Origin of the sequence: Microvirga arabica, from assembly GCF_016811235.1 — a bacterium.
In the GTDB taxonomy this organism is placed as follows: domain Bacteria; phylum Pseudomonadota; class Alphaproteobacteria; order Rhizobiales; family Beijerinckiaceae; genus Microvirga; species Microvirga arabica.
The window spans coordinates 1-56,396 of sequence record NZ_JAFBID010000021.1; the positions used below are offsets into that span (position 1 = coordinate 1).

At 64.8% G+C, this 56,396-nt stretch carries 51 protein-coding genes (1 of these 51 running past the window's edge); 24 read left to right on the forward strand and 27 right to left on the reverse strand.

Annotated features, from left to right (window positions below; translation table 11 throughout):
* Nucleotides 1–400: 400 nt before the first annotated feature.
* The 3 genes from JQC81_RS12830 to JQC81_RS12840 all read left to right on the forward strand — a co-directional run bounded on the left by JQC81_RS12830 (nt 401) and on the right by JQC81_RS12840 (nt 4,579).
* Complete coding sequence (locus JQC81_RS12830) at nt 401–1,378, forward strand: TAXI family TRAP transporter solute-binding subunit (RefSeq protein ID WP_203272204.1); 978 nt, start codon at nt 401–403, stop codon at nt 1,376–1,378.
* Nucleotides 1,379–1,456: 78 nt separating this feature from the next.
* The gene (locus JQC81_RS12835; RefSeq protein WP_203272205.1) at nt 1,457–3,628 is read left to right on the forward strand and encodes a TRAP transporter permease; all 2,172 of its coding nucleotides are present in this window, start codon (nt 1,457–1,459) and stop codon (nt 3,626–3,628) included.
* 102 nt (nt 3,629–3,730) lie between these two features.
* Nucleotides 3,731–4,579, forward strand: coding sequence for a tellurite resistance TerB family protein (locus JQC81_RS12840; RefSeq protein ID WP_203272206.1), 849 nt, complete (start codon nt 3,731–3,733; stop codon nt 4,577–4,579).
* Between the two features lie 6 nt (nt 4,580–4,585).
* On the opposite strand, the gene JQC81_RS12845 is transcribed toward JQC81_RS12840, so the two are convergent.
* The gene (locus JQC81_RS12845; RefSeq protein WP_203272207.1) at nt 4,586–5,185 is read right to left on the reverse strand and encodes a hypothetical protein; all 600 of its coding nucleotides are present in this window, start codon (nt 5,183–5,185) and stop codon (nt 4,586–4,588) included.
* A 234-nt stretch (nt 5,186–5,419) separates the two neighbouring features.
* Here JQC81_RS12845 and JQC81_RS12850 point away from each other — a divergent pair, with 234 nt between their 5' ends.
* Entirely contained in the window at nt 5,420–7,228 is a 1,809-nt protein-coding gene (locus JQC81_RS12850; RefSeq protein WP_203272208.1) for an IlvD/Edd family dehydratase, read from the forward strand.
* 18 nt (nt 7,229–7,246) lie between these two features.
* Nucleotides 7,247–7,990 carry an SDR family oxidoreductase gene (locus tag JQC81_RS12855; protein WP_203272209.1) on the forward strand — a complete coding sequence of 248 codons (744 nt, stop codon included), beginning with the start codon at nt 7,247–7,249 and terminating at the stop codon, nt 7,988–7,990.
* 174 nt (nt 7,991–8,164) lie between these two features.
* Here the strand turns inward: JQC81_RS12855 and JQC81_RS12860 are convergent, their stop codons facing one another.
* From JQC81_RS12860 to JQC81_RS12895, 8 genes are all read right to left on the reverse strand, one after another.
* Nucleotides 8,165–9,130: a 2-hydroxyacid dehydrogenase gene (locus JQC81_RS12860; protein WP_203272210.1), complete on the reverse strand. Its 966-nt coding sequence runs from the start codon at nt 9,128–9,130 to the stop codon at nt 8,165–8,167.
* Between the two features lie 24 nt (nt 9,131–9,154).
* Nucleotides 9,155–9,460 (reverse strand): TfoX/Sxy family protein, encoded by a 306-nt coding sequence (locus tag JQC81_RS12865; RefSeq protein ID WP_203272211.1) that lies wholly within the window; start codon nt 9,458–9,460, stop codon nt 9,155–9,157.
* Nucleotides 9,457–10,380 (reverse strand): DMT family transporter, encoded by a 924-nt coding sequence (locus JQC81_RS12870; RefSeq protein WP_203272212.1) that lies wholly within the window; start codon nt 10,378–10,380, stop codon nt 9,457–9,459. The genes JQC81_RS12865 and JQC81_RS12870 overlap by 4 nt, the downstream gene beginning before the upstream one ends.
* Before the next feature lie 85 nt (nt 10,381–10,465).
* Entirely contained in the window at nt 10,466–10,999 is a 534-nt protein-coding gene (locus JQC81_RS12875; RefSeq protein WP_203272213.1) for a MarR family winged helix-turn-helix transcriptional regulator, read from the reverse strand.
* A gap of 103 nt (nt 11,000–11,102) precedes the next feature.
* Nucleotides 11,103–11,924, reverse strand: coding sequence for an ABC transporter permease (locus tag JQC81_RS12880; protein ID WP_203272214.1), 822 nt, complete (start codon nt 11,922–11,924; stop codon nt 11,103–11,105).
* Nucleotides 11,924–12,703, reverse strand: a complete 780-nt coding sequence (locus JQC81_RS12885) for an ABC transporter ATP-binding protein (RefSeq protein WP_203272215.1) — start codon at nt 12,701–12,703, stop codon at nt 11,924–11,926. Before JQC81_RS12885 ends, JQC81_RS12880 begins: the two co-directional genes overlap by 1 nt.
* 39 nt (nt 12,704–12,742) lie before the next feature.
* A complete protein-coding gene (locus tag JQC81_RS12890) occupies nt 12,743–13,744 on the reverse strand; it encodes an ABC transporter substrate-binding protein (protein ID WP_203272216.1) in 1,002 nt (333 codons plus the stop codon).
* Nucleotides 13,745–13,940: 196 nt separating this feature from the next.
* The gene (locus JQC81_RS12895) at nt 13,941–15,506 is read right to left on the reverse strand and encodes an OpgD/OpgG family glucan biosynthesis protein (protein ID WP_203272217.1); all 1,566 of its coding nucleotides are present in this window, start codon (nt 15,504–15,506) and stop codon (nt 13,941–13,943) included.
* 640 nt (nt 15,507–16,146) lie between these two features.
* Here JQC81_RS12895 and JQC81_RS12900 point away from each other — a divergent pair.
* Together JQC81_RS12900 and JQC81_RS12905 are read left to right on the forward strand one after the other, a co-directional pair.
* Nucleotides 16,147–17,301: a type III PLP-dependent enzyme gene (locus JQC81_RS12900; protein WP_190846183.1), complete on the forward strand. Its 1,155-nt coding sequence runs from the start codon at nt 16,147–16,149 to the stop codon at nt 17,299–17,301.
* A gap of 131 nt (nt 17,302–17,432) precedes the next feature.
* Nucleotides 17,433–18,005, forward strand: a complete 573-nt coding sequence (locus JQC81_RS12905) for a GNAT family N-acetyltransferase (protein ID WP_203272218.1) — start codon at nt 17,433–17,435, stop codon at nt 18,003–18,005.
* A 3-nt stretch (nt 18,006–18,008) separates the two neighbouring features.
* Here the strand turns inward: JQC81_RS12905 and JQC81_RS12910 are convergent, their stop codons facing one another.
* Entirely contained in the window at nt 18,009–19,238 is a 1,230-nt protein-coding gene (locus JQC81_RS12910; RefSeq protein ID WP_203272219.1) for an MFS transporter, read from the reverse strand.
* A gap of 252 nt (nt 19,239–19,490) precedes the next feature.
* On the opposite strand from JQC81_RS12910, the gene JQC81_RS12915 reads away from it, so the two are divergent.
* Both JQC81_RS12915 and JQC81_RS12920 read left to right on the forward strand, forming a co-directional pair.
* On the forward strand, nt 19,491–20,921 hold the full coding sequence (locus JQC81_RS12915; RefSeq protein ID WP_203272220.1) for a homospermidine synthase: 1,431 nt from the start codon (nt 19,491–19,493) through the stop codon (nt 20,919–20,921).
* 58 nt (nt 20,922–20,979) lie between these two features.
* Nucleotides 20,980–21,318 (forward strand): hypothetical protein, encoded by a 339-nt coding sequence (locus JQC81_RS12920; RefSeq protein WP_203272221.1) that lies wholly within the window; start codon nt 20,980–20,982, stop codon nt 21,316–21,318.
* Here JQC81_RS12920 and JQC81_RS12925 read toward each other — a convergent pair.
* From JQC81_RS12925 to JQC81_RS12935, 3 genes are read right to left on the reverse strand one after another with little or no spacing between them, the layout of a single operon-like run.
* Nucleotides 21,279–21,833 (reverse strand): DUF2937 family protein, encoded by a 555-nt coding sequence (locus JQC81_RS12925; RefSeq protein ID WP_203272222.1) that lies wholly within the window; start codon nt 21,831–21,833, stop codon nt 21,279–21,281. The two genes, JQC81_RS12920 and JQC81_RS12925, sit on opposite strands and share 40 nt — an antisense overlap.
* Before the next feature lie 11 nt (nt 21,834–21,844).
* The gene (locus JQC81_RS12930) at nt 21,845–22,123 is read right to left on the reverse strand and encodes a hypothetical protein (protein ID WP_312887509.1); all 279 of its coding nucleotides are present in this window, start codon (nt 22,121–22,123) and stop codon (nt 21,845–21,847) included.
* Between the two features lie 8 nt (nt 22,124–22,131).
* Complete coding sequence (locus JQC81_RS12935; protein ID WP_203272223.1) at nt 22,132–23,139, reverse strand: WD40 repeat domain-containing protein; 1,008 nt, start codon at nt 23,137–23,139, stop codon at nt 22,132–22,134.
* A gap of 169 nt (nt 23,140–23,308) precedes the next feature.
* Between JQC81_RS12935 and JQC81_RS12940 the strand changes: the two genes are divergently transcribed.
* Nucleotides 23,309–23,548 carry a hypothetical protein gene (locus JQC81_RS12940; RefSeq protein WP_203272224.1) on the forward strand — a complete coding sequence of 80 codons (240 nt, stop codon included), beginning with the start codon at nt 23,309–23,311 and terminating at the stop codon, nt 23,546–23,548.
* Between the two features lie 32 nt (nt 23,549–23,580).
* Here JQC81_RS12940 and JQC81_RS12945 read toward each other — a convergent pair whose 3' ends face one another.
* The 6 genes from JQC81_RS12945 to JQC81_RS12970 form a co-directional block, all read right to left on the reverse strand.
* Nucleotides 23,581–24,543 (reverse strand): CobW family GTP-binding protein, encoded by a 963-nt coding sequence (locus JQC81_RS12945; RefSeq protein ID WP_203272225.1) that lies wholly within the window; start codon nt 24,541–24,543, stop codon nt 23,581–23,583.
* A gap of 154 nt (nt 24,544–24,697) precedes the next feature.
* Complete coding sequence (locus JQC81_RS12950) at nt 24,698–25,627, reverse strand: metal ABC transporter substrate-binding protein (RefSeq protein WP_203272226.1); 930 nt, start codon at nt 25,625–25,627, stop codon at nt 24,698–24,700.
* Between the two features lie 20 nt (nt 25,628–25,647).
* The gene (locus JQC81_RS12955; RefSeq protein WP_203272265.1) at nt 25,648–26,514 is read right to left on the reverse strand and encodes a metal ABC transporter permease; all 867 of its coding nucleotides are present in this window, start codon (nt 26,512–26,514) and stop codon (nt 25,648–25,650) included.
* Nucleotides 26,515–26,527: 13 nt separating this feature from the next.
* Entirely contained in the window at nt 26,528–27,277 is a 750-nt protein-coding gene (gene aztA / locus JQC81_RS12960; protein ID WP_203272227.1) for a zinc ABC transporter ATP-binding protein AztA, read from the reverse strand.
* 3 nt (nt 27,278–27,280) lie between these two features.
* Nucleotides 27,281–27,448 (reverse strand): hypothetical protein, encoded by a 168-nt coding sequence (locus JQC81_RS12965; protein WP_203272228.1) that lies wholly within the window; start codon nt 27,446–27,448, stop codon nt 27,281–27,283.
* Between the two features lie 92 nt (nt 27,449–27,540).
* Nucleotides 27,541–29,118: an OpgD/OpgG family glucan biosynthesis protein gene (locus JQC81_RS12970; protein WP_203272229.1), complete on the reverse strand. Its 1,578-nt coding sequence runs from the start codon at nt 29,116–29,118 to the stop codon at nt 27,541–27,543.
* 154 nt (nt 29,119–29,272) lie between these two features.
* Between JQC81_RS12970 and JQC81_RS12975 the strand changes: the two genes are divergently transcribed.
* The 3 genes from JQC81_RS12975 to JQC81_RS12985 all read left to right on the forward strand — a co-directional run bounded on the left by JQC81_RS12975 (nt 29,273) and on the right by JQC81_RS12985 (nt 33,001).
* A complete protein-coding gene (locus JQC81_RS12975; protein WP_210347161.1) occupies nt 29,273–30,241 on the forward strand; it encodes a TAXI family TRAP transporter solute-binding subunit in 969 nt (322 codons plus the stop codon).
* Nucleotides 30,242–30,332: 91 nt separating this feature from the next.
* A complete protein-coding gene (locus JQC81_RS12980; RefSeq protein ID WP_203272230.1) occupies nt 30,333–32,636 on the forward strand; it encodes a TRAP transporter permease in 2,304 nt (767 codons plus the stop codon).
* Complete coding sequence (locus tag JQC81_RS12985) at nt 32,633–33,001, forward strand: DUF1850 domain-containing protein (protein WP_203272231.1); 369 nt, start codon at nt 32,633–32,635, stop codon at nt 32,999–33,001. The genes JQC81_RS12980 and JQC81_RS12985 overlap by 4 nt, the downstream gene beginning before the upstream one ends.
* Here JQC81_RS12985 and JQC81_RS12990 read toward each other — a convergent pair.
* Entirely contained in the window at nt 32,998–33,186 is a 189-nt protein-coding gene (locus JQC81_RS12990) for a hypothetical protein (protein WP_203272267.1), read from the reverse strand. The two genes, JQC81_RS12985 and JQC81_RS12990, sit on opposite strands and share 4 nt — an antisense overlap.
* 157 nt (nt 33,187–33,343) lie before the next feature.
* On the opposite strand from JQC81_RS12990, the gene JQC81_RS12995 reads away from it, so the two are divergent.
* Nucleotides 33,344–34,942, forward strand: coding sequence for a gamma-glutamyltransferase family protein (locus tag JQC81_RS12995; RefSeq protein ID WP_203272232.1), 1,599 nt, complete (start codon nt 33,344–33,346; stop codon nt 34,940–34,942).
* On the opposite strand, the gene JQC81_RS13000 is transcribed toward JQC81_RS12995, so the two are convergent.
* On the reverse strand, nt 34,939–35,955 hold the full coding sequence (locus tag JQC81_RS13000) for a nickel/cobalt transporter (protein ID WP_203272233.1): 1,017 nt from the start codon (nt 35,953–35,955) through the stop codon (nt 34,939–34,941). The two genes, JQC81_RS12995 and JQC81_RS13000, sit on opposite strands and share 4 nt — an antisense overlap.
* The gene (locus tag JQC81_RS13005; protein WP_203272234.1) at nt 35,946–36,587 is read right to left on the reverse strand and encodes a DUF1007 family protein; all 642 of its coding nucleotides are present in this window, start codon (nt 36,585–36,587) and stop codon (nt 35,946–35,948) included. The genes JQC81_RS13000 and JQC81_RS13005 overlap by 10 nt, the downstream gene beginning before the upstream one ends.
* A 208-nt stretch (nt 36,588–36,795) precedes the next feature.
* Here JQC81_RS13005 and JQC81_RS13010 point away from each other — a divergent pair, with 208 nt between their 5' ends.
* The gene (locus JQC81_RS13010) at nt 36,796–40,296 is read left to right on the forward strand and encodes an indolepyruvate ferredoxin oxidoreductase family protein (RefSeq protein ID WP_203272235.1); all 3,501 of its coding nucleotides are present in this window, start codon (nt 36,796–36,798) and stop codon (nt 40,294–40,296) included.
* A gap of 127 nt (nt 40,297–40,423) precedes the next feature.
* Here the strand turns inward: JQC81_RS13010 and JQC81_RS13015 are convergent, their stop codons facing one another.
* Both JQC81_RS13015 and ung read right to left on the reverse strand, forming a co-directional pair.
* The gene (locus JQC81_RS13015) at nt 40,424–41,629 is read right to left on the reverse strand and encodes an amino acid aminotransferase (RefSeq protein ID WP_246520392.1); all 1,206 of its coding nucleotides are present in this window, start codon (nt 41,627–41,629) and stop codon (nt 40,424–40,426) included.
* A 102-nt stretch (nt 41,630–41,731) separates the two neighbouring features.
* Complete coding sequence (ung, locus tag JQC81_RS13020) at nt 41,732–42,439, reverse strand: uracil-DNA glycosylase (protein WP_203272236.1); 708 nt, start codon at nt 42,437–42,439, stop codon at nt 41,732–41,734.
* 200 nt (nt 42,440–42,639) lie between these two features.
* On the opposite strand from ung, the gene JQC81_RS13025 reads away from it, so the two are divergent.
* The 6 genes from JQC81_RS13025 (at nt 42,640) to JQC81_RS13050 (ending at nt 50,186) form a co-directional block, all read left to right on the forward strand.
* Complete coding sequence (locus JQC81_RS13025; RefSeq protein WP_246520393.1) at nt 42,640–44,151, forward strand: bifunctional metallophosphatase/5'-nucleotidase; 1,512 nt, start codon at nt 42,640–42,642, stop codon at nt 44,149–44,151.
* A 233-nt stretch (nt 44,152–44,384) separates the two neighbouring features.
* Entirely contained in the window at nt 44,385–46,592 is a 2,208-nt protein-coding gene (locus tag JQC81_RS33105) for a sensor histidine kinase (protein WP_246520394.1), read from the forward strand.
* Between the two features lie 145 nt (nt 46,593–46,737).
* Nucleotides 46,738–47,799, forward strand: coding sequence for a ferrochelatase (hemH, locus tag JQC81_RS13035; protein WP_203272237.1), 1,062 nt, complete (start codon nt 46,738–46,740; stop codon nt 47,797–47,799).
* Between the two features lie 21 nt (nt 47,800–47,820).
* Nucleotides 47,821–48,618 carry an inositol monophosphatase family protein gene (locus tag JQC81_RS13040; protein WP_203272238.1) on the forward strand — a complete coding sequence of 266 codons (798 nt, stop codon included), beginning with the start codon at nt 47,821–47,823 and terminating at the stop codon, nt 48,616–48,618.
* Between the two features lie 135 nt (nt 48,619–48,753).
* Nucleotides 48,754–49,740 (forward strand): SPFH domain-containing protein, encoded by a 987-nt coding sequence (locus JQC81_RS13045; RefSeq protein ID WP_203272239.1) that lies wholly within the window; start codon nt 48,754–48,756, stop codon nt 49,738–49,740.
* Complete coding sequence (locus JQC81_RS13050) at nt 49,737–50,186, forward strand: NfeD family protein (RefSeq protein ID WP_203272240.1); 450 nt, start codon at nt 49,737–49,739, stop codon at nt 50,184–50,186. Before JQC81_RS13045 ends, JQC81_RS13050 begins: the two co-directional genes overlap by 4 nt.
* A 60-nt stretch (nt 50,187–50,246) precedes the next feature.
* Here the strand turns inward: JQC81_RS13050 and JQC81_RS13055 are convergent, their stop codons facing one another.
* Together JQC81_RS13055 and JQC81_RS13060 are read right to left on the reverse strand one after the other, a co-directional pair.
* Nucleotides 50,247–51,242, reverse strand: a complete 996-nt coding sequence (locus JQC81_RS13055) for a KpsF/GutQ family sugar-phosphate isomerase (protein WP_203272241.1) — start codon at nt 51,240–51,242, stop codon at nt 50,247–50,249.
* 61 nt (nt 51,243–51,303) lie between these two features.
* The gene (locus JQC81_RS13060) at nt 51,304–52,170 is read right to left on the reverse strand and encodes a UTP--glucose-1-phosphate uridylyltransferase (protein ID WP_203272242.1); all 867 of its coding nucleotides are present in this window, start codon (nt 52,168–52,170) and stop codon (nt 51,304–51,306) included.
* 213 nt (nt 52,171–52,383) lie between these two features.
* Here JQC81_RS13060 and galE point away from each other — a divergent pair, with 213 nt between their 5' ends.
* From galE to JQC81_RS13075, 3 genes are all read left to right on the forward strand, one after another.
* Nucleotides 52,384–53,370, forward strand: coding sequence for a UDP-glucose 4-epimerase GalE (gene galE / locus JQC81_RS13065; RefSeq protein WP_203272243.1), 987 nt, complete (start codon nt 52,384–52,386; stop codon nt 53,368–53,370).
* A gap of 93 nt (nt 53,371–53,463) precedes the next feature.
* Nucleotides 53,464–54,681 carry a lytic murein transglycosylase gene (locus JQC81_RS13070; RefSeq protein WP_203272244.1) on the forward strand — a complete coding sequence of 406 codons (1,218 nt, stop codon included), beginning with the start codon at nt 53,464–53,466 and terminating at the stop codon, nt 54,679–54,681.
* Nucleotides 54,682–54,870: 189 nt separating this feature from the next.
* Nucleotides 54,871–56,115, forward strand: coding sequence for an SGNH/GDSL hydrolase family protein (locus JQC81_RS13075; RefSeq protein ID WP_203272245.1), 1,245 nt, complete (start codon nt 54,871–54,873; stop codon nt 56,113–56,115).
* Between the two features lie 75 nt (nt 56,116–56,190).
* On the opposite strand, the gene JQC81_RS13080 is transcribed toward JQC81_RS13075, so the two are convergent.
* Nucleotides 56,191–56,396: the 3' end of a glutamate synthase subunit beta gene (locus tag JQC81_RS13080; RefSeq protein WP_203272246.1), read on the reverse strand. It continues 1,216 nt past the right edge of the window; only the last 206 of its 1,422 coding nucleotides appear in the window; its start codon lies off the right edge, out of view; it ends in the stop codon at nt 56,191–56,193.

The following is a 56,396-nucleotide window of genomic DNA, read 5'->3' on the forward strand; positions in this document are numbered from 1 at the left end:
CTCGTCAGGCTCATAACCTGAAGGTCACAGGTTCAAATCCTGTCCCCGCAACCAAAACACACTACACACAACACAAGCCCCCACGGGAAACCATGGGGGCTTCGTCATGTCTGGACCCGGCTTGAACTCAACAGACGCGGCCAAATCGCTGAAGAAGTCCGGGGACGGCCGAACCAGATACAGCCGCAGAATACAAGAAGCCTTGCGCATAGTGACAGCCGAGACGCGCAAGAGCTCATCGGCACGCTAGTCTTCGTCTGATATCAAGATAAATTCGGTCAGGGGCCAACCCTCCTCAATAGGTCACTGCCAACGGCCGTAGACGAAGACAGAATTCCCGTTAGAGTGGAGCGGAACCGTATCGGAAGCGGTCTATCCTTCACGAGGGGAGTACATGTCCATGACCATGACACGCCGCGACTTGGCCAAGATCGGCCTCGGACTGGGCGCCGCAGCGGCTCTCGGCCGCAATGCCTTCGCACAAGCGCCTGCCTTCTTCAGGATTGGAACAGGCGGCACGGCTGGCACCTATTACCCCGTCGGCGGGCTCATCGCGAATGCGGTGTCGAATCCGCCCCGCCTCGTTCTGACGGCCCAGGCCTCCAACGGTTCGGTGGCCAACGTGAACTCCATCGCGTCGGGCGCGCTCGAATCCGGCTTCAGCCAGGCGGACGTGGCCTATTGGGCCTATACCGGAACAGGTCTCTTCGAGGGCAAGGGAAAGATCGAGGATCTGCGCCTTCTGGCCAATCTCTACCCTGAGAGCATTCATCTCGTGGCGGCGAAGTCCGCCAACATCAAGTCCGTTGCCGATCTCAAGGGCAAGCGCGTCTCTCTTGACGAGCCGGGCTCGGGCACGCTCGTGGATGCCAGGATCATCCTCTCCGGCTGGGGTCTTAAGGAATCAGACGTGAAGGCCGACTTCCTGAAGCCCAACCAGGCGGCCGAGCGCATGCGTGACGGCGGACTGGATGCCTTCTTCTTCGTCGGCGGCTACCCAACCAGCGCCATCACGGAACTCGCCGCCACGGGCGGCGGCATCGATCTCGTTCCCCTGTCCGGGGCCGAGGCGGAGGCGATCCGCAAGCAGTACAGCTTCTTCGCCGCCGACGAGATCCCGGCCGGAACCTACAAGGATGTCGGCGCGGTGAAGACGCTTGCGGTGGGCGCCCAGTGGGTCACCTCCGCCAAGGTGCCCGACACGGTCGTCTACGACGTCGTGAAGGGCCTCTGGAGCGACAAGACCCGTGCGGCTCTGGATGCCGGTCATGCCAAGGGCAAGCTGATCCGCAAGGACACCGCGCTCGCCGGCGCCGGCATCCCGGTCCATCCGGGCGCCGAGCGCTTCTACAAGGAAGCCGGCCTCCTCAAGGGCTGATTCTCCTCTGACTGTTAATCCAAGCCTCCCGCGGCGGACGTCGCGGGAGGCGCTTTGCTTCCAGCCCGAGACCCCACCATGACCGCTACCGATGCCCAGACGCTCATTGAGGATCGCAGCCTCGAGGAGAAGTTCGATCCCGAGATGCGCTTCCGGCCCTTGCCTACAGGGACCGCGTGGCTGGTGGCAGGCCTTCTGTTGGCTCTCTCGTTCTTCCACTATTACACGGCCGGATTCGGATTGCTGCGCGAGGCGACCCATCGCGGCATCCACATGGCCTTCGTGCTCGGCCTGATCTTCCTCGTCTTCTCGGCATCCAAGAAGGATTATGAGCGGATCGCCCCGTCGAACTGGTGGCGCCCGGGCAGCATCTCGCTTGTGGATTGGGCGTTCGCCATCGCGGCGGCAGCCGCGAGCCTCTATGTTCCGTGGATCTTCAACGAGCTGGCGTTCCGCGTCGGCAATCCGTCCACGACCGACGTGGTCATGGGCACGATCCTGATCCTCGTGTTGCTGGAGGCGACACGCCGCTCGGTGGGGTGGCCGCTCCCGGTCATCTCGATCGGCGTGATGCTCTACGCCTATTTCGGTCCCTCGATGCCCGGCATCCTTCAGCATCCCGGCGCGTCGTGGTCCAACATCGTCAACCACCTCTATCTCACGAGCCAGGGCATCTATGGCATCGCCCTTGGAGTTGTGGCCACCTACGTGTTCCACTACGTGCTCTTCGGCGTGCTGGCGACGCGGGTCGGCCTAGGCAAGCTCTTCATCGATCTCGCCACCGTCGTCGCGGGGCGCTTTGCCGGCGGACCGGCGAAGGTGTCGATCTTCGGATCGGCTCTGTTCGGAATGATCTCCGGCTCGTCCATCGCCAACACGGTGACGGTCGGCTCGCTCACGATCCCGGCCATGATCCGGGTCGGCTACCAGCGCCATTTCGCGGCCGCGGTCGAATCCGCTGCCTCGACCGGCGGCCAGATCACGCCGCCGATCATGGGGGCCGCGGCCTTCCTGATGGTCGAGTTCCTGAACATGTCGTACCAGACCATCATCCTGGCGGCGCTCGTGCCGGCATGCATGCATTTTTTCGGCGTGTTCATGCAGGTTCATCTCGAGGCCAAGCGGTCGGGCCTGAAGGGGCTGCCCGCGGAGGAATTGCCGAAGGCCGCCCAGGTCATCCGCGAGGGATGGCAGACCATCATGCCCCTGGCGGTGCTGCTGATCGTTCTGTTCTCCGGCTTCACCCCCTATCTCGCGGCCTTCTGGGGCATCACCGCCTGCCTCGTCGTCGGCGCCTCGCGGGTGCCGGTCATCACCCTTGGTTTCCTCGCCGCCGTCGTTGCGGGCATTGCCACAGGCGTGCTCACGCAGCTCATCTTCGTAGGGCCGGTGCTGGCCTTCGTGCTGGCGCTTCTGGTCTATACCTTCGTCAGGAGCGAGGCCGGCAAGGCGGTGGTGTTCGACCTGATCGACGCCTTCGTGGTCGGAGCGAAATACGCCATCGGCGTCGGCGCGGCCGCGGCGACGGTGGGCATCATCGTGGGCATCGTCACGCTCACGGGCGTGGGCTTCAAGATCTCCTTCATCGTCACGTCCTTCGCGGCCCAGCTGGCGCAGACCTTCACGGACTTGATCCCGTTGGCGCTGACCGATGTGCAGGGGATGACGCTGTTCTTCACCCTGTTGATGACGGCGATCGTCTGCATCCTTCTGGGCTGCGGCGTGCCGACCACGGCGAACTACATCATCATGGTGACGGTGGCGGCGCCCGCTCTCGGCCTTCTCGGCGTCCAGCCGCTCGTGGCGCACTTCTTCGTGTTCTATTACGGGGTGCTCGCCGACATCACGCCGCCTGTGGCGCTGGCGGCCTATGCGGGGGCCAGCATGGCAGGCGCCGACCCGTTCAGAACGGGCAATACGGCGTTCCGCCTCGGGCTCGGCAAGGTGCTGGTGCCGTTCGTCTTCGTCTACGGGCCGGCCATGCTCCTCGTCACCCCCGAGTTCACGTGGCCTGGGTTCCTTTTCGTCGTGGGCGGCGCCGTCACGGGCATCATGTTCCTGTCGGCAGCCTTCGCCGGCTATGGGCTGGCCGCAATGCGGGCCTGGGAGCGCTGGCTCATCGGCCTTGCGGCCCTGCCTATCATCGCCCCCGATCCGCGGACAACCCTGATCGGCCTTGCCATGGCGGCACCGGTCGCCGTGTCCCAAATTCTCAAGGCTCGGACTGCCGCGGTGGCGAAACCCGCCTGACGAGGTGGGGCGTTGTTGCAGGCCCTCGCAGTTTGGGAACCTGAACCATTCGGCGGCGCTCCCGTTGTTCTTGGCTTGGTGCAAAGATCGCAGGAGGGCCGCATGGTCGATTACCGGAAGCTGTTGGACGCATTCATCGGAACCATCGGCCGCCCCGACCCGTCAAACCCGGGCCAGCCGGCGCAAGGGGGCGTGCGGCAGCAGGTCGAGAGAGGCGTCACCCAGGTCACCGGCCAGTCGCCCGATCAGCTCCTCCAGAAGGCCAAGGACTTCGCCACGCAGCATCCGGGTCTGACCCAGACGGCGCTCGTCGGCCTGGCCGGGCTCCTGTTCAGAGGACGCAAGAAGAGCAAGCTCACCGGCAACTTGGTCAAGCTCGGCGGGCTCGCGGTGATCGGCGGGCTGGCCTACAGGGCCTATCAGAACCAGCAGGCGGCCAAGGGCTCCGCCGCTGGCGGGGCAGGCGGGGCAACCGTCCCGACCATGGACGGGACCCAGGCCGCAGCGGCCGAGATGCCCGCATCCCAGGCGTATCAAGCGGTTGAGCAATCCGCCCTCAGTGTGCCGGAAACCTCGCGTTTCCACCCCGTATCCCAGACCGAGGACGATGCGCTCCTGTTCCTGCGCACCATGGTGGCTGCCGCAGCGGCCGATGGGCATATCGACGAGGCGGAGCGGTCGCGAATCGTCAAAGGCCTGACCGAAGCCGGAATCGATCCGGAGGCGACCCGCTGGCTCGACACCGAGATGGCCTCTCCCGCCGATGTGGAGGAGCTTGCCGCGAACGTGAACGATCCGGAAAAGGCCGCTCAGGTCTATTCGGCAGCCCGCATCGCCATCGATCCCGACACCATCCAGGAGCGCGAGTTCCTGAACCAGCTGGCAGAGGCGCTCGATCTCGATCCGGCCGTCAGAGCGCAGATCGACGATACGGCAGGCGCGCTGAGCTGAAGCGCGTCAGAGCGGCGAGGTTTTCCCCAGGGGCCTGATGGTCTGGTACTTTACCGTGGTCTGCCTGCCGCCTCCCTCCTCGTAGCGCTTGGCCAGCACGAAGCCGAGATCGGGCGAATACAGGTCCGTCACTTCGGACGTGACCTTGCCCTCGGCATTGAGATAGCGGTTGCGCACGATCAGCACGTTGTAGGAGCAGGAGCCGAGCTGGAACTGCTCCTGGCCTGTCACGGTGAGTTCGAGAGATACCAGGGCACCAATCTTCTCGGGCTGAGCTAACGCATAGGTAATGGCGCGGCGAGCCTTCAGCTCGAGAGGGAACACGGTTCGCAAATCCGAGACCGGAATGTTGATGCTGCGCGCTGTGTCGTCGAAGCGGCTGATCGGGAAGAAGCCCCGGTAGTAGAGAACGTGCTGCTTCTTTCCGCTCGGGTACGAATTCACCACATGGACGAAATGGTTCGGGGCTGGCCGAACCTCGGCGGTGGTTCCCTGCTGCTCCAGAATATAGCCCAGCTTCGCTGTCTGTGCCGTTGGGCAGTCATTCGCTGAAGCCGTCGACACAAAAGAGACCGCAAGGATCGGAAGGAGCGCGTATCGAAACATGGCTGGGCTGCTCGGGGTTGGATGTGGGCAAGCTCAAGTGATGAGTCTCTATATGAAATTCTATAACGCGATGCACTTATCTTGAAAATGCCGGCTCGACCCTGAGGCTGAGCTTCGATGAAAATATTTCTCAAGGCTTAGCGGCAACTTTCGTCAGGGGATGGTTGATCTTGCCCTCTGTCCCGGATCAAATACCCGTCGATCCGATCACCGATCTCCAAAAGGACATGAAGAATGGCTGAGAGGCCTCACCGTCGCACTCCCGATCAGCTTCGCTCACGGCTGTGGTTCGACAATCCGGACAATCCGGGCATGACGGCGCTGTACCTGGAGCGCTACCTGAACTTCGGCCTCACGGGCAAGGAGCTGCAGGGCAAGAAGCCGATCATCGGCATCGCGCAGACGGGCTCCGACCTGTCCCCTTGCAACCGGCACCATCTCGATCTCGCCAAGCGCGTGCGCGACGGCATCACGGCGGCCGGCGGCGTCGCCTTCGAGTTCCCGTGCCACCCGATTCAGGAGACCGGCAAGCGTCCGACCGCCTGCCTCGACCGCAACCTCGCCTATCTCTCCCTCGTCGAGGTGCTGTACGGCTATCCGCTCGATGGTGTCGTGCTGCTCACCGGCTGCGACAAGACCATGCCGGCCTGCCTCATGGCGGCGGCCACCGTGAACATTCCGGCGATCTCGCTCAATGTCGGGCCGATGCTCAACGGTTGGCACCAGGGCGAGCGCACAGGCTCCGGCACTATCGTGTGGAAGGCGCGCGAGCGCCATGCGGCCGGCGACATCGACTATCAGCAATTCATCGACATCGTCGGCTCTTCGGCTCCCTCCGTCGGTCACTGCAACACCATGGGCACCGCTTCTACGATGAACGCGCTGGCCGAGGCGCTCGGCATGTCGCTGCCGGGTTCGGCGGCCGTTCCCGCGCCTTACCGCGAGCGCGGGCAGATGGCCTATGAGACGGGCAGGCGCATCGTCGACATGGTGTGGGAGGATCTGAAGCCCTCCGACATCATGACCCGCGAGGCGTTCGAGAACGTGATCGTCGCCAATGCGGCGATCGGCGGCTCCACCAATGCGCCGATCCACATCAACGCGATTGCCAAGCATATCGGCGTGCCGCTCGATTGTGACGACTGGGAACGAATCGGCTTCGAGATCCCGCTGCTCGTGAACGTGCAGCCTGCGGGCGAATATCTTGGCGAGGAATACTTCCGCGCCGGCGGCCTGCCGGCCGTGATGGCCGAGCTGATCGGGGCCGGCAAGATCCACGAGGATGCGCTCACCTGCACCGGTACCACCATCGGCGAGAATTGCCGCGGCAAGCACACCTGGGATCACGACGTGATCCGCTCCTACGACAATCCGTTGAAGGAGAAGGCCGGCTTCTTGAATCTGAAGGGCACGCTGTTCGATTCCGCGATCATGAAGACGAGCGTGATCAGCCCCGAATTCCAAGAGCGCTATCTCAACAATCCGGAGGATCCGAACGCCTTCGAGGGCCGCGTCGTCGTGTTCGACGGGCCGGAGGATTATCACCACCGCATCGACGATCCGGCGCTCAACATCGACGAGCACACGATCCTGATCATGCGCGGCGCTGGTCCTGTCGGTTATCCAGGTGCGGCCGAAGTGGTGAACATGCAGCCTCCGGGCTCGCTCATCAAACGCGGCGTTCTCTCGTTGCCGTGCATCGGCGACGGCCGTCAGTCCGGCACATCCGGCACGCCGTCGATCCTGAATGCCTCGCCGGAGGCTGCTGTCGGCGGCGGGCTGGCGCTGCTGCAGTCGGGCGATCGCATCCGCATCGATCTCAATAAGCGCAGCGCCGACATTCTTCTCTCACCGGAAGAGCTGGAGAAGCGTCGCGCCGATCTTGAGGCGCGGGGCGGCTATGCCTATCCGGCGAGCCAGACGCCCTGGCAGGAGATCCAGCGCTCCATGGTCGATCAGCTCTCCGAGGGCATGACCCTGAAGCCGGCCGTGAAGTACCAGAAGGTCGCGCAGACCTTCGGCGTGCCGCGCGACAATCACTAGCGAGCAGCGAGGGCAGTCATGAACAGGCTTCAAGGAAAGACCGCCCTCGTGACGGCGGCAGGGCAGGGGATCGGACGCGCCATTGCGGAGGCTTTCCTCCGCGAGAGCGCGACGGTCTGGGCGACGGACCTGGATGTGGCGAAGCTGGAGGGGCTCGAGGGCGCGCAGAAGCGCAGGCTCGACGTGCTCTCGAATGAAGGCGTCGAGCAACTCGTGACGGAGGCCGGATCCTTCGACATCCTCGTCAATGCGGCGGGCTTCGTGCATCACGGCACGATCCTCGAATGTTCGGACAAGGATTGGGACTTTTCCTTCGACCTGAACGTGCGGTCCATGCACCGCACGATCAGGGCGGTGCTGCCGGGCATGCTGGAGAGGGGCCGCGGGTCGATCGTCAATATCGCGTCCGGTGCCTCCTCCGTGCGCGGCATTCCCAACCGCTATGTGTACGGCACGACGAAGGCGGCGGTGATCGGCCTCACCAAGGCCGTGGCGGCCGATTTCATCAAGCGCGGCATCCGGGCCAATGCGATCTGCCCCGGCACGATCCAATCGCCGTCGCTTGACGAGCGGATCGCCGCCCAGGCCGAGAGCTCCGGCCAGAGCCTGGAGACTGTGCGCCAAGCCTTCGTCGACCGCCAGCCCATGGGCCGGCTCGGCACGGCGGAAGAGGTGGCGGCGCTTGCCGTGTATCTCGCGTCGGATGAGGCGAGCTACACGACCGGGCATATCCACCTAGTCGATGGTGGGTTTGCGCTTTAGCGTCGCTCCTCATAAGCGCCAAGTGTCATCCCCGGCGGCTGTAGGCCGGGAATGACACCCTCCTCGTCATGGCCGGGCTTGTCCCGGCCATCACGTCTTCATCGGCGACAAAGACGTGGATCCCCAGAACAAGTCCGGGGATGACGAAGAGGCGATGTCAGGAAAAGGTTTGGACTATCCAGCTTTGTAAGGCGTCTCCGGCACCGGCGTCAGCGGTCCCTTGCCCTCAACCCACGAGACGATGTTGTCGGCCACGAGCTTGCCCATGGCGTTGCGGGTATGGACCGAGGCGGACGCGATGTGGGGCAGGAGCACCACGTGCTCCATATCGATCAGCTCCTGCGGCACGCGCGGCTCATCCTCATAAACGTCGAGGCCGGCACTGAGAATGGTTCCGGACCTGAGGGCCTCGATCAGCGCCTGCTCGTCCACCACGGTGCCGCGCGCCACGTTGATCAGCACGCCGTTGGGGCCGAGAGCCTTCAGCACATCCGCATTGATCAGATGGCGTGTCGCGGCGCCTCCCGGCGTGATGACGATGAGCACGTCGCACGCCTCCGCGAGGCCGGTGACCGTCGGATGATAGGGATAGGCCACGTCATCCTGCTGCGTGCGCCCGTGATAGGCGATGCTCACGTCGAAGCCCGCGAGGCGCCGTGCGATGGCCTTGCCGATGCGCCCGAGACCGACGATGCCGACCTTCCGCTCACGTAAGGTTGTCGAGAGCGGGAAGGAGGCTTTCAGCCATTGCCCCTCGCGTAAGTAACGGTCGGCCTGCGGGATCTTGCGCAGGGTTGCCAGCAGCAGGCCGATGGTGAGGTCCGCCACCTCGTCATCGAGAACGCCGGGCGTGTTGGTGACGACGATGCCGCGCCGGGCTGCCTCCACCGCATCGACGTTGTCGTAGCCGACGCCGAAGCTCGAGATAATCTCCACATTCGGCAGCCGGTCGAGGAGCGAAGCCTCGAGGCGTCCGTAGAGGGTGCTGGTGGCAACGCCGCGGATGCGCGGGCCGACTTCCTTGAGAAACGCCTCCTGGTCCGGCTGCTCCCAGAGCCGATGCAGCGTGCAGGCTTTCTCCAGCGTGTCGATTACGATCGGCATCATCGGCGCGGTCATCAGGATGTCGGTGCGGCTCATGGGGTTTCCTGTTGCTGTCTGGGATCAGGGAATGGCGCAGCGTGCGGCGGCACCGCGGCGCAGGGCCTCGTCGATGGTTTTGGCCTGCTGCTGGAGTGCGGTCTTCACATCCTGGGGCAGGTCGAGCCAATGGCAACCGCGCAGGGCCGCCTCCAGGGCATAGAGAGCATTGAGGTTGACCTGGCGGGGCACCATGAACTTGAGGCGACGATAGGCCTCGACAGCCCCGATGGAGCGCAACTCGCCCTCGGTCCGGATGCCCGCCTCCCTCAGCCAGCCCTGCGTGACGGGTCCGACCCCGGGCAGGGTATCGACGGGGGCATCGCTCATGAAGGCGTCTCCGGCTGGTTTCGTTTCGCGCGTTCGCGGGAGAGCAAGTAGAGCCTCGATGCGATCACGATTCCAGCCCCGACGAAGGTCCAAGAATCGGGCCAGTCGCCGAACAGGATGTAGCCGAGCGCGAGCATCCAGACGATCTGGCTGTAGATGAAGGGCGCCAGGATCGCCGCCGGGGCTCGGGCATGGGCAAGAACCAGCAGCCAGTGGCCGAAGGCGCCATAGAAGCCTGTTGTGGCCAGGAGAAACCAGACGAGCGGCGACGAGGGCGTGGACCAGATCCAGGGCAGGGCCGGTGTCACGAGCACGATGCCGGCGACGCTCGAATAGAGCGTCGTGGTCGCAATCGAATCGCTCGAGGCGAGCATGCGGGTCACGATGTTGTAGAAGGCATAGGCCACGGAGCCCGCTAGCGACAGCAGGGCTGCGGGATGCATGGTGCCGAGGCCTGGCCGTGTGATGACCAGAATGCCGACGAACCCGACCGCGATGGCGGTCAGACGCTGCCAGCCGATGCGCTCTCCCAGGATGGGGGCCGCCAGCAGGGCCACCAGCAGGGGCGTCGCGAAAATGATGGATTGGGTCTCCACCAACTGCAGGTACTTCAGGGCAAGGAAATTGCACAGGGTCGAGGCGAGGAGCAGAAAGGAGCGGAGGAGCTGAAGGGGAAGGCGGCGCGTCCTGAGCGCTCCCGGCTGGGTGCGCGGGTTGATGACCAGGAACGTGAGCAGGGCCGCCGACATGTAGCGGGCCCAGACCGTCACCATGGGGTCGACGGATTGGTTCACCCATTTGGCCGTGGCATCGAGACAGGAGAAGCAGAACAGGGCCGCGCACATGAGGCCGATGCCGATCATGCGGTTACGGCGCTGCGAGACTGGCGTGGGCTGGGACATGGAGACGGTATCGGCCATCAGACGATGCTAGCCGCAGCTTCATCCCGATGCGAATACCCGCAGCGCACGCCCCTCGTGCGCCGCAGACAAGGGTGCGTGGTCGTCAGGCCGTTGCGGCCAGCTCCGGCTCGCTGGCCTCAAGCCCGTCGACCTCGTCGTCGCTCTCGGTCTCGAAGCCGGTCTGATCGGCACCGGTGAAGCCGGCGAGGTTCTTGGCGGCGCGGCGCAGGAGCTTGCGCAGGCGCTTGCGGTCCTTGTTGTCGAAGCCTTGGAGCAACTCGCCCTCGACCTCGTCCCAGAGAGCGTCGATGGCAGCGGCCTTGCGCTTGCCCTCCTTGGTGAGCTTCACCCGTACGACCCGGGCGTCGCCCGGCTCCGTGTGGCGCTCCACCAGCTTGAGGGCCGACAGGCGCGAGACCGTCTTGGAGGCAGTCGGCGGGCGCACCCGCAGGATGGCCGCGAGTTCGCCCATGGTCATGGGACCGGAATTGCCCAATGCCTGGAGCACCTGCTCCTGGCCGGCGAACAGGCCGAGTTCGGAGAGCTTGTCGCCCGTGCGGCTTCGATGCAGGCGCGAGGCTTGAACCAGAGCCCATCCGACGCTCTTGGTGCCCGGATGCTTGTTGTCGGTGTCCATGGTCCCTCGCTGCTCGAAGCGTTGCCTTCTGTACCATGACCGGGAGTCATGACGGTACGATGACAAGCCGGCTCATTGTTCACAGGCTAAGGAAATCTGCCGGTCATCTCTGCATCGTGAGGGCACTTTCGTGCCAGCGGCGGAGCAGCAGGTGGCTGATGCCTGCGAGCAGGAGGTAGAGGCCGATGCCGGTGAGGGCCAGGAGCACGAGGGCTGCAAAGAGACGGGGGATGTTGAGACGGTACTGGCTCTCAATGATGCGGTAAGCCAGTCCCGAGCCTGCGCCGGCGGAGCCTGCCGCCATCTCGGCCACCACAGCGCCGATGAGCGAGAGCCCGCCGGCGATCCTCAACCCCGCCAGGAAGGCCGGCAGGGCGGCCGGACGGCGCAGGTACCACAGGGCCTTGAGCCTGGACCGGAAGCGCGCAAGGGGCCTGCGGGATGCAGGCGCGCCGTAGAGCGCGAACAGTTCCATTAGGTTGCGGTCGACCGATTGCAGCCCGAGCATCGTGTTCGACAGAACCGGAAAGAAGGCAACGAGCCAGGCGCAGGTGAGAACCGCCACATCCTGCGGCATGTAGATCAGGAGCAGCGGCGCGATGGCAATGACCGGCGTGACCTGCAGCACGACCGCAAAGGGATAGAGCGAGTATTCCACGATCCGCGACAGGCTCAGGATGACGGCGAGAAGGACGCCGCCGAGCACGGCCAGAACAAGCCCGAGAAGCGTCGTCTGTAACGTCGTCAGCAGCGAAGCCTGCAGGAGCGGCCAGTCGGTCACCATGGTCGTGCCGATCAGGCTTGGGGCCGGCAGGATGTAGGGCGGGATGCCACTCAAGCGCACCGCGGCTTCCCAAGATGCGATCACCGCCGCGAAGATCATCACCGGCAGGATAATTCTCAAGGGACTGGAGGACGCTGTCATCACGCGTGCTCCTCTGCACTCTGCTCCAGCAGGATCTGCGAGATCTCTCCGCATAGGGCCGCATAGCGGGGGCTGGTGCGGAAATCTTTCGCACGTGGCCCTGGCATTTCGCCGACGACCTCCGCAACGACGCGTCCGGGACGCGGAGACATGATGGCGATGCGGCTTGACAGATAGGCGCTCTCATAGACCGAGTGCGTCACGAACATGATCGTGCAACGCAGATCATTCTGCAGCTTGAGGAGATCGTCGTTCAGTTTGAAACGCGTGATCTCGTCAAGCGCCGCGAAAGGCTCGTCCATGAGGAGCAGGCGTGGTCTCAGGGAGAGCGCCCGCGCAATCGACACGCGCATCTTCATGCCGCCCGAAAGCTCGCGCGGGTACGCTTTCGCGAAATCCTGCAGGCCGACGAGCGCGAGGCTTTCGGCGATGCGCTCCTGCGCGTCTCGTCGCGACAGGCCGCGCAGGCGCAGCGGCAGCCAGACATTATCCGCAACATTCGCCCAGGGCATCAGCGTCGGTTCCTGAAACACGAAGCCGATCTCGCTGCGGTGATCCTCATGGGCAGAGCCCGGCCACGTCACGTGTCCTGCGGTCGGCTCGGCCAGTCCGGCGATGAGGCGCAGCGCCGTCGACTTCCCGCAACCGGAAGGGCCGAGGAGCGACACGAATTCGCCCGCGCGAATATCGAGATCGAAGCCGTATAGCGCCGTCACGCCATTGGCGAACACCTTGCTGACGCCATGCAGGGAAACGAGCGTGGATGCGGGCGCGTTCATGGGATCCAGCAGCGCCGTGTGAGCCGGCGCCGCATTCCTCTATTTTCTCAAGCTCATGCCAACGCCCTTGTTCACGAACTGGAGCGTATAGGCTTTGCGGTAGTCGAGATCGGGCTTGAAGAGACCGGCCTTCACCATCTTGTCGAAGAAGTCCTTCATGCGCGCATCCGTCATGGCGCCGATGCCGAGCGTTTGCGCGTCGCCGGAATCGACGATGCCGTACTCCTTCATCTTGGCATGGGAATAAGCCAGCAGTTCGTCGGTCATCTCCGGGTTGTCGCGTTTGATGAGTTCCCTGGCCTTGGCGTTATCGGCATACAGATAATTGTACCAGCCGATGGTGGAGGCATCGACGAAGCGCTGCACGAGGTCGAGGTTCTTCTCCACCATCTCGCGGCGCGTCTCGACTGTGGTGGAATAGGAGCTGAAGCCGTGATCGGCGAGCAGGAAAACATTGGGCTTGAAGCCTGCGGCCTTCTCGATGGTGAGTGGCTCCGACGTGACATAGCCCTGCTGCACGGCTCGCTTGTTGGCGATGAAAGGCGCCGGGTTGAAGCCGAAAGGCTTCACCTGTTCGTCCCTGAAGCCGTGCTCGGCCTTCATCCACTGGAAGAAGGTGGCGGCCGCATCCTTGGAGAGCAGGATGTCGTTGGATGTCTTCAGATCCGCGAAGGTGTCGAGCCCCTGGCCAGGATGGCTCATGAGCACCTGCGGCTCCTTCTGGAAGTGGGCCGCGACGACGATGGTCGGGATGTCCTTCTCCACCGCCGAGAAGGCTTGGATCATGCTGCCGCCCATGTAGAAATCGAGCTTGCCGACCGTCATGAGCATGCGGTTGCTGGCCCGTGGGCCGCCCGGCACGATGGTGACCTTCAGGCCGTACTTCTCGTAAGTGCCGTCGGCGAGAGCTTGGTAATAGCCGCCATGCTCGCCCTGTGCGAGCCAGTTGGTGCCGAAGGTCACTTCCGTCAGCGGCTGCGCCAGGGCGGTTCCGCCCAAGCAGGCTGCAAGCGCTCCCATGATCCAGGCGTTCAGCTTCATCGGCACTCACCCTCCGCAGGCCATGGTCAACGGCCAGCTTTCCGAGGCACAGCTTCTGCGCGGTTCGATGGGGCTTGGCAAGGGTGGTTGTCATCCCCGGCGGTCCGCAGGCTGGGAAGGGGATCCACTCACAGGCGCGGCGCTATGGATTCCCTTCCCCTCCGCTAAGCTCCGGCCGGGAATGATACCGAGAGGATCACTCCACGAACCAGGGGTAAGTCCAGGTTTCCGTCAGGGCCCGGTTGCCGGCGCGCAGGAAGGCGCGCAGATCCGTGGACTGGCCGGGCTCCAGCCGCACGTCGATGGCGGCGCGGAAGCCGTCGATGTGAGGGTTGGGCATGATGAAGGTGTTGGTGATCTGGCCCGTGGACGTGGAAGGAACCAGCTGCACCTGCTCCGGAGCGCTGAAGTAATAGGACAGGTCGCCTCCGGCGAAATCGACGATGAAGCGGCGATGCCGGGGATCGCTCGGCGCGTTTGAGCCGCTGGCGCGGGGCGGCGTCTGGAAGGTGTTTACCGCCTTGCCGCCCGGATGCATGCCGCCGATAGCCGCCGCGGCCCGAAGGCGATAGGCAATAACGACCTCCTGTCCCGGTTCGTAAGGCCGGTTCGGCTGCCAATAGGCAACGATGTTGTCCTGGGTCTCGTCCGCCGTCGGGATCTCGACCAGCTCGACCCAGCCTTCCCCCCACTGGCCCACGGGCTCCACCCAGTAGCCCGGCCGCTGGTGGTAATGCGCCTCCAGGTCCTGGTAGTGCTCGAACACCCGGTCACGCTGCATCAGGCCGAAGCCGCGGGGATTGTTGTCGCTGAAGGACGAGATCGTCTTCTTGGCGGGATTGCGGATAGGGCGCCAGATCCATTCGCCGGCGCCCGAGTGCATGAGCAGGCCGTCGGAATCGTGCAGCTCCATCCGGAAATCGTCGGTGGGCTTCCGGTCGTTTTCGCCCCCGAAATACATGGAGGTGAGGGGTGCCAGGCCGACATTGGTGAGAGGCTGACGCGGGAAGAGCGTGGCCGTGACGTCGATGGTGGTCTCTTTCGACGGATAGATGTCGAATCGATAGGCGCCGGCGACGGACGGGCTGTCGAGGAGGGCGAAGATCACCGCGCGGTCGTCGTTGGGCTTGGGCATCTCCACCCAGAACTCACGGAAATGCGGGAATTCCTCCGCCTCGCCGCCTTCCACATTGATCGCAAGCCCCCGAGCCGAGAGACCGTATTTCTGGCCGGCACCCAGGAAGCGGAAATAGCTCGCCCCCAGGAAGGCGATGAGCTCGTCCATCACCTTCGGGTCGTTCAGCGGGTAATGCAGCCGGAAGCCGGCAAAGCCGAGATTGACGGGCAGCGGCCGCTCGATCTTGTTGCGGCCGTAGTCGAACAGCTCCCGCTGATAGGGCACGGGGGTGGGCACGCCGTCGCGGATGATGTTGACCGTCACCGGGCGTGGGTAGAGGAAGCCGAGATGAAAGAGATGCATCCGGAACGGCCCGTTGCCCGAGCCGAGCAGCGCCCTGTCCGTGCGGAAGCGGATGTCGCGGTAATCGTCGAAGCTGAGCCGGTTCAGGGGCTCCGGCAACTGGGAGGGTGGGGCCTCGAAGGGGGCTGTCGACAGTTCGCGGGCCCGGCGCACCACGTCCTCGTAGCGGAACGGGTTGGGCTGCGGCACGCCGTTCTGCTGTGCGAAAGCTTGGCTTGACGCGGACAGCGCCGTGGCTGCGAGCAGGCTTTGCAGAAGGGTGCGGCGGGACAGGTTCATCATGGCGGTGGAGCGGTTCTCGTCTTGGAAAAGGCGGGGCTCTGGAGCCCGGGATATGGGGCTTTATCCCTCATCCGTGTAGCTCGGCCGCTTAATGGAGGCTGAATGGTGATGCGGGCAAGACACAGCTCCCGGCAGGGTTAAAAAAATTCCTCGGAAGGCCTCAAAAACTCTTGTGGTCCAGGGCGAATATGCTTATCTCTCGCTTGCCCAATTTCGCACGTGCCTGTGGTCGTGTGTCGGTTGGTGGGCATCCGGACAAGAGGCCGGACAGCCGCCCGAGAGCGAACTAGCTCTCGATACCCCTAACCGGCAGCCGGAGGCGAAAACCGGCGTACCTCGTTCTCAACGGGGGACGCGACTTAAAGCAACGACGAACGGGCTTTTTTGGTCTCGTTGGCCCTCCAAAGGTCAACACCGAAGAGGCTTGTTTATCATTGCCAGGCGTGCGGATGGAGTATCCCCATCCAATCCAAGGCAGCATCGTCGGGTGAAGAGCCCATCGCGCTTGTCGTGTCTCCATCGCACGAAGCGGGATGCCATCTTCCCTCGCTGACGCCGGACGGCAGGAAATCCTGATCGTCTGAACTTCAATCCGGAGGCTCCACAAGACCTCCATTGAACCTTTGGTGGGGAGAGCGCCATGACTCAGCGCATCCGTGAATTTCTGCGCAACCGACGTGAGGACGGCCCGTGCGTGGTCGTCGACCTCGAGGTCGTGCGCGACAACTACTCCAAGTTTGCCCGTGCGCTCCCCGACACGCGTGTGTTCTACGCCGTGAAGGCGAACCCGGAGCCGCAGGTGCTCAAGCTCCTGGCCGAGCTCGGCTCGTGCTTCGACACCGCGTCCGTGGTCGAGATCCAGCTCGCGCTGGATGCCGGCGCCACGCCTGACCGCATCTCGTTCGGCAACACGATCAAGAAGGAGCGCGACATCGTTCGTGCGCTCGAGCTTGGCGTGCGCCTCTATGCGGTCGACTGCGAGGTCGAGGTCGAGAAGATCGCTCGTGCTGCAGAGACAGCCGGTATCGAGGCCTCCGACGTGAAGGTGTTCTGCCGCATCCTGTGCGACGGCGCTGGCGCCGAGTGGCCGCTCTCCCGCAAGTTCGGCTGCGTGCCCGAGATGGCCGTGGACGTGCTGGAGCATGCCTATCGTCAGGGTCTCGAGGCTTACGGCGTGTCGTTCCACGTGGGCTCGCAGCAGCGCAACACGGAGGCCTGGGATCAGGCTCTGGGTTCGGCGTCCGCGATCTTCCGTGAATGCGCGCACCGCGGCATCCACCTGTCGATGGTCAACCTCGGCGGCGGCTTCCCGACGAAGTACCTGAAGACGGTCCCGATGGTCGAAGCCTATGGCGAGTCGATCTTCCGGGCGCTGTCGAAGCACTTCGGCAACCGCATCCCGGAGACGATCATCGAGCCGGGCCGCGGCATGGTCGGCAACGCCGGCATGATCGAGGCCGAGGTCGTCCTGATCTCGAAGAAGAGCCAGGACGAGGACGAGGTGCGTTGGGTCTATCTCGACATCGGCAAGTTCGGCGGTCTCGCCGAGACGATGGACGAGTCGATCCGCTATCCGATCCTCAGCGAGCGCGACCACGACCGCAAGGTGCCTTGCGTGCTTGCCGGCCCGACCTGCGACTCGGCCGACGTTCTCTACGAGAAGGAGCCTTACCCGCTCCCCGTCTCGCTGGAGATCGGCGACAAGGTGCTGATCGAAGGCACGGGCGCCTACACGACCACCTACTCGGCGGTGGCGTTCAACGGCTTCCCGCCGCTGAAGTCCTACGTGATCTAACTCACGTCCCGCCTGCCTCAGTGATTTGAGGCAGGCATCAACCCCAAAGAAGTTGTCCCGGACGGCCGGTGCGATGTTCGCATTGGTGCGAGGGCTGTCGCTCACCCCACGCGTTCTGGGAGGCCACGGCCATGATCACGATTCGCGAAGAAACCTTCCACGATGTCGACGCGCGCGAGGCGCTGCTCGATGCCTGCTTCGGACCGGCCCGGTTCCAGAAGACCTGCGAGCGCCTGCGCGAGGGCAGGCTGCCGGCTGACGGCCTGTCGCTGGTCATCGACCGCGATGGCGAGGTCATCGGCACGGTGCGCCTGTGGCATGTCTCCGCCGGCCCGAACCGCGCGGCGCTGATGCTTGGCCCTATCGCCATCGATCCGTCCGTGCAAAGCCTCGGCCTCGGCGGGAAGCTTATGCGCGAGGCGCTCAAGCGTGCCGGTCAACTCGGCCACAAGGCGGTGCTGCTGGTGGGCGATGCGCCCTATTACGAGCGCTTCGGCTTCTCTACGGAGAAGACCGGCTCGCTATGGCTGCCCGGTCCTTACGAGCGTAACCGCTTCCTCGCGCTGGAGCTTGAACAGGGCTCCCTCGACGGTGCACGCGGTCTCGTCTCCGCCACCGGCGCCTCTGAGCAGAAGCCCGATCTCGGCGCTCTCGTGGCCGCTGCCGCGCAGGGTGCCTGGGCCGGCATCTACCAGACTCACTAACCTCTACCCTTCCGAGGGCCGCAACCGTGCGGCTCTCGGGTTCGGCAGCACGAAGGTGATGGCTGCCGCCGCCAGCATGTAGACGACGAAGCCGAGGCAGATCGCCTCCAGGCTGATTCCGGCATCGAACAGTATCCCGATAGCACCAGGTGTCGCGGCCGACGCCACAACCATGATCGCACCTGCCAGTGCACGAATTTTGCCGAGATGCGTGGTGCCGAACAGTTCCGCCAGAACGGCTGCGATCACCACATTGGTGCAGCCTGAGGTGAGACCGATCAAAGCGAAGAAAACGAGCGGCAGAAACGGGGCGTCGAACAGCGCGAGCGTCAGAGATGCTGCCGTCATGCCAACGAGATAAAAATGGCTGAGCCGTACCGCCCCGAATCGGTCGACGAAGCTGCCGGCCGACATGGCGACGACGACGGAGACCAGCGCGAAGAGCGTGATGCTGCTTGCCAGAAGCTCCAGGGACCAGCCCTTCACCTCGGCGATGAAGCGCTGGTGGAAGAAGTAGGCCGTCATGATGGCCGGATAGCCGATCATGGTGGGGACCAGCGCGAGAAAGCGCCAGTCGCGCAAGGTTTCGCTCCAGCTCGGCCCTGCTTCGCTTGAAGCCTTTTTCCGAGCGGATGCTTCAAGGTCCGGGTCTTTGCGCCTGATCAGAAATCCCAGCAGCCAGCCAAGGCCGAGAGCCACGATGATGGCAAGGGCAGCGCTGCGCCAAGTGCCGGTCCACCCGATTGCCGTGATCAGCGCGATGGCAATCGCCGGAAAGATCGCCTCGCCAGCCGGAAAGCCCAACGCTGCAACACCGAGAGCTCTCCCGCGCACGCCTTCATCGAGACGGGCGGTGCTCATCACGCCCGCATGACTCAGCATGCCCTGGCCGAAGAGGCGTAAGGCAAACAGGCTCAAGCCCAGCATGATCAGGTTGGGTGCGAGCGACAGGCTGAGCGCCGCTGCCGCCAAGCCGAGCATGGCCGTGGTGGCGTAAAGCCGGATATCGACCCGGTCGATGACGCTGCCGACCCAGATCATGAGCATGCCGGAGGAAAGCGTCGCAAGGGAGTAGATGGAGCCGAAGGCGCCATGGGTCAGCCCGAAGGCATTGCGGATGTCGGGCCCCGACAGGGAGATGAAGAAGGTCTGGCCGAAGGAGGACAGGAAGGTCAGGGCGAAGCCCAGGCCGATCACGCGCCCATGGCGCATGAGAAGGTGGTGGAATTTCATCGGTCGCGGTCAGCCTGAAGATGCCAAGGCTCGCCATCATGAAGCCTTGTTGCACGATGTCGAGGGGCGAATCCGCATGGCTGGAATGCCGTCTGTCACGCTCCCTTCGTGGTCCTCAGGGAAATTGCCCTTCGATCCGCATCTGGACCCCTGGGCATTGACCCCGGGGGCTCCTCAATCCTAGATGCGGCCAAATCCGCCATCCGGCGTTACCCATTTTCCATCGCTGCTTTCGTGAAGGAGACAGACCCGATGACCACTTGGCCCGTTCATGGTCGCATCAGCGGCCCTATTGTCATGATCGGCTTCGGCTCGATCGGCAAAGGCATGCTGCCCCTGATCGAGCGGCATTTCGAGTTCGACAAGAACCGGTTCACGGTCATCGATCCGGTCGACACCGACCGCAGCATGCTCGACGTGCGCGGCATCGACCTCGTTCATAAGGCTCTCACCCGCGAGAACTACCGCGAGATCCTCACTCCCCTGCTGACGGAGGGTGGCGGCCAGGGCTTCTGCGTGAACCTGTCGGTCGACACCTCCTCGCGGGACATCATGGAGCTGTGCCGGGAACTCGGCGCGCTCTACATCGATACAGTGGCCGAGCCATGGGCAGGCTTCTACTTCGACAAGGACGCAGGCCCTTCCGATCGCACCAACTACATGCTGCGCGAGAACATCCTCGATGCGCGCCGCCAGAACCCCGGCGGCCCCACGGCAGTGAATTGCTGCGGCGCCAATCCGGGCATGGTGTCCTGGTTCGTTAAGCAGGCGCTCCTCAACATCGCCAAGGATACTGGACTCGATCATGAGGAGCCGAAGACCCGTGAGGATTGGGCGCGCCTCATGCAGCGCGTGGGCGTGAAGGGCATCCACATCGCCGAGCGAGACACCCAGCGCGCGGAGAATCCCAAGCCCATGGGCGTCTTCGTGAACACCTGGTCCGTGGAGGGCTTCGTGTCCGAGGGCATGCAGCCGGCGGAGCTCGGCTGGGGCACGCACGAGACCTGGATGCCGGAGAACGGCCGCACGCACGACAAGGGCTGCGGCGCCGCGATCTACCTGCTCCAGCCCGGCGCCAACACCCGCGTGCGCTCCTGGTGCCCCACGCCCGGCCCGCAATACGGCTTCCTGGTCACGCACAACGAGGCGATCTCGATTGCCGATTACTTCACCGTGCGCGAGGGCGATAAGGTGGCCTACCGGCCGACCTGCCACTACGCCTACCATCCGTCGAACGACGCCGTGCTTTCCCTGCACGAGATGTTCGGCAATGCCGGCAAGGTGCAGGAGAAGCACCACATCCTCACCGAGGACGAGATTCAGGACGGCATCGACGAACTCGGCGTGCTGCTCTACGGCCACGGCAAGAACGCCTACTGGTACGGTTCGCAGCTCTCCATCGAGGAGACCCGCAAGCTCGCGCCCTACCAGAACGCCACTGGCCTCCAGGTGACCTCCGCGGTGCTCGCAGGCATGGTCTGGGCCCTGGAGAACCCGGAAGCCGGCATCGTGGAGGCCGACGACATCGACTTCCGCCGCTGCCTTCAGGTGCAGACGCCCTATCTCGGCCCGGTTGTCGGCGTCTATACGGACTGGACGCCGCTCGACGACCGCCCCGGCTTCTTCCCGGAGGACATCGACACCTCCGATCCGTGGCAGTTCCGGAACATTCTGGTGCGGTAACGATCAACACCCCGGCCGGTTCTCGGAGCCGGCCGGGATCGATACGGAACAGACCCGCATGCCCCACTTCGACGAATTCTACGCCAGCAAGCTCCGCGGCGGACTTGGCGTCACGGATGCCGACAGCGTGCTCGACCTGCGCGGCGCCTCGCGGGAGAAGGCGGCTGCCTCGATCCAGGACATGCTGGAGCGCAGCCGCTTCGCGCAGGCCAAAGCGGTCGCCATACAGCTCGATCCGCCGCCGGAGGGCGGAGGCGAGACGCTGTTCCAGCCCGTCGGCAAGGCGCTGCTCGAGGCCAAGAAGCGCGGCTGGATCGACCGGCTGCAGACTCTCCCGGCGCAGGATGGCCTGGGCTTCTACGTGGTTCTGGCCGGAAAGCCGGAGCGCGAGGCCTGAACCGATTTCTGCGGCCGGCGACGACGCCGGAAGAGGCTGCGCAGGAAGCCCGAGAGCAGAAGCAGGCCGCCCCAGACGGCGATGAAGCCGGCGGCTGCCGAGAGAAGGCCCTCCTCGGTGACCGGCACGGCCGGCTCGAAGTCGCGGGAGACCGCCTCCAAAATGTCCGTGTCGCCGTCGCGGACCATGAGGGCGATGCGGGAGAAGGAGCCGGCCTCCATCATGGCGGCACGATGGGCCTCGAGGCGCCCCAGGCGCTCCACATTGGCCTCCATGGCCGCGCCCTGGCGGCTGACGAAATCGTCCGTATTAGAGCGCAGGCGCGCAATGGCGCTCTCGCGCGTCTCCCCGCTCACTTGAGCATCCCTGTCGAAGCGTCCGATCACCTGTCGCAGCTCGTCGACCGCGCCGCCGAGTCGCTGGCGGTATTGCTGCGCGAACTCAGGCCCCTGCGAGGCGACCACGCCGCCCGACAGCCCTAATCCGAATGCGACGATACGAACGATCCGGGACACACCTGACCTCCTCAACCGTCAAGAGCGGCGAGGATATCCTGTTCCAAGACCTCGTCGAGAGGCTTGGGGACCTTGAGCGCCCGTGTCTTCTGCCCCGGCTCCATCACGAGGATGACCGTTTCGAGGCCGGGGCAGCCAGGGTCGTTGCAGGCGATCTCGTTCACTGCGAAAGCCGTCTCCGGCGAGGCCTGAAGGGCCGAGCGGGCGAGCTCCTTCACGCGATCAACCGCCTGCTTGTCGGGCTTGGGCAGACCGAAAGTCCCCCGCATGAAGGCACCGAAGAGAGCCACCGGCGACCTCATGCGGGCAGGGTCAGGACGCCGGCCTGGCCGTCCTCGCATCCGAAGGCGAGGCGCTTGCCGGGCTTATCCCAGGCCATCGCCGTGATGCCGCTGTCCTTGACGGCGGGGCGCACCAGAAGCTCGGAGGCGTCGGTGAGACGGATGAGCAGGATGCAGCCGTCCTCGTAGCCGACGGCCAGAACATAGGTGTTGGGATGGAAAGCTACCCGGCTGACCTTGGCATGCCTGACGCCGCATTCCCGCGGGGCCTTGCCCATAGGGCCTTCCTTCGACTCGAAGGGCCAGATGATGGCGGCTTCCGCGCCTGACGTGGCGAGCCACTTTCCGTCGCCGGACCAGGCGAAGGAGCGCGTCTTCGACGGGTAGCCGCTCATGCGCATGTGCCCCTTGTCGGGGATGAGCCGCCAGCCGTGGAGCGCGTTCTCCTGCATGGAGGTCACCACGAAACGGGCATCCGGCGACCAGGTGACGTCGATGTGGGAACCCTTCCATTCGAGCCCCTCGGGCTTGGCCTCCACGTTGGGAAACCACAGGGTGGCTCCGTTGTAATGCGAGATCGCCAGGCGGTAGCCCTTGGGCGCGAAGGCAAGGCCGCGGGCCGTCGAGGGAACCTCGAGAATCTTCTCCCGTCCCTTGTCGTCGCGGGCGATGACCTTCTTGCCCACCCCATAGGCGAAGGCGCCGCCCGCATTGACGGCAAGCGCGTCGATCCAGGCACCCTTGCTTTCCGCCAGGGTCTTGGTGGAGCCGTCAGCCCCTGTGACGGCCACGCGGCCATCGTCGCCACCTGTGACGAAGCGCTCGCCGTCGCAGGCTCCCACCAGAACCCCCGCATCCGGATGGGCCTCCACGCGGTGAGTCTCGCCGTCTTTTGCCAGCACGACTCCGCCGTCGCCGAGGCCGAAGGCCACCGTGCCCTTGAGCCAGCCGATGGCCGTCACATGGGCTCCCGCATCCACGGGTGTCACGCTTTGAGTCAGAGATGGAGCGGCGCCTGCAGTCATCGCACAATTCCTTCAGATGGGCTGCCCATAGCACAAAACCGCAAGGCGGGGGCAAGTCGTGGCATTGGGGTACGGTCCGGCAGATGTCCGGATGGATTAAGACCGATGCGTCTTAGACCTGACGGGACGCCAGACCCATGATGCGCGTTCTCGAATCATGAGCGACATTATGCGGATCCTGCCTCTGATCACCCTTGCCATCGCGATTGCCATGCCCGTGGGCCTTGCCGCCCAGGAGCAGCGCGGCGCCACATCGACGAGGGAGGTTCTGAAAGCCGCCTGCGAGAGGGATGCCCGCCTGATCTACAGGACCGGCGGCAAGACCCTCCCGGAGGTCCGCGAGCAGATGATCGCTGCCCGCAGAACCTATGTCAGGGATTGCCTGGCGAAAGGGGCTGCTGCCGGCTGAGCCGCAGCCCTCTTCAACCTATTCCGATCCTGTTACGCCGCGCAGGCCAGAAACCCTTCGCGGATCGCCTTCTCGTTCAGGTCGCGGCCGATGAACACGACCTTGGAGGTGTGCTTCTCGCCCGGCTTCCACTCGCCCTGCACGTCGCCGTCCAGGATCATGTGGATGCCCTGAAACACGAAGCGCTTCGGCTCGTTCGGGAAGGCGACAATGCCCTTGCAACGCAGGATGTTCGGCCCCTCGACCTGGGTCAGGTTCGAGATCCACGGCATGAACTTCTCGGGATCGACCTCGCCGTCGTGGTGCACGGCGACGGACTGCATCTCCTCGTCGTGATGATGGTGATGGCCTTCCTCCAGGAAGTTCGGCTCCAGCTCGATGATGCGGTCGAGATCAAAGGCCTTGCGGTCGAGCACCTCGGAGATGGGAATCGCCGCGTTCTGCGTGCGGTGGACCTTGGCGTAAGGATTGATGGCGCGGATGCGCGCCTCGACCTCGTTCAGTTCCTGCTCGTTCACGAGATCGATCTTGTTGAGGATGATCACGTCCGCGAAGGCGATCTGGTTCTTGGCCTCGGGCGCATCCTTGAGCCGGTCGGAGAGCCACTTGGCATCGGCCACCGTCACCACTGCGTCGAGGCGGGCGGTGTCGGAAACGTCCTGGTCCATGAAGAAGGTCTGAGCCACGGGGGCCGGATCGGCGAGGCCTGTGGTTTCGACGATGATGGCGTCGAACTTGCCTTTGCGCTTCATCAGCCCGTCGAGGATGCGGATCAGGTCGCCGCGCACGGTGCAGCAGATGCAGCCGTTGTTCATCTCGAACACTTCCTCGTCGGCGCCGACGACGAGCTCGTTGTCGATGCCGATTTCGCCGAATTCGTTGACGATCACGGCATATTTCTTGCCATGCTGCTCGGTGAGGATGCGGTTGAGGAGGGTGGTCTTGCCGGCGCCGAGATAGCCTGTGAGGACGGTGACGGGAATTTTGTCGGTCATCGCGTTCATCCGCAACGTTCATCCTCCCCTTGAGGGGGAGGATCGGCCGAACAGGCCGAGGTGGGGTGGTGGCGCAAACATCGGGAGGTCGAGTTTCCACCCCACCCCGCTCGCGATGCTCGCGACCCTCCCCCTCAAGGGGAGGGTAGAAAAGTCAGCTCGACAAAGCCGCGCTGAAGGCTCTTATATTGTGTCTCATCATGTCAATGTAAGTGCCGGCGGGGCCGCCTGCCTCGGACAGAGCGTCGGAATAGACCTGCGACCCGACTTTCGCGCCGGTCTCCTTGGCGATGCGCTCCATGAGGCGGGCGTCGGAGACGTTCTCCACGAAAACGGCGGCAATCTTCTCGCGCTTGATCTGCTGGATGATCCGGGCCACGTCCTTGGCCGAGGCCTCGGACTCAGTGGAGACGCCCTGGGGCGACACGAAGTCGATGCCGTAAGCGGTCTCGAAGTAGCGGAAGGCATCGTGGGAGGTGATGATCCTGCGGCGCTCAGCGGGAATGCTTGCCACCAGGTTCTTTACCTCCGCTTCCACCTTATCGAGTTGCTTGAGATAGGCGCTCGCATTGGCCTCGTAGGTGTCCTTGCCCGCTGCATCGGCGGCGATCAGCGCATCCCGGATATTGGCCACATAGATCTTGGCATTGCCGATGCTCTGCCAGGCATGCGGATCGGAGCCGCCGTGATCGTGATGGTGGCCATGCCCGTGGCCGCTCTCCTCGCCCTTCAGCGGCGTCACGCCCCTGGCGGCCTCGATTCGAGCGGCCTTGGTGCCGGATGATTTCACGAGACGATCGATCCAGCCTTCGAACTTGAGGCCGTTGGTGAAGACGATCTTTGCTTCCGTCAGGCGGCGTCCATCCGCCGGCGTCGGCGAATACACATGGGCGTCGCCGTTGGGGCCGACGAGAGTCACCACTTCGATGCGCTCGCCGCCCACATTGCGCACCATGTCGCCGAGGATCGAGAAGGTGGCCACGACCTTCAGCTTTTCGGCCGTCTGAGCGGCTGCCGGAAGCGAGGACGCGGCAAGGGTGAGGCATCCTGCCAGCCAGGATACGGCAGATCTTCTCGTCAGCATGGTTCGATCCTTTTGAGAGGTCAGGCTTCCAGATGCCGGCCGGGCCAGGCGAGCCACAGCAGGCCGCCCTCGCGGCCGAGCACGAGGGAAACGACGTAGATGGCGCCGGCCGAGAGGATGATCGCCGGGCCTGCGGGCAGTTCCGCATGAAAGGAGAGCAGCAGGCCGCTGAACCCTGAGACGATGCCGACCGCGATGGAAACGAGCATCATCATGGTGATGTCGCTGCTCCAGAATCGGGAGGCGGCGGCCGGCAGCATCATCATGCCAACAGCCAGCAGGGTTCCGAGGGCATGGAAGCCGCCCACCAGATTCATCACGACGAGCCCTAAGAAGATCAGGTGCGTGGGCGTTCCGGCCCGGCTCACCGAGCGCAGGAAGACCGGGTCCACGCATTCGAGCACAAGCGGGCGGTAGAGCACCGCCAGCGCCAGCACGGTGGCGGTCGAGATGGAGGCGAGCAGCAGGAGCGTGCTGTCGTCGAGCGCCAGAACCGTGCCGAAGAGCACATGCAAGAGATCCACATTCGAGCCGCGCAGGGACACGATGGTGACGCCGAGCGCCAGGGATAGGAGATAGAAGGCGGCCAGCGACGCGTCTTCCTTGAGCGCTGTGAAGCGCGAGACGAGGCCCGCCGCGACGGCGACGATTACGCCGGCGAACAAGCCGCCGATAGTCATGGCCGGCAGGGAGAGACCGGCGAGCAGATAGCCGACGGCGGCGCCCGGCAGGATGGCGTGGGCCATGGCGTCGCCGGTAAGGCTCATGCGCCGCAGCATCAGGAAGACGCCGACCGGGCCACCGCCCAGGGCAATGGCGATCACGCCCACGAGGGCGCGCTGCATGAATTCGAATTCGGCGAAGGGCGCGTAGAACAGGTCGAGCATGGGGCGGACGGCCTTATGCGGCGCTGCGGTGGCACACATCCGCATGGGGATCGTGCGCCTCGACCATGCGCCGGGCCTTCAGCAGGTTCTCCGGGCTCAGGACCTCGCCGGTCTCGCCCCAGGCCACTGGCTCGCGGGCGATGAGCAGGGTATGCGGGAAGGTCCGCCGGACCATGTCGAGATCGTGCAGCACGGCCACGACCGTACGGGACTCGTCATGCCAGCGGCGGACAAGGTCGAGCAGGTCGGCCGTGGTCTTGGCGTCGATGGCGGTGAAGGGCTCGTCCAGCAGGATCACGGGGGCATCCTGCAGGAGGAGGCGCGCGAAGAGCGCCCGCTGCATCTGGCCGCCCGACAGGGTGGAGATGGGACGGCGCTCGAAGCCGATCAGGCCCACGGCCGACAGCGCCTCTTCAATCCTGGTGCGGTCGCGGCGTGCGATGCCGCCGAACAGGCCGGAGCGGGTCCAGAGGCCCATGGCCACAAGGTCGTAGACTGAGAGCGGGAACGATCGGTCGATCTCGGCCGCCTGCGGCAGGTAGGCGATGCCTGAAGCAGGGCCTTTGAGACGGATATGCCCATCAAGGGGTTTGAGCGTCCCAACGATCCCCTTGAGCAGGGTGGACTTGCCGGCCCCGTTGGGCCCGACCACGGCCATGAGGCTGCCGGCCGGGATCTCCCCGTCGAGGTGATGCACGGCGGGCCTGCGGCCATAGCCGAGGGTCACTTCATCGAACCGGATGACGGTGGATGCTAAAGCCATGCGTTACCCCATCACGCCGAGAACCATCAGCCATAACCCCGCCAGCACGACGGCCGTTCCGGCCAGGCGCTGCCCGACCGAGAGGCGCAGGAGCGAGAAGGTCGGAGCAGAAGCAACCGCCCGATGCGCGTGGGCATGCATGTGGCTGTGATGGTGATGGCCATGTGACATGGCCTCCTACATAAACCCATCCTGCGCCGATTTCCAGGGCCGTATAGTATTTTATACGCCCCCTTCAACAATATGGTTTTGAAGGGTTAATATCAGAACGCGGGATGGTACTGATAGAGCCAGGTCTCGCTCAGGACCTCGTTCTCGTTGCGCAGGTAGCAGCGCATCTCCACCGGCTCGGTTCCGGTCACGGTGAGGTCGAACTGGGTGCGCCAGTGGCCAGGCACGTTGTTGGGCACGGCCTCGGTGAGAATGTTCGAGAACTCGCCCCGGGAGGCGGTGAGCACCGGTCGGGGAATCACCCCGCTCGGCAGCCGGGTCAGGGGCTGGCCGATGAATTCCACCATGAACTTGCGCACGCCTTTCGGCCGGTTGGTGCCGGCCTGCCCACCATTGCCGAAGCGGGTGGCGACCACCCGGGCGAGCGGAGTCGGATAGGGCTCCTCCGCCGACCAGTGCATGCGGTAGCGCAGCTCGAGGGCCTGACCGGCCCGGACCGGCTCCGCCGGCACCCACATGGCCACGATATTGTCATGGATCTCGTCGTCGGTGGGAATCTCCACGAGTTGGATGGAGCCCCGGCCCCAGCCGCCCTGCGGCTCGATCCAGAGGGAGGGGCGGCGGTCGTAATAGACGCCGTCCAGGTAATGGTCGAAGTTGCGGTCGCGCTGGAGCAGGCCGAAGCCCTTCGGGTTCTCGTCGGCAAAGGCCGACGTGATGATGCGCGGCGGGTTGTTGAGGGGGCGCCAGATGCGCTCGCCGGTGCCGGTCCATAGGGCCAGACCGTCCGAGTCGTGGATCTCCGGCCGCCAATCGACTGCGGTGGTCTTGGCCTTCTCCGAATACCAGTACATGGAGGTCAGGGGAGCGAGGCCTAACCGGCTCACGTCCTGGCGCATATAGACCGCGCTGTCGATGTCCATGATGATGGCGGAGGCCCGCTGCATAACGAAGCGGTAGGCGCTGGCCACGCTCGGCCCGTCGAGGAGCGCATGGACCGTGACCGTGTTCGAGCCCGGCTGCGGCGTCTCGAAATACACATGGGTGAAGTCGGGGAACTCCTCGTTCTTGCCGAACACGGCCACGTCCACGGCAAGACCGCGGGCGGAGAGGCCATACTGGTAGAGTTCACCGATGGCGCGGAAGTAGGAGGCGCCGAGGAAGGCCACCCAGTCGTTCTTCCGCCAGTCGAGCTTTCCGGTGCGGGCCTCCTGGAAGCGGAAGCCGGCAAAGCCGGAATTGTCGGGGAGCTTCCGGGCCGGCGAATCCGCCGGCATGTCGAAATAGCTGTTGTCGTAGATGATCTCGCGCGCCTGCCCGCCCTCGACCACGTGCATGCGCACCGGCTTCTGGAAGAAGCGGCCCATGTGGAAGAAGGTGACCGGGAACTCGCTGGGGCCGTTGGCCCAGAGGGCGAGGTCGGTCTTGAACCGGATCTTGCCGTGGGCGTCGTAGTCGATCTGGTAGAGCACCTCGGGCGAGGGGCTCGGCGGCGCCACGTAGGGGGAGCGCGCCATCTCCTGGGCCCGCTTCTTCAATTCCTCGAACGAGAATGGCGAAGAGGCTCCCATCTTCAGGCCCTGCTGCGCCAGGGCGGGGGCGGAAAAGCCCTGAGCGGCCAGGGCGGCCGTGGCGGTTGCGGTCTGGAGGAACTGGCGGCGATTGATCATGGATGAGCGCATGTATCTGTGGAGGGACGCACCCCTACCGACCAAGGTGGCAGGATTAAGTCTCTCTTAGCCTCTTGAGAAATCTTCGTCAGCGGTCAAAGTACCCCCACACACAGGCGTGGTGAATGCCGTGCCGTAAATTAGGGAGTACGCTATGCATCGAACAATCATGCGCCGCCTCATCGGGGCTGCGGCCGCCGTTGCGTTGGCCGGAGCCAGCATCCCGGCCCAGGCCCAGGACTTCATCAATGTCCTGACCGGCGGCACCTCTGGCGTGTACTATCCGCTGGGCGTTGCGCTTTCCAAGGTCTTCACGGACAAGGTGCAGGGCTCCCGTCCCTCGGTTCAGGCCACGAAGGCCTCTGTCGAGAACCTCACACTCCTGCAGCAGGGCAAGGGCGAAATCGGCTTCACCCTCGGCGACAGCCTGGCCATGGGCTGGGCCGGCGACGAGGAGGCGGGCTTCCGCTCCAAGCTCGACAAGCTGCGCGGCATCACGGCGATCTACCCGAACTACATCCAGATCGTGGCCACGCAGGAATCCGGCATCAAGTCGCTCGCTGATCTCAAGGGCAAGCGCCTCTCCGTCGGTGCGCCGAAATCCGGCACCGAGCTCAACGCCCGGGCGATCCTCCAGGGCGCGGGCCTGTCCTACAAGGATCTCGGCAAGGTCGAGTACCTGCCCTTCGGCGAGTCCGTCGAGCTCATGAAGAACCGCCAGCTCGATGCCACGCTGCAATCGGCCGGCCTCGGCGTATCCTCGATCCGCGATCTGGCCACCTCGGTGCCGATCGTCGTGGTGGAAATCCCCGCCGCCGTCGTGGAGAAGGTCGGCACGCCCTACATCAAGGCCACAATCCCGGCGAACACCTATGGCGGCCAGACGGCTCCCGTAGAGACGGCCGCCGTGGTGAACTATCTCGTCACCCATTCCGGCGTGAAGGACGAGACCGTCTACCAGATGACCAAGGCGCTCTATGAGAGCCTGCCGGATCTGTCGGCTGCCCACGCGGCTGCCAAGGACATCAAGCTGGAAAGCGCTCTTTCCGGCATGCCGATCCCTGTGCATCCGGGCGCGCAGCGCTACTTCGACGAGAAGGGCGTGAAGAAGCAGGGCTCGTAACCTGCGCCTTCATTGACAATCAAGCCGGGGCAGGTGAACTGCTCCGGCTTTTTCGTGACAAGAAGAACGCTCATCAAGGAGACAGCGCGCCATGAGTCAGGGTGTGAACGCATCTGAGGTCGCAACGCTGGAGGCGCCGTCCACGCCAGTTGCGAACCCCGAGCACGGCCTCCCGGAGAACTTCGGCGCAGGGCTCCTCGGCAAGCTCCTATTCTGGATCGCGGTCGCTTTCTCCACTTTCCAGATCGTCACGTCTTTTGGCGTCCCCCTCGACAGGCCGCTCTTCGCCAACATCACCCTGATCTATCTCATCGGCGCCGCCTTCGTGGCCTGGGCCGGCTGGCTCGTCTTCCTCCGCATGAAGGGACGGGACGTCATCAGTGGGGTGCTGGCTCTGGTGGCGCTTGCCGTCGCTTATGGCATCATCCTCAAGTTTCCCGGCGGCCTGCCGAGCCAGGTGGTCCGCGCCATCCATGTGGGCTTCCTGAGCCTCGTCGCGGGCGCCATGCTGGCGAACCACAAGGCCCGCAGCCCCGTGACCTTGGCTCTCGGCTGGATCGTCGGCCTCGCGGGCTTCGCCATCGGCCTCTATCATTGGGCTCTCTACGAGGAACTCGTTATCCGCTCCGGCGAACTCACGCAGGCCGACCTCGTGGCGGGCATCGCTGCCATTGCAATCCTGTTCTATCTGGTCTGGCGCGTCATGGGGCCGGCGCTCCCCATCGTGGCCGGCATCTTTCTCGCCTATTGTCTGTTCGGTAATTACCTGCCCGCCCCGTTCGATCATCGCGGTTATTCCCTGGAGCAGGTGATCGAGCACATGTCCTTCGGCACGGAGGGGCTCTACGCCACGCCGACCCTGGTCTCCGCCACCTACATCTTCCTGTTCATCCTGTTCGGCGCTTTCCTGGAACGCGCCGGCATGATCCAGCTCTTCACCGATGTGGCCATGGGCCTGTTCGGCAGCGCCAAGGGCGGCCCGGCCAAGGTCGCGGTCTTCTCCTCGGCGCTCATGGGGACCATCTCGGGTTCCGGCGTTGCCAACGTGGTCTCCACGGGGCAGTTCACCATTCCGCTCATGAAGCGCTTCGGCTATCGGCCCGAATTCGCGGGCGGCGTCGAGGCCACCGCGTCCATGGGCGGGCAGATCATGCCGCCGGTCATGGGTGCCGTGGCCTTCATCATGGCCGAGACCATCGACGTTCCGTATGTTGAAATCGTCAAGGCGGCGATCATTCCGGCCATTCTCTATTATGCGTCCGCCTTCCTCGCCGTGCACCTGGAGGCCGGCAAGTCAGGCCTGAGAGGGCTTGCCAAATCCGAGTTGCCCAGCGCCGCGCGGGCGCTGAAGGAAAAATGGCACCTCATCCTTCCGCTGGCCGTTCTGGTCTATCTGCTGTTCTCAGGCTATACGCCGCTGTTCGCCGGCTCCATAGGCCTGGCGCTTACGGTGGTGCTCATCCTCGCCGGATCCTTCGCCCTCGGCATCCTCAACCAGACGGTGCGGATCCTGTTCTGGGTCGGCCTTGGCCTGATCGCCGGTGCGTTTCTATGGGTCGGCGTCACCCTTGTGCTCGCTCTCGTCGCGATCCTCATCGTCATGAGCCTGTTCGTCCGCGGCGGGCCCGAGACGCTGGAGGCCTGCCGCGACGCCCTGGCGGATGGCGCGCGCCAAGCCCTTCCCGTCGGTCTCGCCTGCGCGGTCGTCGGCATCGTGATCGGCACGATGACCCTCACCGGCATCGGCACGATCTTCGGCAACTGGGTTGTGTCCATCGGCGAGGAATCGCTGATCGCATCTCTGGTTCTGACCATGTTCGTCAGCCTGATCCTCGGCATGGGCATCCCGACGATCCCGAACTACATCATCACCTCGTCGCTGGCCGCGCCGGCGCTGCTGACGCTCGATGTGCCGCTCATCGTCTCGCACATGTTCGTCTTCTATTTCGGCATCATGGCGGACCTGACGCCGCCCGTGGCGCTGGCGGCCTTCGCGGCGGCTCCGATTGCGAAGGCCTCCGGCTTCCGGATCGGCTTCGCTGCGCTGCGCATCGCGCTTCCCGGTTTCGTGATCCCCTACATGGCGGTCTACGATCCGGCGCTCATGATGCAGGCCGTGGGCCCGTATGCCGACGGGGGGCCGGCCTTCTGGCTCAAGGTGGCCTACATGGTGGTGAAGGCCGGCCTCGCCGTGGTTCTGTGGGGCGCCGCGTCCGTCGGGCATCTGCAGGGCAAAATGCCCTGGTGGGAGAGGATCATCGCCGTCGCCGCGGCTGCGAGCCTCGTGCTGGCGCTGCCTATCACCGATGAAATCGGCTTCGGCCTCGCGATCCTCGTCCTCGGCGTTCACTTCTGGCGGACCCGCCGGGTCGCGGTGGCTGCCGCCAGCCGATGATCTGCCTGCTGGCAGGCTCCACCATCGCGCCCCTCATGGCGGGCGCGATCACCCTGGCCTGGACGCATTCGGTCGAGAAGATCGCGTGGGAGGAGGACTGGCGCAGCACTCCGGCGGGGCTGGAACTGGTGGAGGCGCGGGTGCGCGGTTCCGGCGCCGGGATGGAGCCGCCGCCGGAGGCCAAGCTCGTCGGTGGAGTGTGGTCGTGGAAGCCGAACCTGCCGCCTCAGGCTCAGGTGGTCATGCGCCGCTCGGGCGCAACGGCGGACTGGCGGATCTGCATGGCGGGCCAATGCCGGCCGATGGAGTCCTATGTGCCGCCCGAAGCCGACCCGGTCGTGATGAAGCTTTGTGAAGTGCCTTAGGCGCGCCCGGTGAGCGGCTCGACCGCCATGCAGCGGCGCCAGAGGTTCGTGAGGAAATACAGGGCGAGGAGGCTGAACAGGCCCATCAGGGCATAACCCACGTAGTCGCCAAGCTCGAACAGGCCCGCAATGGCCCAGCCGGCGGCGATCGCGACGCCGAAAACTTCCGCACCCACCAGGATCATGATGCTGATCACGGTGATCACGTTGCGCCAGTTGGTGCTTTTCGCCTGAGCCACTGTTGCTTCACTCCAATTCTTGCGGATGGGACTACCCTAAACGCCCCCTCGGGTGCAAGCTTTGCCCGAATCTCATTCTGTCGCGCCCTACATTCAAGAGCCCATGCCCGAAACGCCCGTTTTCTCGACCGCCGCCGTGGCGGCTCCCCACAATCTCGCCTCCGAGACCGGCCAGACCATCCTGGCTGCCGGCGGCAACGCGATTGAGGCCATGGTGGCCATGGCGGCGACCGTTGCGGTGGTCTATCCGCACATGAACGGCATCGGCGGGGACGGGTTTTGGCTCGTGCGCGAACCCAAGGGCCGCATCCACGCCCTCGACGCCTCCGGGCCTGCGGGTGCGCTCGCCACGATCAATCGCTACCGGGAGAAAGGCTATGATTCCATTCCTCCCCGCGGCCCCGATGCGGCGGTGACGGTTGCCGGTGCCATAAGCGGTTGGGGGCTGGCGCTTGAACTGTCCCGAGCCCTCGGCGGGCAGCTGCCGCTCGATCTGCTGCTCGGCGATGCCATCCGCTACGCCCGCGACGGATACCCGGTCTCCCGCTCCGAGGAGCGGTTCGTGACCGGCGAGGAAGCCGCCCTCTATGAGGTTCCCGGTTTTGCCGAGGCCTTCCTGGTCGAGGGCAAGCGGGCGCCGGAAGGCACGCAGAGGCGAACACCGCGCCTCGCGGACACCCTGGAGCAACTCGCCCATGCGGGCCTGGCCGATTTCTACCGCGGCGATGTGGGGCGGGAGATCGCCCTGGATCTGGAGCGGATTGGCAGCCCTATTATCCGCAAGGATCTGGAGACCTATCGCGCCCGCGTGGTGGAGCCTCTGTCCGTCCGGCTGAAAAATTCCACGATCTACAACCTGCCGCCGCCGAGCCAGGGGCTGGCCACCCTGCTGATCCTCGGCATGGTCGAGCGCCTCAAGGATCTCCGGGGCGAGACGCCTGAACGCCATCATGCGCTCATTGAGGCCGCAAAGCGCGCCTTCGCCATCCGCGATCGGGTGGTGGCGGATCCGCGCAATCTCGCCCACGACCCGGCCTCCTTCCTGACGCTCCAGGCTCTGGAAAGAGAGGCTGCCCTCATCGACATGAAGCGGGCCGCCTCCTTTCCCCTGCCGCGCCCCATCGACGGGGACACGATCTGGATGGGGGCCATCGACCGCGACGGGCTCGCCGTGTCCTATATCCAGTCCGTGTTCTGGGCCTATGGCTCCGGCTGCATGCTCCCGGCCACTGGCGTCCTCTGGCACAACCGCGGCACGGCCTTTTCGCTCGATCCCGCCAGCCGCAACCGGCTGGAGCCCGGCCATCGGCCACTCCATTCCCTCAATCCGGCCATGGCTGTGTTCGACGATGGGCGCGTGCTGTCCTTCGGGGCCATGGGCGGCGAAACCCAGCCTCAATTCATCAGCCAGATCTTTTCGCGCTATGCGGAGGCCGGCATGGGACTAGCCGACGCGGTGGAGGCGCCCCGCTGGCTGCTCGATGCGAGACCCCGCGAGCGAGAGGCCGTGCTGAAGGTGGAGAGCCATTTCGACCCTGGCCTGATCCGCGGCCTCTCACGGCTCGGTCACAGGGTCGAGGAGATGGACGAAGCCTATTCCGGACGCTTCGGCCATGCGGGCATGCTGGTGAAGCACCCGCGTAACGGGCGTGTCGAGGCCGTGCACGATCCGCGCTCGGACGGCGGAGCCGTTGGTCTCTAGCTGGTCGCCCGGAGGCCGTAGAGAAGGCTCACGCCCAGCACCAGCACGAAGGCGGCGGCGAGAAGCTCCAATCCGGCGATGGCGATGGCGCCCGATGCGCCGCGGCCGCCCGCGAGCTTCAGGGCCATGGCCTTGAAGAACACCGCGAGCGCCGCGATGGCGCTGGTGGTGAGCGCCGTGCCGAGCGCCATGGCGAAGGTCGCCGCGACGCCGGCGGCGAACAGGCCCTGCGACAGGGCGAAGACCAGGGCGATGAGGGCGCCGGCGCAAGGGCGGATGCCGGCGGCGATCGCCACGCCCACCATGTCGCGCCAGCGCGTCAGCCGGTTGAGTTCTTCGGGCGGCGGGAGGTGGGCGTGGTCGCACGTCTCCTGGACGGAGGCGTAAGGGTTGCGGGCGAGCGCCAGGACGCCCAGAATCTTGCCGGCCTTGCGCCAGGTGATGACCGCGCCGAGCAGGGCCACGGCGATGAAGCTCGCCACTTCCACGTTTAGGGCGATGCTGTTCATGGTGGAGGCGGTGGCGCGCAGCACGAGGCTGACGAGCGACACGATGCCGATGGCGACCAGCGCCTGCACCAGAGCGGCTGCCAGGCTCAAGATAAAGCCTTTGCGCAGCGCCTTCTCGTCAGCCACCAGATAGGCCGAGATCACGCCCTTGCCGTGGCCGGGACCGGCCGCGTGGAAGACCCCATAGGCGAAGCCGACGAGCAGAAGCGGGAGAAAGGCCGAGCCGTTCTCCTTCAGCTCCCGCACGCTGCTTCTGAGGCTCCCGTAGAAGTCGGATTGAACGGACAGGATCCAGGCGCCGATGCTCCCGGAGGGCGTCGCCTCACGAAGCCCCATGCCGAACGGATTGCGCGGCGGGGGCTTGCCGACAGGTCCAAGCCACAGGCCGATCAGCCCCATCACGGCCGCCACGACCGCGATGGCCATGAGCATGATGCCGATCCGCCGCCACAGCGGTGCCCGGCCGGTGCCCGGAAGGGCAGGGGCGTCGGAGGTCAGGGACATGCGATGATGGCCCGGTTGGAATACTCGATGCCGATATCCTGCGGCTGGATGGCGCCCTCGTCCTGCAGGATCTGCTGCATGGTGGCATCGAGCGGCTTGGCCTTGGCGATGCTAGTCACGCAGCCCTGAGGCGCATTGGCCAGCGAGATGGCCGCCTGGCCTTCGGTCAGGCTAAAATAGACGAAGAACGTCGGATCCTCGATCTCGATGGAGACGGCGCCCGAGGGCGCCACCGGCGCCTTGAGGGGCAGGAGGAAGGACATGGACACTTGCGTCTTCTCCATGGACATCCGGGCCTCCCGCGGCGCATCGAAGGTCTGGGGCTTGCCCCGTGCCTTCAGCACGGTGAAATAGTCGAACTCGTTGAGGGAGGCGGCATTTTCGTCGGCGAGCTCCTGCAACTCATCCGGCGTCAGCCTGCCGTCGCCATTCTTGTCCAAACCTTGCGTGACATAGGCCGTGTAGGCCTCGTCGAACGTCCAGTGGTGGCGAACGCCCGTCACCCGTCCGTCGGCGGCGAAGACAACCTCCGCCTTGGCGGTGACCCACACATGCGGATGCGCGAGGGCCGGCGCGGACAGGCCCAAACACAGGGCCGTCAGGGCGGATTTGAGACCGAGATGGCGTGTCATGTGGTGACCCTGGAACAGCGACGCTCCCGGCGAAGGCCGGTCATGAGAGGCGATATGATCGTTGTATGGTTAACAGAGGCGAAACAAAGGCGTGAGCGACCGGGGTCGATTGACGGGCTCCCGCATATATGTCAGCATTACTGACATATTTCATACAACGAGACCGGATCACCGGCAGAGGGGCGAGAGCCTCAGGAGGAAACGGATCATGGCCGAAGGTTCTGGTGCGCTTCGCAGCGTCACGCTCGACGACAAATACGATCTGTCCAAGGATCACGTTTTCATCACCGGAACGCAGGCCGTCATCCGCATGCTGCTGATGCAGCGCGAGCGCGACCGGCTGGCCGGCCTCAACACGGCCGGCCTCGTGTCCGGCTATCGCGGTTCCCCCATCGGCGGTCTCGACCAGAACCTATGGCGCGCCCGGAAGTGGCTGGACCAGTCGAACATCGTCTTCCAGCCGGGCCTCAACGAGGAACTCGCCGCCACCGCCATCTGGGGCGCGCAGCAGGCCGAGGTTCGCGGCGAAGGCAAGTATGACGGCGTCTTCGGCCTCTGGTACGGCAAGGGCCCGGGCGTCGACCGCTCGGGCGACGTGTTCCGTCACGCCAACATGGCCGGTTCGTCCAAGCACGGCGGCGTGCTCGCGCTCATGGGCGACGATCACACGGCGGAATCCTCCACCGTCGCGCACCAGTCCGAATTCCACTTCGTCGACGTGATGATCCCGATCCTGAACCCGGCAGGCGTTCAGGAGATCCTCGATTACGGCCTTTACGGCTATGCCATGAGCCGCTTCTGCGGCACCTGGGTGGCGTTCAAATGCGTGAAGGACAACATCGAATCGACCTCTTCCGTCGATGCGTCGCTCGACCGCGTGAAGATCATCATTCCTGACGACTTCACGATGCCGCCGGGCGGCCTCAACATCCGCGGCCGCGACGGCGTGCTCGACCAGGAGGCGCGGCTTCAGGACTTCAAGCGCGACGCCATGCTGGCCTTCGTGCGCGCCAACAACCTCAACCGCATCGTCCTCTCCGGCGGGCGCAACCCGAAGATCGGCATCATTACGGTTGGCAAGTCCTATCTCGACGTGCGCCAGGCGCTGGACGAGCTCGGCCTCGACGAGGTGAAGGCCAACGACATGGGCCTGCGCCTCTACAAGGTCGCCTGCCCCTGGCCTCTCTCTCAAGCCGAGCTGGTGGACTTCGCCCGCGGCCTCGACAAGGTGATCGTGGTCGAGGAGAAGCGCTCCCTCATCGAGGTGCAGCTGCGCGAGGAGCTCTACGGCACGGCCAACCAGCCGGTCTGCATCGGCAAGAAGGACGAGGAGGGCCGCTGGCTCTTCCCGGTGAAGGGTGCGCTCGACCCCAACGACATCGCCATTGCCATCGGCGAGCGTCTGCTGGCCTATCACAACAACGACGATCTGCGCGGCCGCGTGGCGCGGCTTCGCCATGCGCAGGACGTGCTGGCGACGACCGGCGATGTGGCTAATCGCGTGCCGCATTTCTGCGCCGGCTGCCCGCACAACTCGTCCACCAAGGTGCCCGAGGGCATGCGCGCCTATGCGGGCATCGGCTGCCACTACATGGTGCAGTGGATGGACCGCTCCACGGAAGGCTTCACCCAGATGGGCGGCGAGGGCGCGAACTGGATCGGCGAAGCGCCGTTTTCCAAGCGCGGCCACGTGTTTCAGAATCTCGGCGACGGCACCTACAACCATTCGGGCGTGCTGGCCCTGCGCTGGTCGATCCACACCAAGACGAACGTCACCTACAAGATCCTCTTCAACGACGCCGTCGCCATGACCGGCGGGCAGAAGCATGAGGGCGGGCTCACCGTCGACATGATTGCCCGCCAGGTGCGGGAAGAAGGCGTCGAGCGCATCGCCCTCGTGACCGACGAGCCGCACAAGTACCCGAAGGAGATCCGCTGGCCGGCTGGCATGACGATCCATCACCGCAGCGAGCTCGAGGCCGTGCAGCGCCAGCTCGCGGAAGTGCCCGGTGTGTCGGTGATGATTTACGACCAGACCTGCGCGTCGGAAAAGCGCCGCCGCCGCAAGCGCGGCGAGTTTCCGGACCCGGACAAGCGCGTCATCATCAACGATCTCGTGTGCGAAGCCTGCGGCGACTGCTCGGTGCAGTCCAACTGCGTGGCCGTGCAGCCGGTGGAGACCGAGTTCGGCCGCAAGCGCCAGATCGACCAGTCGAACTGCAACAAGGACTTCTCCTGCGTGAACGGCTTCTGCCCGTCCTTCGTGACGGTGCACGGCGCCAAGGTGAAGAAGGCCGTGCCCGAGACCGTCTCGACGGAAGGCATGACCTTTAACCCGCTGCCCGATCCGGTGATCCCCGCCATCGACCGCACCTTCAACGTGATCGTGACGGGCGTGGGCGGCACGGGTGTCGTCACCATCGGGGCGATCCTCGGCATGGCGGCGCACCTGGAAGGCAAGGGCCTGGGCATGATCGACATGGCCGGCCTCGCCCAGAAGGGCGGCGCGGTCTACAGCCACGTGCGCCTCGCCAACAACCAGGACGACATTCACGCCATCCGCGTGAGCGCGGAATCCGCCCATCTCGTGCTCGGCTGCGATCTCGTGGTGACCGGCACCAAGAAGGTGCTGGCAGCCGTGAAGGAGGGGCAGACGGCGCTCGTGGTGAACACCGCGGAGGTGATGCCGGGCGAGTTCACCCGCAACGCGGACTTCTCCCTGCCGACGGAGCGCTTGAAGCGCGCCATCAGGTCGGCGGCGGGTGCCGAGGGCGTGTCCTTCGTCGATGCGACGGCGATTGCCACCGCGCTTCTCGGCAATGCGATTGCGGCCAACATGTTCATGCTGGGCTATGCCTACCAGACCGGCCGCGTTCCGCTCTCGGGCGCTGCCATCGAGAAGGCCATCGAGCTCAACGGCGAAGCGGTGAAGATGAACCTTACCGCCTTCACCTGGGGCCGCCGTGCGGCCGCCGAGCCGGGGCTCATTGCGTCCGTGATCGGCGAGATGAAGGCGCCGACGGAATCGCGCAAGCTCTCTGAGACCTTGGATGAGGTAATCGAGCGTCGTGTCGCTTTCCTGTCCGGTTACCAGAGCCGGCGCTACGCACGGCGCTACAGCACCCTGGTCGAGCGCGTGCGCGCGGCCGAGGACAAGGCTGTGCCGGGCTCGACGGCTCTCACCGATGCGGTAGCACGCTCCCTCTTCAAGCTCATGGCCTACAAGGACGAGTACGAGGTGGCCCGTCTCTACACGAACGGTCACTTCGAGAAGCAGGTTGCGTCAGCTTTTGAGGGCGAGAACCTGCGTTACGAGTTCCACATGGCGCCGCCGGTTCTCGCCAAGAAGGACCCGGTCACCGGCCTTCCGCGCAAGATGAGCTTCGGGCCCTGGATGCTCAAGGCCATGGGCGTTCTGGCGAAGTTCAAGGCATTGCGCGGCACGCCGCTTGATGTCTTTGGCTACACCCATGAGCGCCGCACCGAGCGACAACTCATCCGCGAGTTCGAGAGCCGGATCGAGGAGATCGTGGCGAAGCTCAATGCCGGCAACCATGCCACCGCCATCGGGCTCGCCGGCATCCCGCAGAAGATCCGCGGCTTCGGTCACATCAAGGAGCGGAACCTGAAAGCCGCAAAGGCGGAGGAGGCCGATCTGCTGGCCAAGTTCCGCGCCGATCCGCAGCCGTTGGCCGTTGCGGCGGAGTAAAAACTTACTCCATACAACCTATATTTCACGTCATGGCCGGGCTTGTCCCGGCCATCCACGTTTTAAGAGCCGCGAGAAAACGTGGATCCCCGGAACAAGCCCGGGGATGACGACGAGGCAATGTTCTTCAGCCTCGCGCCTGGCTCACCTCGACGAAGCTCTTTGCCACCTTCGGCACGTTGGCTTCGTTAAGGCCCGCCACGCACATGCGGCCGGAGCCCACAAGATAGACGCCGTCGCGCTCGCGCAGGGTCGTGACCTGCTGCTCGTCCAGCCCTGTGTAGCTGAACATGCCGCGCTGGTTCGTGAGGAACCCGACATCGACCTCGTTCGACAGGGAGCGGATCTCGTCGGCGAGGCGCTTGCGCATGGAATCCATGCGGGTGCGCATGGTCCCGACCTCGCGAATCCATTGGGCGCGCAGGTCGTCGTTGCCGAGCACCGTGGCGACAAGCAGTCCGGCGGTCATCGGCGGGCTCGAATAGCTGCGGCGCACGGCGAGCTTGAGCTGCCCAAGCACGCGCTCGGCCTCGTCATGATCGCGGCACACGACGCTCAGGCCGCCGCAGCGCTCGCCATAGAGCGAGAAGTTCTTCGAGAAGGAATTGGCCACGAGGCAGCTCGCGCGCTCCGCGTAGCGGCGCACGAAGGCGGCATCGTCGTCGAGGCTGGCGCCGAAGCCCTGGTAGGCCATGTCGAACACCACGATGTGGCCCTTGGCGACAAGCACGTCGGTCACGGCCGCCTGCTGCCGCTCGTCGAGGTCGACGCCGGTGGGGTTGTGGCAGACGGGCTGGATCACCACGATGGAGCCGGCTTCCGCTGCCTCAAGGGCTTTCACCATGCCGTCGAAGTCAACCGAGCGGTTGGCGCGGTTCCAATAGGGGTAGGTTGCTGTCTTGAAGCCCGCCCGCTGGAACAGACCGTGATGGTTGTCCCAGGTGGGATCACTGACGAGAACGGTGCGGCCGGGGCAGTGCTTGGCCAGAAAATCGGCCGCGATGCCCACAGCCCCCGTGCCGCCGAGGGTCTGGATCGTCGCGATGCGCTTCTCAGTCAGGGCCGGATGAGCCGCGCCGAAGATCAGCTTCTGCACACCCTCGCGGTAGGCGGCATGGCCTTCCATCGGCAGGTAGGGACGCTCCGCGAATCCGATGCGCTCGTAGGCAGCCCGCACGGAGCCCAGCACCGGAAGGCGTCCCTGCTCGTCGGTGTAGACGCCGATGCTGAGGTTCACCTTCTCTGGGCGCGGATCGGTCTTGAAGCTGTCGTTGAGCGAAAGGATCGGGTCGCCCGCGAAGGCTTCCACCTGGCCGAACAGGGATTCCGTCATGCTGATCTCCAAGCCTGTCGCGGCAGCCTGCCTGCGACGCATCGTCGGTGCCGCGAGACGTAGCCTCTGGGAGGGTCTCTCGGCAAGGTGCTTCGTCAGTTCTCAGGTATCCAGCCGCCAATCGATCGGCTCAAGCCCTTTCTCCACGAGCCAGGCATTGGCTTGGCTGAAGGGTTTCGTGCCGCGAAAATCATTGAGCCGGTTCAACGGCGAGGGATGACCGGCCTCGATCACGAGATGCTTCGTCCGGTCCACCAGCGCCGCGCGCTTGCGGGCAGGGCCGCCCCACAGCAGGAACACGACGGCAGGCTGTTGCTGCGAGATGGCGGTGATAGCCTGATCGACCAGGGCCGACCAGCCCAATTTCATGTGGGCTCCCGATTTCCCGGCCTCCACCGTCAGAGCCGTATTGATGAGCAGCACGCCCTGCCGGGCCCATTTCGAGAGGTCTCCCGATGCGGGCATCGGCACGTCCAGATCCTCCGCCATCTCGCGCAGGATTGTCCGCAGCGAGGCGGGCAGCCGCCGGGAGCCGCGATAGGAGAAGGCGAGCCCGTGGGAATCGCCCGGCGTGGGGTAGGGGTCCTGACCCAGGACCATCACCTTGACCTTTTCCAGGGGCGTGAGGCTGATGCTGGTGAACACGGCGTCCGGCGGTGGCAGCACCTGGGCACCCGAGGCGATCGCCGCATCGACCTTGGCCGTGACAGCCTCAGCGCTCCCGTCCTGGAAGAAGGGCAGCCTGAGCCACCCCTCTGCCCCGGGCTTGGCGCGGAACTCGTCAAGAGCTTGGCTGATGGGACCGGTCATGGAGAGGTCGCGCCTTTCTTCGGATTCAGGGTGCCGACGCTATGCCGGCTAAGAGAACGTGGTGGGATGCGGCAGAAGGACATCGGGAATGCCGCGAACGGGATCCGCGAAAGTGTCGACAGCATGTTACTTCTGTGACACGTTTCCGGTCTAGGCTCCACGCCTCCCACCGTGGATCCCACCTGCTACGAGGACTTTGTATGATGCTTCAGAGCCGCCCCTCCGCCGCCCTGCGCGCCGGCTTTCTTGGACTATCCCTGTTGCTGTCGGGCACGGCCCTGGCGCAGGAGGCCGTGACGATCCGCTTCGTCCATACCAACGATATCGATCGCATGAGCGCCGAGAAGGGCCGCGGCGGCTTCGCCCGCCTGGCGACGGTGGTCAAGGAGGAGAAGGCGAAGGGCAATGCCTTCTTCATCCATGCCGGCGACACGATCTCGCCCTCGCTCCTCTCGGGCTTCGACAAGGGCGCCCACGTCATCGACATCCTGAACCGCATGGGCGTTGATGCCATGGCGCCAGGCAACCATGAGTTCGATCTCGGCGACGCGGCCTTCCGCGCCCGCATGGCCGAGGCCAAGTTCGATGTGCTGGCCACCAACATCGTCGATGGCAACGGCCTTCCTGCCAACACCAAGGCCGACAAGATGATCGAGGTGCAGGGCGTGAAGATCGGCCTCTTCGGCCTCACCACAGAGGATACGCCGATCGCGTCGAGCCCCGGCACCATCAAGTTCTCCTCCACCATCGACACGGCCCGCGCGAAGTCCAAGGAGCTGCGCGAGAAGGGCGCCGACATCGTCGTTGCCATCGCCCATACGCCGCTCGAGGTGGACATGATCATCGCCCGCTCCGCCGGCGTGGACGTGATCATCGGCGGCCATGACGAGCACCTGCTCGCCTTCTACGACGGCAAGGTCGTCCTGTCGGAAGCCGAGTCCCAGGCTAATTTCGTCAACGTCGTCGAGCTATCGGTGAACAAGGCGACGAAGGACGGCAAGACCACCGTCACCTGGTCGCCGAACTTCCGCATCGTCGATACGGTCAGCGTGAAGCCGGATCCCGACATCGAGGCCGTGGTGAAGGGCTACGAGGATAAGCTGTCCAAGGAGCTCGATATCGAGATCGGCACGACGGAGACACCCCTCGACAGCCGCCGCGCCACCGTGCGCGGAGGCGAAGCTGCCATGGGCAACCTGATCGCCGATGCCATGAAGGCCGCGGTCGGGGCCGACGTCGCCATCACCAATGGCGGCGGCATCCGGGCCGACAAGCAGTACCAGGCCGGTCAGAAGCTGACCCGGCGCGACATCCTGTCCGAAATGCCCTTCGGCAACACCACCGTGCTGCTCGAGGTGACCGGTGCCCAGATCAAGGACGCGCTCGAGAACGGCGTCAGCCAGGTGCGCGAGCTCGGCGGGCGCTTCCCGCAGGTGTCCGGCATCGTGGCCGAGGTCGACGTGAAGGAGCCGGTCGGCAGCCGCGTGAAGTCGGTCAAGATCAACGGCCAGCCGCTCGATCCGGCCAAGATCTACAAGCTCGCCACCAACGACTTCGTCGGCCGCGGGGGTGACGGCTACCGCTCGTTCATCGGCGCCAAGTCGCTCATCGATGCCTCCGCCAGCCAGCTCATGGCGAGCCAGGTGATCGACTATGTGGCCAAGGCCGGTAAGGTGGCGCCGAAGGTCGAGGGCCGCGTCGTTCTGCGCTGATCCAAACGCACTTTTTCGAACTTGGCGCCGGGATCCGAAAGGGTCCCGGCGTTTTTTATGGATTACGGAGTCGGCGCGACGTCCGGGCGCATCCCGCTCGCGCCTGAGGCAAGATAGGTCGCACTCCCCTGGTCAACGGGAAGGCAAGACGTAAATTCCCACTCCATCAACGGCATTTGCTGTGCCATCCTGCCCACGCAACGCCGAATCTCAACCATCAAAGCGGCATCTCCTTGCAGTTTCACGCGCCCTCTGAATCAGTCAGCCTGTCGCAGAAGCGCCGCCGGCGCTCTCTTGCGCGCGGTCGGCTGACCCTCGCCATGGGTCTGTTCGGGGTTGCCTTCATCCTTCTGACCTTCGGCTACATCGCCTGGGAGCAGCGCACCCGCCTCATCCAGCGCAATGAGGACGACCTTCGCAACGCAGCCTTCTTCCTGGCCGATCACACCGCAAGGCTTATGGAGGTCACGGATCTGACCTTGAAGCAGGCCACGGCGCTGGTGCAGGGGCAGAGCTGGGATCAGGTGGAAGCATCGCAGCCTCTCTGGCAGCAGATCCATGCTATCGATGAAGCTCTGCCTTATGTCGACGGTGTCTGGCTCAACGATCCGAGCGGGCGCCTCCGACTGACATCCGCTCAGTTTCCGCCTCCGGAGTCGAATGCCTCCGGACGCGACGCTTTCACCGCGCAGGTGAACAGGGATCAGGGCCTGTTCGTGGGCGAGCCGATCCTCGGGCGCGTCACGAAGGTTCCGACCTTCATGATCAGCCGCCGCCTGCAAGGGGGCGACGGAGCGTTCAGTGGCATCGCGTCGGTGACCGTGACCCTGTCCTACTTCTACGATTACTGGTCCAAGGTGCGATTGCCGCGTGGCAGCCGGGTGGTGCTCATGCGCGGCTCGGACGCGGAGGTCATCGCCCAATATCCGCCGCCGCCCGACGGGCTGTCGTTTGCCCCCATCGACAAATCCGCCTTCGACGCGGCGTTGCGCGCCACCTCCCAGGCCGGTCTCTATTCCTTCATCAGCATGGGCAGCGAGCGTGTGGGAGCCTACCGCCAGGTTGGCACGATGCCGCTCTACATCAATGTCAGCATGCCGCAGGATGCTTATTGGACACCCTGGTTCGTCCAGACGCGGCTCTATGGCGCCTTCGCCCTTGTGGCTCTCCTGGCCCTTCTGGCCCTCACGGCCCTGGCCTCGCAGCAGTTCCATGAGCAGGCCGCGAATGCGGCTCTCCTGGAGAATCAGGTTGCCTTGCGTACTCATGAGCTGCGAACCGAAAGCGCAGCCCTGGAGGTTCTCAACCGGACCGGCAGCGTTCTTGCAGCGGAACTCGATCTGGACCGCATCATCGAAAGCGTGGTCGATGCCGGTGTCGAACTGACCGAAGCGCAGGCAGGGGCGTTCTTCTGCGGCGGCGCTCAGGGCGGCAAGGAGCACTACGGCAAGTTCGCCTCCGTGGGCTTCAATGAAGCCTTCGCTGCCCTCGATATCCGGACCATCTGTGCGCCAGCCTTTACAGAAGGCAAGTCCGTCCGCCTGGATAACATCGCCGTCGAGCAAGGCTATGACGGCACGCCGTTCACGGCGGACGCCACACCCGGCCGGCCGGTGATCCGCAGCCTCATGGCGGTTCCGGTCCTGCTGCGCAATGGCGTGACTCATGGCGTTCTCGCCTTCGGCCATGAACGATCGGGAGTTTTCAACGCACGATCCGAGCGCCTGCTCGCGGGCCTGACGTCACAGGCTGCCATCGCGCTCGAGAACAGCCGCCTCTACCGCAATGCCCAGAACGAGATCGAGGAGCGCAAGCAGGCCCAGACCCAGCAATCCCTCCTGATCCGCGAGCTTCATCACCGGGTGAAGAACACGCTCGCCACCGTTCAGGCCGTGGTGGGCGCGACCGCGCGCTCGGCTTCGAACATCGACGATTTCTACCAGGCTTTCGTCGGGCGCATCATCTCGCTGGCCAACACCCACTCCCTGCTGACCGAGGCCGTCTGGCAGACCGCGTCCTTGCGCGAGATCATGGAGAAGGAACTGCGCCCCTACAACGATGTGAGGGGGCAGCGGATCTCCCTGAACGGGCCTGCAGTCGAGCTGCCTTCGGACGCTGCTGTGCCGATCGGCATGGCGATCCACGAGCTGACCACCAACGCGGCCAAGTACGGCGCCCTGTCGGTGCCGCGCGGCAAGGTGTCCGTCTCCTGGGAGGCGGAAGCGGCCGAGGAGGGCACGAGGCTCAAGCTGGTCTGGGAGGAGCGCGGGGGCCCCGAGGTCTCCGTTCCGACCAGGCAGGGCTTCGGGTCGCGCCTGCTGCACCGGGTGCTGGCAACACAGCTGAATGCCAAGGTGGACATGGATTTCCGGCCGGAAGGCCTCAAGGTGGCACTCGACACCGTTCTCAAGCAAGAACCCAACAAGGGCCCGGCGCTCTGAGGCGTTCGTTTCCTTGCAAACGCGGCTTGCGGCCGGGCGCGCCAATGTGATGGCGGTTTTGGTTGGCGGATGGGCCTGAAACTCTTATCTAGACGGCATCGGGAACGGAGTTCGGGATGAACTCCGCGGCCAAGGGGCTTTTCTTATGAACGAGACCGTCAATTTGAACGATCTGCGCCAGGGCGTCCGTCCGGTGGACCACCCGCCCGTGAGGGCCGGGCGGATCGGCGTGCTTCTGATGAATTTGGGCACCCCTGAGGGCACAAGCTACTGGCCCATGCGCCGCTACCTGAAGGAGTTCCTCTCCGACCGACGGGTGATCGAAACCCCGCGCCTTCTGTGGTGGCCGATCCTCAACCTGATCATCCTGACCAAGCGCCCCGGACCCAAGGGCCGCGATTACGCGTCGATCTGGAACAACGAGCGCGACGAGGGCCCGCTCAAGACCATCACCCGCAATCAGGCGGAGAAGGTCACGCAGCACCTCAAGAGCATCGCGGGCGACAGGATCACGGTCGACTGGGCCATGCGCTACGGCAAGCCCGAGGTGCGCGAGCGTATCCAGGCCCTGCTCGACCAGGGCTGCGACCGCATCCTCCTGGTGCCGCTCTACCCGCAATATGCCGCCGCCACCTCGGCGACCGCCTGCGATCAGGCGTTCCGCGCATTGATGGACATGCGCTGGCAGCCGAGCGTGCGCGTCTCGCCGCCTTACCACGATGACCCGGTCTATATCGATTCCGTGGTCTCCTCGATGAGGAAGGAGCTGGCGAAGCTCCCCTTCGAGCCCGAGGTGGTCCTCGTCTCCTTCCACGGCGTGCCGAAGGAATACCTGCTGAAGGGTGATCCCTATCACTGCCAATGCGTGAAGACTTGGCGCCTCATGCGCGAGGCCTTCGGCTGGTCGCCGGACAAGTTCCGCATGAGCTTCCAATCCCGGTTCGGCACGGCGGAATGGCTGCAGCCCTACACCGACAAGACCGTGGAGGCGCTGGCCAAAAGCGGGGTGAAGCGCATGGCCATCGTGGCCCCTGGCTTCTCGGCGGATTGCCTGGAGACCCTGGAGGAGCTCGACGGCGAGAACCGCGAGATCTTCATGCACAACGGCGGCGAGCAGTTCGCCTATCTGCCCTGCCTCAACGACAGCGACGACGGCATGCGGGTCATCAACCACATTGTCGAGCGCGAGCTTCAGGGGTGGCTCTGAATGTCCTTATGAGGCGAAATCTTGGCGCTCTCACGCCACGATGAACTGATCGACCAGGGCTTGGCGTTCGCCCTAGCTGTTTGTGCCGAGGCCGGCGACATTCTCCGCGAGATCCGCGGCAGGGGAAACGTCGCCGTCGACGGTAAAGACGGCTTTGAACTCGTTACCGATGCGGATCTCGCCGTTGACCGTCTTTTCAGGGAGCGCATCGCGCAGACCTTCAAGGATCATGCCGTCCTATCCGAGGAAGGTGGGGACAGCGGGAACTCCTCGAAGGCGTTGTGCTGGGTTGTCGATCCGCTCGACGGCACTGCGAATTTTGTCCATGGACACGATCATGTCGCCGTCTCGGCGGCGCTCAGGATCGACGGCGTGTCTGTGCTCGGCGTCGTTCACGCCCCTTTCCAGGGGCAAACCTTCTGGGCCGTTGCAGGGCGAGGTGCGTACCGCAACGGCCAAAGAATCACGGCTTCGTCCCTGGCCGATGTTCGGCGCGCCCTGATCGGAACAGGTTTTCCTCATCATCGTACCCGGATCGACGAGGTCGTGGATCGCCTGAAGCCGCTCCTGCGCGAATTCGGCGACATCCGCCGCCTCGCGGCTCCCGCACTCGATATCTGCTGGGTCGCCGACGGCCGCCTCACCGGCTTCATCGACAGGATCCGTGAATGGGACGTTGCGGCAGCCGGATTGATCGCAACGGAGGCCGGTGCGCGCATGACGATGCTTGAGCCGGCTGACGGCGAGGGAGATGATGGGACCGACTACCTGATCGCAGCGCCTGGGATCTTCGAGCGACTACGCGCCGTGCTGCGGTAGTTCCCTGATCGAATGACGGTGTCGTATCCGGACATCAGTCCGCCTCTTGTCCGCAAGATGCCTGCCTCCTCTCTAGGACTCGCAGCCTGTTTGGGATAGCGTGAGCCTTCTGCAACGACGTTGCCCGGGGGCTTTATGCTGGTGAGTGGTTTCGACATCTTCGTCATCGTTCTGGTGCTGCTCGTCGTGGTAACGATCGCCATGGGCATCAGGACGGTCCCGCAGGGCTATGCCTATACGGTGGAGCGGTTCGGGCGCTATTCGCGCACGCTCACCCCCGGCCTCGGCCTGATCGTGCCCTACATCGACCAGATCGGCAAAAAGGTGAATGTCATGGAGCAGGTGCTCGACATTCCGAGCCAGGAGGCTTTCACCCGGGACAACGCGGGCGTCACCATCGATGCCGCCGCCTTCTATCAGATCCTCGACCCCGCCCGCGCTTCCTACGAGGTCTCGGACATGAACCAGGCCCTGCTGGTTCTGACCATGACCAATATCCGCACGGTCGTCGGCTCGATGGATCTTGACCAACTTCTGTCCCATCGCGACGAGATCAACGAGCGCCTGCTGCGGGTAATGGATGCGGCCGCCTCGCCCTGGGGTGCCAAGGTCACCCGCGTCGAGATCAAAGACATCCTCCCGCCGCAGGACCTTGCCGGCGCCATGGCGCGCCAGATGAAGGCCGAGCGCGAGAAGCGCGCTGCCGTGCTCGAGGCGGAAGGCCTGCGCCAGGCGGAAATCCTGCGGGCTGAAGGCCAGAAGCAGTCGCAGATCCTGGCCGCGGAAGGCCGGCGGGAAGCGGCGTTCCGCGATGCGGAGGCCCGCGAGCGGCAGGCGGAGGCAGAGGCGAAGGCCACCGGGATGGTGAGCGAGGCCATCACGAAGGGCGATCTGGCTGCGGCGAATTTCATCGTGGCTGAGAAATACATCGATGCAATCCGCGCGCTTGCATCGGCCCCTAACCAGAAGGTCGTGATCGTGCCGATCGAGGCGGCAGGTCTCGCCGGAACGCTCGGCGGCATCGCGGAGCTCACCAAGTCGGTGTTCGGCGAGGGCGGAGCTGGCCTCAACAGGCCCGCGCGAAGCGTCCCCACGGTTTCCGGAGGAGCCGAGCGCTCATGATCCGGGATGCCTTCATCAGCCTCGGAGCCTGGGCTTGGATCATCCTCGGGGTGCTCCTGATCGGGGTCGAGCTGCTGGCGCCGGGAGCGTTCTTCCTCTGGCTCGGATTGGCTGCCATCGCAACGGGGTTGATCGATGCGGTGCTGGACCTCTCCTGGCAGGCCTCGGCGCTCCTCTTCGCGCTGCTCTGTGTGGCGGCGGTGATCTTGGGACGAGCCGTCACTCGCTCCAAAACACAGAATGAGCCTCAGGCCGAGACGCTCAACCGGCGCGGCCAATCCCTCGTAGGCCGGGTCTTCACCCTTGAGACCCCGATCAAAGATGGGGAAGGGCGCATCCGGATCGACGACAGCTCCTGGCGCGTGACGGGAGCCGATCGCTTCGCCGGCGCCAAGGTGCGCGTGGTGCGGATTGAGGGATCGACCCTGGTGGTCGATGATCCATAGGGATTTTCAGGCGAAGTGGATGCCGGTTCGCCGTCAAGAAAATGCGCTAGGCAAAAATCTTTACGCCGCGCCCGCGCGCAGCAGGTCGAGGTAGTGCACCAGGCCGACGGGCCGATTTTGCTCGACCACGATCAGCGCGGTGATCCGGGAGGCTTCTTCCATCTCGAGAGCGCTGGCCACGAGGGCGTCCGGCGCGATGGTGCGCGGCGTCTTCGTCATGATGGCCGTCACCGGAAGCGTCGCGAGGTCGGGCCTCAGGTTGCGGCGCAGGTCGCCGTCGGTGACGATTCCGGCGAGCGTGCCGTCGCCATGGACCACGATGACGGCACCAAAACCCTTGCGGCCGATTTCCTCAATGGCCTCGCCCATGCGGGCGTCAATGCCGACAACCGGCAGGCGCTCGTCCTTATGCATGATCTCGCGCACGAGCTTGAGCCGCGCCCCGAGCTTTCCGCCCGGATGGAAGACCCGGAAATTGTCGGCCGTGAACCCGCGCCGCTCCAGCAGGGCGACGGCCAAGGCATCGCCCAGCGCCAGCTGGACGGTGGTGGAAGTGGTTGGCGCCAGCCCGTTGGGGCAGGCCTCCTTGGCTTTGGGAAGGGTCAGGCAAATGTCGGCGGCGCGTCCCAGGGTCGAGGCGGCGTTCGAGGTCAGGGCGATCAGGGGCACCCGGAAACGCCGGGAATAGCCGATGATGTCGGCAAGCTCCGCCGTCTCTCCCGACCAGGACAGGGCGATGATCACGTCATCGGCTTGGATCATGCCGAGATCGCCGTGGCTCGCCTCCGCCGGGTGGACGTAATGGGCGGGGGTGCCGGTGGACGCGAAGGTGGCGGTCATCTTGCGGCCCACATGGCCGGACTTGCCCATGCCGGTGACGATGACCCGGCCCTTGGCCGCTGCGATCGTTTCAACCGCTGCGGTAAAGGGCTGCCCAAGACCGTTGCCGATGGCCTCCATCAGGATCGTCAGGCCATCGCGCTCGGTCTCGAGCGTGCGCAGGGCCGATTGGATGGCCGGATCGGGCGAGCGGGGTGCGGGTTTTGCAAGTGCCATGGCCGCCCTCTAGCACAAGCGGGCGGCTATACGGAACCCTTTGAGGGAACCCTGAAGCCGCCTACTTCTGCCGCAGCAGCGCTTCGAGTTCCCGGCGGAACTCCGCCGAGAGCTCCTCGCGCTCGAGGGCATAGGCCACGTTGGCCATGAGGAAGCCGATCTTCGAGCCCGTGTCGTAGGTCTTGCCCTGGTACTTCATGCCGAAGAAGGGCTGCTCCTTCATGAGGCGGATCATGGAATCCGTCAGCTGGATCTCGTTGCCGGCGCCGCGCTCCTGGGTGGAGAGCAGGTCGAACACCTGGGGCTGCAGGATATAGCGGCCGGAGATGATGTAGTTCGACGGCGCGGTGCCCTTCGCGGGCTTTTCCACCATGCCGGTGATCTCGAAGGTCTGGCCGAATTCCTGGCCCACCGAGACAATGCCGTACTGGTGGGTCTGGTCCTCGGGCACCTCTTCCACGGCGATGATGTTACCGCCGTGCTTCTCGTAAGCCGCGATCATCTGCTCCATGGAGCCGCGGCTGAGCATGTCGGGCAGGATCACCGCGAAGGGCTCGTCGCCCACCAGTTCCCTGGCGCACCAGACCGCATGGCCGAGGCCCAAGGGCTCCTGCTGGCGGGTGAAGCTCGTCTGGCCGGCCTTTGGCTGGTCCTTGGCCAGGAGCTCCAGCTCCTTGGTCTTGCCGCGGCCCTCAAGGGTGCGGTTGAGCTCGTAGGCGATGTCGAAATGATCCTCGATCACGGCCTTGTTGCGGCCGGTGACGAAGATGAAATGCTCGATCCCGGCGGCGCGGGCCTCGTCGACCACGTGCTGCACCACGGGACGGTCGACGACGCACAGCATCTCCTTGGGCACGGCCTTGGTGGCTGGCAGGAACCGGGTGCCGAGACCGGCGACAGGCAGGACTGCTTTGCGGATACGCTTCATTGAATGAGCCATGAGTGAGCAGAAAGGTGGAGGGATAATCTAAGACAGGGCCCGGAAAAGGAAACCGACAAAGGCCAAGCTTGAGCTACCCATAACGCGGTACGCTCCGGCTTGTTTCATCGGCCATGCTTCTTCATTGAAGCTTGGGACCTGAATTGAACCTGAAGCGTTTTGGTTAAGCTGCCGAGCGAGGCAGTTGTTTCGGAGATCGACATGGCGGTACTGGTGACGGGCGGCGCGGGCTATATCGGCAGCCACATGGTGCTCGAGCTTCTGGATGCGGGCGAGACCGTGGTGGTGCTCGACAACCTGTCGACGGGGTTCCGCTGGGCAGTGCCGCAGGAGGCTACCTTCGTCACCGGCGACGTGAGCGACCAGGCCCTCGTGTCCAGCCTCATCGATGAGCACGGCATCGACAGCATCCTGCATTTTGCCGCCAAGATCGTGGTGCCGGAATCCGTCACGGATCCCTTGGGCTACTACTTCGGCAACACCGTGAAGACCCGGGCTCTCATCGAAACGGCGGTCCAGAAGGGCATCAAAAACTTCGTCTTTTCCTCCACGGCCGCCGTCTACGGCAATGCCGAGGCGCCCCTTCTGACCGAGGACATGCCGCTGGTGCCGATCAACCCCTATGGCCGCAGCAAGCTTATGAGCGAATGGATGCTGCAGGATGCCCATGCGGCCCATGGGCTGCGCTATGCCATCCTGCGCTATTTCAACGTCGCCGGGGCCGACCCCAAGGGCCGCTCCGGCCAGTCGACCCCGCAGGCGACGCACCTCATCAAGGTGGCGGCTCAGGCCGCGCTCGGTCAGCGGCCTCATCTCGACGTGTTCGGGACGGATTACGCGACCCCGGACGGCACCTGCGTGCGCGATTACATTCAGGTCAACGACCTCGCCCGGGCCCATCTCGTCGCTCTCCAGCACCTGCGCAACGGCGGTGACTGCACGATCATGAATTGCGGCTATGGCCACGGCGCCTCGGTGCTGGAGGTCGTCGACGTGGTCAAGAAGGTTTCAGGCGTCGATTTCGAGGTTCGCCTGAGCCCACGCCGGCCCGGCGATCCGGCCCAGCTCGTCGCTAAGGTCGACCGGATTCGTGAGCTCGGCTGGACGCCGCAGCACGACGATCTGGAGGCCATTGTCGATCAGGCGCTGCGCTGGGAGCAGGCCCTGGCGGGTCGAAAAGCCGCATAGGTCCCTACCTATAAGGCTAGCTGTCAACCGGCTGTTAACTCTCGTAGTGTCGCAATGGCAGGACGATCCGTCCTGTTTCCGTGAGCGACCCCTATGCGCCAGCTTCTGGTGCGCCGCCTCTCCGGCGCCCTCCTTCTCGGTCTGAGCTTCACCACCGGTGTAGCGGTCATGGCATTGCCCGTTCAGGCGCAGGAAGCGTCCCAAGCCGGGTTCCAGCGCTTCGTGCAGGGACTCTGGCCCGAGGCCAAGGCGCGGGGCGTCTCGCCGGCCACGTTCAACGAGGCGTTCCGGGACGTCGAGCCCGACGCCAAGATCATCGCGCTCACCAAGAAGCAATCCGAGTTCGTCCGGCCGATATGGGACTACATCAACGGCTCCATCTCGGCCGAGCGCCTGAAGCGCGGCCGGGACATGAATGCCGAATGGTCGAAGACCTTGGCCGCCGTCGAGAAGACCTACGGCGTCCCGCGCTCCGTCGTGCTCGGCGTCTGGGGCATGGAAACCAACTACGGCAGCTTCACCGGCTCGATCTATGCCATCCGGGCTCTAGCGACCCTGGCCTATACCGGCTATCGGCCCGATTTCTTTCGGGAGGAGTTGCTCACCGCGCTCCAGATCCTCCAGCAGGGTCACGTCGACCGCTCCCGGATGCTCGGCTCCTGGGCCGGCGCCATGGGCCAGACCCAGTTCATGCCCTCGAGCTTCATGAAATACGCCGTCGACGGCAACCGGGACGGGGTGCGGGACATCTGGTCCTCGGTGCCGGACGCCATGGCGTCCACGGCCAATTACCTGCGCCAGCACGGCTGGGAGCCGGGGCTTCCCTGGGGCTTCGAGGTCCAGCTGCCGAAGGGATTCGACTTCCGCTACCTGAAGCTGAACTTCGCCCAGTGGCAGACCCTCGGCCTGCGCCGGGCCGACGGCAAGGCCATGCCGCGGGCCGGCGAAGCCTCTCTGTTCCTGCCGGGCGGCGCGGGCGGTCCGGCCTTCCTGGTCACCAAGAACTACGATGTGATCAAGTCTTATAATTCCTCTGATGCCTATGCCATGGGCGTGGCGCATCTCGGCGACCGCCTCATGGGCGGGCAGCCGATCCAGGCCGCCTGGCCCAAGGAGCCCATGCTAGCCAAGGAGCAGCGCCAGGAATTGCAGGAGCGCCTGGCCCGTCTCGGCTTCTATGAGGGCGACACGGACGGCAAGTTCGGCTCCAAGACCCGGGAGGCCGTGCGGAACTTCCAGCTCCGGCGTGGTTTGATCCCAGATGGCTATGCGGATTATGCTGTCTTACGCGAATTGCGCGCGACCCGCTGACGGTACCGCCCTACGGCTCGACTCCAGGCCGGTCCGGCTAGCGCATCGTGCGGAAAAGTGGTCCCGGTTTTCGCTGGCGCGGCCCGCTGGGTCCGGTCCACACGATGCGCTTTCTGAGGACTGAGCATCGGAATGACTCCAAAAGTGCAAATCCACTTTTGGGTCCGATGCTCTAAGATGGAACCGCCTATGAGAATAGTGCCGATCCTTCACCGCTTGACACTGGCCCTGCTCCTGGGAGCAGGCGGGCTCGATGCTGCCCAGGCACAGTCCGGCTATTACCAGCAGCCGGCCTACCGGGATCAGCGGGCTTATCCCCCCGGCTACTACCCTGGAAAGCTCGTGCAGCCGGCCCAGCCCCAGCCGCAACAGGGCTTCAGCTTCAGGCGCTTCTTCGGTGCTCAGGAGCCCCCTGCGCCGGCGCGCGCTCCCGTCTCCAGGCCTCGCAGGTCCACGCCTCCGCCGGCAGCTGTCGTCAAGCAGGAGAAGCCGAAGGTCGATCCGAGCACCCATGTGGTGGTGTTCGGCGACGCTCTGGCGAGCTATGCCCGCCGGGGGCTCGACGCGCATTTCGAGGACGACCAGGATATCGCTGTGGTGTCCAAGGTCAGGAGCGACACGAACCTCGTTCGCAGCGACCCGGCCGACTGGCCCAACTTCATCAAGGCCACCCTCGACGGGGGGCAGAAAACCTCTGTGGCCGTCGTCATGCTGGGCACGAACGACCGGCAATCGATCCGCGACGGCGACGAGAGCGTGGAGCCCCTGTCGGACCGCTGGAGGGAACTCTACCGTCAGCGGATCGACGCGATCACGGGCGTTCTGAAGGAACGCAAGGTTCCCTTCGTGTGGATCGGCCTGCCGCCCATGAAGAACAGCAAGATTTCCGACGATCTTGTTGCCATGAACGAGATCTACAAGGAAAGCGTGCAGCGCAACGGCGGCGTCTATGTGGACATCTGGCCGGGCTTCGTGGACGAGGAGAACCGCTACACCGATACCGGACCGGACGTGGATGGTGATCCCACCAAGCTTCGCACCAACGAAGGCGTGTTCTTCACCCGGGCCGGCGCGCGGAAGGTCGCCTTCTTCGCCGATACGGAGATCAAGCGGGTTCTCGGACTCGGAGGAGCGGCCACGGCGGCCGCTCCCACGCAGATCGCACCGGCCGATGGTTCTTCCGCGCCCTCAGTCGAAGCGGCCTTGCCGCCCCCGCCGGATGCCGCCACTCCGGCGGCCCTGCCGCAGAAGCCGCTTGTCGGCCCGGTTCTACCGCTGACCCGCCAGGAGGTGGCACCGGGCGGAGCGCTGGTGTCGGCACCGCCGAAACTGACCGGCGACAATTCCTATACGGTCCAACGTGCGTTACGGGTGGGTATCGCGCCGGACTCGCGCGCCGGTCGTGCCGACGATTTCCGCTGGCCGAACCCATAAGGCGCGTTCAGGAACAACAAAGCGGCGGCTCACCGACGTGAGCCGCCGCTTTTCATTTCTGGAGAGATCGTAGGCTTACACCGGCAAATTGCTTTCGCCCATCAGGAAGGTGTCGATGGAGCGGGCGGCCTGGCGGCCCTCGCGGATCGCCCACACCACCAGCGACTGGCCGCGGCGCATGTCGCCGGCCACGAATACCTTATCGTTCGAGGTCCTGTAGCTCCTGTCGTCGGCCACCACGTTGCCGCGGCGATCCATGGCGACGCCCGATTGCTCAAGCA

Coding starts and splice junctions, on each gene's coding strand:
- ung (WP_203272236.1), bottom strand. CDS start 42,439: ATGACCGGTCCCATCAGCCAAGCTCTTGACGAGTTCCGCGCCAAGCCC.
- galE (WP_203272243.1), top strand. CDS start 52,384: ATGGCGGTACTGGTGACGGGCGGCGCGGGCTATATCGGCAGCCACATG.
- JQC81_RS12940 (WP_203272224.1), top strand. CDS start 23,309: ATGCGGATCCTGCCTCTGATCACCCTTGCCATCGCGATTGCCATGCCC.
- JQC81_RS12955 (WP_203272265.1), bottom strand. CDS start 26,514: ATGCTCGACCTGTTCTACGCGCCCTTCGCCGAATTCGAATTCATGCAG.
- JQC81_RS12905 (WP_203272218.1), top strand. CDS start 17,433: ATGATCACGATTCGCGAAGAAACCTTCCACGATGTCGACGCGCGCGAG.
- JQC81_RS12870 (WP_203272212.1), bottom strand. CDS start 10,380: ATGGCCGATACCGTCTCCATGTCCCAGCCCACGCCAGTCTCGCAGCGC.
- JQC81_RS13015 (WP_246520392.1), bottom strand. CDS start 41,629: ATGACGGAATCCCTGTTCGGCCAGGTGGAAGCCTTCGCGGGCGACCCG.
- JQC81_RS12855 (WP_203272209.1), top strand. CDS start 7,247: ATGAACAGGCTTCAAGGAAAGACCGCCCTCGTGACGGCGGCAGGGCAG.
- JQC81_RS13050 (WP_203272240.1), top strand. CDS start 49,737: ATGATCCGGGATGCCTTCATCAGCCTCGGAGCCTGGGCTTGGATCATC.
- JQC81_RS12850 (WP_203272208.1), top strand. CDS start 5,420: ATGGCTGAGAGGCCTCACCGTCGCACTCCCGATCAGCTTCGCTCACGG.
- JQC81_RS12895 (WP_203272217.1), bottom strand. CDS start 15,506: ATGATGAACCTGTCCCGCCGCACCCTTCTGCAAAGCCTGCTCGCAGCC.
- JQC81_RS13075 (WP_203272245.1), top strand. CDS start 54,871: ATGAGAATAGTGCCGATCCTTCACCGCTTGACACTGGCCCTGCTCCTG.
- JQC81_RS13025 (WP_246520393.1), top strand. CDS start 42,640: ATGATGCTTCAGAGCCGCCCCTCCGCCGCCCTGCGCGCCGGCTTTCTT.
- JQC81_RS12900 (WP_190846183.1), top strand. CDS start 16,147: ATGACTCAGCGCATCCGTGAATTTCTGCGCAACCGACGTGAGGACGGC.
- JQC81_RS13005 (WP_203272234.1), bottom strand. CDS start 36,587: ATGACACGCCATCTCGGTCTCAAATCCGCCCTGACGGCCCTGTGTTTG.
- JQC81_RS12860 (WP_203272210.1), bottom strand. CDS start 9,130: ATGAGCCGCACCGACATCCTGATGACCGCGCCGATGATGCCGATCGTA.
- JQC81_RS12985 (WP_203272231.1), top strand. CDS start 32,633: ATGATCTGCCTGCTGGCAGGCTCCACCATCGCGCCCCTCATGGCGGGC.
- JQC81_RS12830 (WP_203272204.1), top strand. CDS start 401: ATGACCATGACACGCCGCGACTTGGCCAAGATCGGCCTCGGACTGGGC.
- JQC81_RS12950 (WP_203272226.1), bottom strand. CDS start 25,627: ATGCTGACGAGAAGATCTGCCGTATCCTGGCTGGCAGGATGCCTCACC.
- JQC81_RS12920 (WP_203272221.1), top strand. CDS start 20,980: ATGCCCCACTTCGACGAATTCTACGCCAGCAAGCTCCGCGGCGGACTT.
- JQC81_RS12990 (WP_203272267.1), bottom strand. CDS start 33,186: ATGATCCTGGTGGGTGCGGAAGTTTTCGGCGTCGCGATCGCCGCCGGC.
- JQC81_RS13070 (WP_203272244.1), top strand. CDS start 53,464: ATGCGCCAGCTTCTGGTGCGCCGCCTCTCCGGCGCCCTCCTTCTCGGT.
- JQC81_RS12970 (WP_203272229.1), bottom strand. CDS start 29,118: ATGATCAATCGCCGCCAGTTCCTCCAGACCGCAACCGCCACGGCCGCC.
- JQC81_RS13045 (WP_203272239.1), top strand. CDS start 48,754: ATGCTGGTGAGTGGTTTCGACATCTTCGTCATCGTTCTGGTGCTGCTC.
- hemH (WP_203272237.1), top strand. CDS start 46,738: ATGAACGAGACCGTCAATTTGAACGATCTGCGCCAGGGCGTCCGTCCG.
- JQC81_RS13010 (WP_203272235.1), top strand. CDS start 36,796: ATGGCCGAAGGTTCTGGTGCGCTTCGCAGCGTCACGCTCGACGACAAA.
- JQC81_RS12835 (WP_203272205.1), top strand. CDS start 1,457: ATGACCGCTACCGATGCCCAGACGCTCATTGAGGATCGCAGCCTCGAG.
- JQC81_RS13060 (WP_203272242.1), bottom strand. CDS start 52,170: ATGAAGCGTATCCGCAAAGCAGTCCTGCCTGTCGCCGGTCTCGGCACC.
- JQC81_RS12935 (WP_203272223.1), bottom strand. CDS start 23,139: ATGACTGCAGGCGCCGCTCCATCTCTGACTCAAAGCGTGACACCCGTG.
- JQC81_RS12865 (WP_203272211.1), bottom strand. CDS start 9,460: ATGAGCGATGCCCCCGTCGATACCCTGCCCGGGGTCGGACCCGTCACG.
- JQC81_RS12915 (WP_203272220.1), top strand. CDS start 19,491: ATGACCACTTGGCCCGTTCATGGTCGCATCAGCGGCCCTATTGTCATG.
- JQC81_RS12885 (WP_203272215.1), bottom strand. CDS start 12,703: ATGAACGCGCCCGCATCCACGCTCGTTTCCCTGCATGGCGTCAGCAAG.
- JQC81_RS12875 (WP_203272213.1), bottom strand. CDS start 10,999: ATGGACACCGACAACAAGCATCCGGGCACCAAGAGCGTCGGATGGGCT.
- JQC81_RS12880 (WP_203272214.1), bottom strand. CDS start 11,924: ATGACAGCGTCCTCCAGTCCCTTGAGAATTATCCTGCCGGTGATGATC.
- JQC81_RS13000 (WP_203272233.1), bottom strand. CDS start 35,955: ATGTCCCTGACCTCCGACGCCCCTGCCCTTCCGGGCACCGGCCGGGCA.
- JQC81_RS12945 (WP_203272225.1), bottom strand. CDS start 24,543: ATGACCGACAAAATTCCCGTCACCGTCCTCACAGGCTATCTCGGCGCC.
- aztA (WP_203272227.1), bottom strand. CDS start 27,277: ATGGCTTTAGCATCCACCGTCATCCGGTTCGATGAAGTGACCCTCGGC.
- JQC81_RS12975 (WP_210347161.1), top strand. CDS start 29,273: ATGCATCGAACAATCATGCGCCGCCTCATCGGGGCTGCGGCCGCCGTT.
- JQC81_RS12840 (WP_203272206.1), top strand. CDS start 3,731: ATGGTCGATTACCGGAAGCTGTTGGACGCATTCATCGGAACCATCGGC.
- JQC81_RS12910 (WP_203272219.1), bottom strand. CDS start 19,238: ATGAAATTCCACCACCTTCTCATGCGCCATGGGCGCGTGATCGGCCTG.
- JQC81_RS13055 (WP_203272241.1), bottom strand. CDS start 51,242: ATGGCACTTGCAAAACCCGCACCCCGCTCGCCCGATCCGGCCATCCAA.
- JQC81_RS12995 (WP_203272232.1), top strand. CDS start 33,344: ATGCCCGAAACGCCCGTTTTCTCGACCGCCGCCGTGGCGGCTCCCCAC.
- JQC81_RS12845 (WP_203272207.1), bottom strand. CDS start 5,185: ATGTTTCGATACGCGCTCCTTCCGATCCTTGCGGTCTCTTTTGTGTCG.
- JQC81_RS12890 (WP_203272216.1), bottom strand. CDS start 13,744: ATGAAGCTGAACGCCTGGATCATGGGAGCGCTTGCAGCCTGCTTGGGC.
- JQC81_RS12980 (WP_203272230.1), top strand. CDS start 30,333: ATGAGTCAGGGTGTGAACGCATCTGAGGTCGCAACGCTGGAGGCGCCG.
- JQC81_RS12965 (WP_203272228.1), bottom strand. CDS start 27,448: ATGTCACATGGCCATCACCATCACAGCCACATGCATGCCCACGCGCAT.